The organism is Klebsiella oxytoca NBRC 105695, assembly GCF_001598695.1.
Taxonomy (GTDB): domain Bacteria; phylum Pseudomonadota; class Gammaproteobacteria; order Enterobacterales; family Enterobacteriaceae; genus Klebsiella; species Klebsiella oxytoca.
This window is the reverse complement of the sequence record NZ_BCZK01000003.1, coordinates 170,185-226,964: the sequence shown is the minus strand read 5'-3', so window position 1 is coordinate 226,964 and position 56,780 is coordinate 170,185. Positions and strand designations below refer to the sequence as shown.

General features: G+C 56.4%; 57 protein-coding genes (2 of these 57 only partly in view). 36 read left to right on the top strand and 21 right to left on the bottom strand.

What is annotated here, in order from left to right; translation table 11 throughout:
- Positions 1 to 867, bottom strand: partial view of an HlyD family secretion protein gene (locus KO1_RS06945; RefSeq protein ID WP_004106821.1) — the 5' portion only. 270 nt of this gene lie to the left of the window's left edge; 867 of the gene's 1,137 nt are visible here — the first part of the coding sequence; the start codon lies at positions 865 to 867; its stop codon lies beyond the left edge, outside the window.
- A 3-nt stretch (positions 868 to 870) separates the two neighbouring features.
- Positions 871 to 1,242, bottom strand: coding sequence for a DUF3302 domain-containing protein (locus tag KO1_RS06940; protein WP_047720526.1), 372 nt, complete (start codon positions 1,240 to 1,242; stop codon positions 871 to 873).
- Between the two features lie 536 nt (positions 1,243 to 1,778).
- On the opposite strand from KO1_RS06940, the gene mtlA reads away from it, so the two are divergent.
- The 3 genes from mtlA (at position 1,779) to mtlR (ending at position 5,554) form a co-directional block, all read left to right on the top strand.
- Positions 1,779 to 3,689, top strand: a complete 1,911-nt coding sequence (gene mtlA, locus KO1_RS06935; protein WP_004106823.1) for a PTS mannitol transporter subunit IICBA — start codon at positions 1,779 to 1,781, stop codon at positions 3,687 to 3,689.
- Positions 3,690 to 3,812: 123 nt separating this feature from the next.
- Positions 3,813 to 4,961, top strand: coding sequence for a mannitol-1-phosphate 5-dehydrogenase (gene mtlD, locus KO1_RS06930; RefSeq protein WP_004106824.1), 1,149 nt, complete (start codon positions 3,813 to 3,815; stop codon positions 4,959 to 4,961).
- The gene (gene mtlR / locus KO1_RS06925) at positions 4,958 to 5,554 is read left to right on the top strand and encodes a mannitol operon repressor MtlR (protein ID WP_024274809.1); all 597 of its coding nucleotides are present in this window, start codon (positions 4,958 to 4,960) and stop codon (positions 5,552 to 5,554) included. Before mtlD ends, mtlR begins: the two co-directional genes overlap by 4 nt.
- Here mtlR and KO1_RS06920 read toward each other — a convergent pair.
- A complete protein-coding gene (locus KO1_RS06920; RefSeq protein ID WP_004106828.1) occupies positions 5,543 to 5,767 on the bottom strand; it encodes a hypothetical protein in 225 nt (74 codons plus the stop codon). The two genes, mtlR and KO1_RS06920, sit on opposite strands and share 12 nt — an antisense overlap.
- Positions 5,768 to 6,042: 275 nt before the next feature.
- Between KO1_RS06920 and KO1_RS06915 the strand changes: the two genes are divergently transcribed.
- The 5 genes from KO1_RS06915 (at position 6,043) to trmL (ending at position 11,130) form a co-directional block, all read left to right on the top strand.
- Positions 6,043 to 6,405, top strand: a complete 363-nt coding sequence (locus KO1_RS06915; RefSeq protein WP_004106830.1) for a YibL family ribosome-associated protein — start codon at positions 6,043 to 6,045, stop codon at positions 6,403 to 6,405.
- Positions 6,406 to 6,881: 476 nt separating this feature from the next.
- A complete protein-coding gene (lldP, locus tag KO1_RS06910; RefSeq protein WP_004106831.1) occupies positions 6,882 to 8,537 on the top strand; it encodes an L-lactate permease in 1,656 nt (551 codons plus the stop codon).
- Entirely contained in the window at positions 8,534 to 9,307 is a 774-nt protein-coding gene (lldR, locus tag KO1_RS06905) for a transcriptional regulator LldR (protein WP_004106838.1), read from the top strand. Before lldP ends, lldR begins: the two co-directional genes overlap by 4 nt.
- A complete protein-coding gene (gene lldD / locus KO1_RS06900) occupies positions 9,307 to 10,530 on the top strand; it encodes an FMN-dependent L-lactate dehydrogenase LldD (protein ID WP_004116380.1) in 1,224 nt (407 codons plus the stop codon). Before lldR ends, lldD begins: the two co-directional genes overlap by 1 nt.
- A 126-nt stretch (positions 10,531 to 10,656) precedes the next feature.
- Positions 10,657 to 11,130, top strand: a complete 474-nt coding sequence (gene trmL / locus KO1_RS06895; RefSeq protein ID WP_004106843.1) for a tRNA (uridine(34)/cytosine(34)/5-carboxymethylaminomethyluridine(34)-2'-O)-methyltransferase TrmL — start codon at positions 10,657 to 10,659, stop codon at positions 11,128 to 11,130.
- 104 nt (positions 11,131 to 11,234) lie between these two features.
- Here trmL and cysE read toward each other — a convergent pair whose 3' ends face one another.
- The 5 genes from cysE to KO1_RS06870 form a co-directional block, all read right to left on the bottom strand.
- Positions 11,235 to 12,056 (bottom strand): serine O-acetyltransferase, encoded by an 822-nt coding sequence (gene cysE / locus KO1_RS06890; RefSeq protein WP_004106845.1) that lies wholly within the window; start codon positions 12,054 to 12,056, stop codon positions 11,235 to 11,237.
- Between the two features lie 80 nt (positions 12,057 to 12,136).
- Positions 12,137 to 13,153, bottom strand: a complete 1,017-nt coding sequence (gpsA, locus tag KO1_RS06885) for an NAD(P)H-dependent glycerol-3-phosphate dehydrogenase (RefSeq protein ID WP_004106848.1) — start codon at positions 13,151 to 13,153, stop codon at positions 12,137 to 12,139.
- Positions 13,153 to 13,620 carry a protein-export chaperone SecB gene (secB, locus tag KO1_RS06880; RefSeq protein WP_004106849.1) on the bottom strand — a complete coding sequence of 156 codons (468 nt, stop codon included), beginning with the start codon at positions 13,618 to 13,620 and terminating at the stop codon, positions 13,153 to 13,155. The genes gpsA and secB overlap by 1 nt, the downstream gene beginning before the upstream one ends.
- Before the next feature lie 60 nt (positions 13,621 to 13,680).
- On the bottom strand, positions 13,681 to 13,932 hold the full coding sequence (gene grxC / locus KO1_RS06875) for a glutaredoxin 3 (RefSeq protein ID WP_004106850.1): 252 nt from the start codon (positions 13,930 to 13,932) through the stop codon (positions 13,681 to 13,683).
- Positions 13,933 to 14,043: 111 nt separating this feature from the next.
- A complete protein-coding gene (locus KO1_RS06870; RefSeq protein ID WP_004106853.1) occupies positions 14,044 to 14,475 on the bottom strand; it encodes a rhodanese-like domain-containing protein in 432 nt (143 codons plus the stop codon).
- Positions 14,476 to 14,720: 245 nt separating this feature from the next.
- On the opposite strand from KO1_RS06870, the gene gpmM reads away from it, so the two are divergent.
- Genes gpmM through KO1_RS06855 form a run of 3 tightly spaced genes read left to right on the top strand, consistent with a single transcriptional unit; the run spans position 14,721 to position 18,485 of the window.
- A complete protein-coding gene (gene gpmM, locus KO1_RS06865) occupies positions 14,721 to 16,265 on the top strand; it encodes a 2,3-bisphosphoglycerate-independent phosphoglycerate mutase (protein WP_004106855.1) in 1,545 nt (514 codons plus the stop codon).
- A gap of 9 nt (positions 16,266 to 16,274) precedes the next feature.
- A complete protein-coding gene (envC, locus tag KO1_RS06860; RefSeq protein ID WP_004106857.1) occupies positions 16,275 to 17,546 on the top strand; it encodes a murein hydrolase activator EnvC in 1,272 nt (423 codons plus the stop codon).
- Between the two features lie 3 nt (positions 17,547 to 17,549).
- A complete protein-coding gene (locus KO1_RS06855; RefSeq protein WP_024274810.1) occupies positions 17,550 to 18,485 on the top strand; it encodes a divergent polysaccharide deacetylase family protein in 936 nt (311 codons plus the stop codon).
- Here the strand turns inward: KO1_RS06855 and KO1_RS06850 are convergent.
- The 3 genes from KO1_RS06850 to kbl all read right to left on the bottom strand — a co-directional run bounded on the left by KO1_RS06850 (position 18,482) and on the right by kbl (position 21,670).
- Positions 18,482 to 19,279 (bottom strand): glycosyltransferase family 2 protein, encoded by a 798-nt coding sequence (locus tag KO1_RS06850; protein WP_024274811.1) that lies wholly within the window; start codon positions 19,277 to 19,279, stop codon positions 18,482 to 18,484. The genes KO1_RS06855 and KO1_RS06850 overlap by 4 nt on opposite strands.
- Positions 19,280 to 19,441: 162 nt before the next feature.
- Positions 19,442 to 20,467 carry an L-threonine 3-dehydrogenase gene (tdh, locus tag KO1_RS06845; protein WP_004106864.1) on the bottom strand — a complete coding sequence of 342 codons (1,026 nt, stop codon included), beginning with the start codon at positions 20,465 to 20,467 and terminating at the stop codon, positions 19,442 to 19,444.
- Between the two features lie 9 nt (positions 20,468 to 20,476).
- A complete protein-coding gene (gene kbl / locus KO1_RS06840) occupies positions 20,477 to 21,670 on the bottom strand; it encodes a glycine C-acetyltransferase (protein WP_004116405.1) in 1,194 nt (397 codons plus the stop codon).
- Between the two features lie 214 nt (positions 21,671 to 21,884).
- Between kbl and rfaD the strand changes: the two genes are divergently transcribed.
- From rfaD to KO1_RS06815, 5 genes are all read left to right on the top strand, one after another.
- Positions 21,885 to 22,829: an ADP-glyceromanno-heptose 6-epimerase gene (rfaD, locus tag KO1_RS06835; RefSeq protein ID WP_004106868.1), complete on the top strand. Its 945-nt coding sequence runs from the start codon at positions 21,885 to 21,887 to the stop codon at positions 22,827 to 22,829.
- Between the two features lie 116 nt (positions 22,830 to 22,945).
- Complete coding sequence (gene rfaF / locus KO1_RS06830) at positions 22,946 to 24,004, top strand: ADP-heptose--LPS heptosyltransferase RfaF (protein ID WP_024274812.1); 1,059 nt, start codon at positions 22,946 to 22,948, stop codon at positions 24,002 to 24,004.
- A gap of 3 nt (positions 24,005 to 24,007) precedes the next feature.
- On the top strand, positions 24,008 to 24,979 hold the full coding sequence (gene rfaC / locus KO1_RS06825) for a lipopolysaccharide heptosyltransferase RfaC (RefSeq protein WP_004106870.1): 972 nt from the start codon (positions 24,008 to 24,010) through the stop codon (positions 24,977 to 24,979).
- Entirely contained in the window at positions 24,979 to 25,887 is a 909-nt protein-coding gene (locus tag KO1_RS06820; RefSeq protein WP_004106872.1) for a WaaZ-like lipopolysaccharide core biosynthesis protein, read from the top strand. The genes rfaC and KO1_RS06820 overlap by 1 nt, the downstream gene beginning before the upstream one ends.
- Positions 25,865 to 27,031 (top strand): O-antigen ligase family protein, encoded by a 1,167-nt coding sequence (locus KO1_RS06815; RefSeq protein ID WP_004106875.1) that lies wholly within the window; start codon positions 25,865 to 25,867, stop codon positions 27,029 to 27,031. The genes KO1_RS06820 and KO1_RS06815 overlap by 23 nt, the downstream gene beginning before the upstream one ends.
- A 25-nt stretch (positions 27,032 to 27,056) precedes the next feature.
- Here KO1_RS06815 and KO1_RS06810 read toward each other — a convergent pair whose 3' ends face one another.
- Complete coding sequence (locus KO1_RS06810; protein ID WP_024274813.1) at positions 27,057 to 28,139, bottom strand: glycosyltransferase family 9 protein; 1,083 nt, start codon at positions 28,137 to 28,139, stop codon at positions 27,057 to 27,059.
- A gap of 21 nt (positions 28,140 to 28,160) precedes the next feature.
- A complete protein-coding gene (locus tag KO1_RS06805) occupies positions 28,161 to 29,123 on the bottom strand; it encodes a polysaccharide deacetylase family protein (protein ID WP_024274814.1) in 963 nt (320 codons plus the stop codon).
- A 111-nt stretch (positions 29,124 to 29,234) separates the two neighbouring features.
- Here KO1_RS06805 and rfaQ point away from each other — a divergent pair, with 111 nt between their 5' ends.
- The 7 genes from rfaQ (at position 29,235) to coaD (ending at position 36,168) form a co-directional block, all read left to right on the top strand.
- Positions 29,235 to 30,311 (top strand): putative lipopolysaccharide heptosyltransferase III, encoded by a 1,077-nt coding sequence (rfaQ, locus tag KO1_RS06800; protein ID WP_024274815.1) that lies wholly within the window; start codon positions 29,235 to 29,237, stop codon positions 30,309 to 30,311.
- Positions 30,308 to 31,435 (top strand): glycosyltransferase family 4 protein, encoded by a 1,128-nt coding sequence (locus KO1_RS06795; RefSeq protein ID WP_024274816.1) that lies wholly within the window; start codon positions 30,308 to 30,310, stop codon positions 31,433 to 31,435. The genes rfaQ and KO1_RS06795 overlap by 4 nt, the downstream gene beginning before the upstream one ends.
- A gap of 2 nt (positions 31,436 to 31,437) precedes the next feature.
- A complete protein-coding gene (locus KO1_RS06790) occupies positions 31,438 to 32,532 on the top strand; it encodes a glycosyltransferase (protein ID WP_004116437.1) in 1,095 nt (364 codons plus the stop codon).
- Positions 32,533 to 32,562: 30 nt separating this feature from the next.
- Positions 32,563 to 33,552, top strand: a complete 990-nt coding sequence (locus KO1_RS06785) for a glycosyltransferase (RefSeq protein ID WP_004106893.1) — start codon at positions 32,563 to 32,565, stop codon at positions 33,550 to 33,552.
- A gap of 92 nt (positions 33,553 to 33,644) precedes the next feature.
- Entirely contained in the window at positions 33,645 to 34,919 is a 1,275-nt protein-coding gene (waaA, locus tag KO1_RS06780; protein ID WP_004106896.1) for a lipid IV(A) 3-deoxy-D-manno-octulosonic acid transferase, read from the top strand.
- On the top strand, positions 34,919 to 35,695 hold the full coding sequence (locus KO1_RS06775) for a glycosyltransferase family 2 protein (protein ID WP_004106899.1): 777 nt from the start codon (positions 34,919 to 34,921) through the stop codon (positions 35,693 to 35,695). The genes waaA and KO1_RS06775 overlap by 1 nt, the downstream gene beginning before the upstream one ends.
- Positions 35,692 to 36,168: a pantetheine-phosphate adenylyltransferase gene (gene coaD, locus KO1_RS06770; protein WP_004106901.1), complete on the top strand. Its 477-nt coding sequence runs from the start codon at positions 35,692 to 35,694 to the stop codon at positions 36,166 to 36,168. Before KO1_RS06775 ends, coaD begins: the two co-directional genes overlap by 4 nt.
- A 126-nt stretch (positions 36,169 to 36,294) precedes the next feature.
- Here coaD and mutM read toward each other — a convergent pair whose 3' ends face one another.
- The 4 genes from mutM to radC all read right to left on the bottom strand — a co-directional run bounded on the left by mutM (position 36,295) and on the right by radC (position 38,604).
- Positions 36,295 to 37,104 carry a bifunctional DNA-formamidopyrimidine glycosylase/DNA-(apurinic or apyrimidinic site) lyase gene (mutM, locus tag KO1_RS06765; RefSeq protein ID WP_016809752.1) on the bottom strand — a complete coding sequence of 270 codons (810 nt, stop codon included), beginning with the start codon at positions 37,102 to 37,104 and terminating at the stop codon, positions 36,295 to 36,297.
- A 192-nt stretch (positions 37,105 to 37,296) separates the two neighbouring features.
- Positions 37,297 to 37,464, bottom strand: a complete 168-nt coding sequence (rpmG, locus tag KO1_RS06760; RefSeq protein ID WP_003024094.1) for a 50S ribosomal protein L33 — start codon at positions 37,462 to 37,464, stop codon at positions 37,297 to 37,299.
- Positions 37,465 to 37,484: 20 nt separating this feature from the next.
- Complete coding sequence (gene rpmB, locus KO1_RS06755; RefSeq protein WP_002436699.1) at positions 37,485 to 37,721, bottom strand: 50S ribosomal protein L28; 237 nt, start codon at positions 37,719 to 37,721, stop codon at positions 37,485 to 37,487.
- Between the two features lie 217 nt (positions 37,722 to 37,938).
- A complete protein-coding gene (gene radC / locus KO1_RS06750; RefSeq protein WP_004106905.1) occupies positions 37,939 to 38,604 on the bottom strand; it encodes a RadC family protein in 666 nt (221 codons plus the stop codon).
- A 175-nt stretch (positions 38,605 to 38,779) separates the two neighbouring features.
- Between radC and coaBC the strand changes: the two genes are divergently transcribed.
- From coaBC to KO1_RS06730, 4 genes are all read left to right on the top strand, one after another.
- A complete protein-coding gene (gene coaBC, locus KO1_RS06745; protein WP_032727074.1) occupies positions 38,780 to 39,991 on the top strand; it encodes a bifunctional phosphopantothenoylcysteine decarboxylase/phosphopantothenate--cysteine ligase CoaBC in 1,212 nt (403 codons plus the stop codon).
- Positions 39,969 to 40,427, top strand: a complete 459-nt coding sequence (gene dut, locus KO1_RS06740; protein ID WP_004106909.1) for a dUTP diphosphatase — start codon at positions 39,969 to 39,971, stop codon at positions 40,425 to 40,427. Before coaBC ends, dut begins: the two co-directional genes overlap by 23 nt.
- 176 nt (positions 40,428 to 40,603) lie before the next feature.
- On the top strand, positions 40,604 to 41,200 hold the full coding sequence (gene slmA / locus KO1_RS06735; protein WP_004106912.1) for a nucleoid occlusion factor SlmA: 597 nt from the start codon (positions 40,604 to 40,606) through the stop codon (positions 41,198 to 41,200).
- A 160-nt stretch (positions 41,201 to 41,360) separates the two neighbouring features.
- Positions 41,361 to 42,377, top strand: a complete 1,017-nt coding sequence (locus tag KO1_RS06730) for an SMP-30/gluconolactonase/LRE family protein (RefSeq protein ID WP_004106915.1) — start codon at positions 41,361 to 41,363, stop codon at positions 42,375 to 42,377.
- Positions 42,378 to 42,414: 37 nt separating this feature from the next.
- Here the strand turns inward: KO1_RS06730 and pyrE are convergent, their stop codons facing one another.
- Together pyrE and rph are read right to left on the bottom strand one after the other, a co-directional pair.
- Positions 42,415 to 43,056 carry an orotate phosphoribosyltransferase gene (gene pyrE / locus KO1_RS06725; protein WP_004106918.1) on the bottom strand — a complete coding sequence of 214 codons (642 nt, stop codon included), beginning with the start codon at positions 43,054 to 43,056 and terminating at the stop codon, positions 42,415 to 42,417.
- A gap of 65 nt (positions 43,057 to 43,121) precedes the next feature.
- Entirely contained in the window at positions 43,122 to 43,838 is a 717-nt protein-coding gene (rph, locus tag KO1_RS06720) for a ribonuclease PH (protein ID WP_004106921.1), read from the bottom strand.
- Between the two features lie 123 nt (positions 43,839 to 43,961).
- Between rph and KO1_RS06715 the strand changes: the two genes are divergently transcribed.
- The gene (locus tag KO1_RS06715; RefSeq protein WP_004106922.1) at positions 43,962 to 44,825 is read left to right on the top strand and encodes a YicC/YloC family endoribonuclease; all 864 of its coding nucleotides are present in this window, start codon (positions 43,962 to 43,964) and stop codon (positions 44,823 to 44,825) included.
- Between the two features lie 73 nt (positions 44,826 to 44,898).
- Here the strand turns inward: KO1_RS06715 and KO1_RS06710 are convergent, their stop codons facing one another.
- Complete coding sequence (locus KO1_RS06710; RefSeq protein WP_004106923.1) at positions 44,899 to 46,158, bottom strand: chloride channel protein; 1,260 nt, start codon at positions 46,156 to 46,158, stop codon at positions 44,899 to 44,901.
- A gap of 275 nt (positions 46,159 to 46,433) precedes the next feature.
- On the opposite strand from KO1_RS06710, the gene KO1_RS06705 reads away from it, so the two are divergent.
- Positions 46,434 to 47,051 carry a trimeric intracellular cation channel family protein gene (locus KO1_RS06705; protein ID WP_004106924.1) on the top strand — a complete coding sequence of 206 codons (618 nt, stop codon included), beginning with the start codon at positions 46,434 to 46,436 and terminating at the stop codon, positions 47,049 to 47,051.
- 5 nt (positions 47,052 to 47,056) lie between these two features.
- Here the strand turns inward: KO1_RS06705 and ligB are convergent, their stop codons facing one another.
- Positions 47,057 to 48,733 carry an NAD-dependent DNA ligase LigB gene (gene ligB / locus KO1_RS06700; protein WP_004106925.1) on the bottom strand — a complete coding sequence of 559 codons (1,677 nt, stop codon included), beginning with the start codon at positions 48,731 to 48,733 and terminating at the stop codon, positions 47,057 to 47,059.
- 257 nt (positions 48,734 to 48,990) lie between these two features.
- Between ligB and gmk the strand changes: the two genes are divergently transcribed.
- The 7 genes from gmk to fpr form a co-directional block, all read left to right on the top strand.
- Complete coding sequence (gene gmk / locus KO1_RS06690; RefSeq protein ID WP_004106926.1) at positions 48,991 to 49,614, top strand: guanylate kinase; 624 nt, start codon at positions 48,991 to 48,993, stop codon at positions 49,612 to 49,614.
- Positions 49,615 to 49,668: 54 nt separating this feature from the next.
- Positions 49,669 to 49,944, top strand: a complete 276-nt coding sequence (gene rpoZ, locus KO1_RS06685; protein WP_004106927.1) for a DNA-directed RNA polymerase subunit omega — start codon at positions 49,669 to 49,671, stop codon at positions 49,942 to 49,944.
- 18 nt (positions 49,945 to 49,962) lie between these two features.
- Positions 49,963 to 52,083, top strand: coding sequence for a bifunctional GTP diphosphokinase/guanosine-3',5'-bis pyrophosphate 3'-pyrophosphohydrolase (gene spoT / locus KO1_RS06680; RefSeq protein ID WP_004106928.1), 2,121 nt, complete (start codon positions 49,963 to 49,965; stop codon positions 52,081 to 52,083).
- 163 nt (positions 52,084 to 52,246) lie between these two features.
- Complete coding sequence (gene trmH, locus KO1_RS06675) at positions 52,247 to 52,936, top strand: tRNA (guanosine(18)-2'-O)-methyltransferase TrmH (protein ID WP_004106929.1); 690 nt, start codon at positions 52,247 to 52,249, stop codon at positions 52,934 to 52,936.
- A 5-nt stretch (positions 52,937 to 52,941) separates the two neighbouring features.
- Positions 52,942 to 55,023, top strand: a complete 2,082-nt coding sequence (gene recG, locus KO1_RS06670; RefSeq protein WP_032729141.1) for an ATP-dependent DNA helicase RecG — start codon at positions 52,942 to 52,944, stop codon at positions 55,021 to 55,023.
- 54 nt (positions 55,024 to 55,077) lie between these two features.
- Positions 55,078 to 56,088, top strand: a complete 1,011-nt coding sequence (gene glpX, locus KO1_RS06665) for a class II fructose-bisphosphatase (RefSeq protein ID WP_016809637.1) — start codon at positions 55,078 to 55,080, stop codon at positions 56,086 to 56,088.
- A gap of 95 nt (positions 56,089 to 56,183) precedes the next feature.
- On the top strand, positions 56,184 to 56,780 hold the 5' portion of the coding sequence (fpr, locus tag KO1_RS06660; RefSeq protein ID WP_004106932.1) for a ferredoxin--NADP(+) reductase. It continues 150 nt past the right edge of the window; 597 of the gene's 747 nt are visible here — the first part of the coding sequence; the start codon lies at positions 56,184 to 56,186; the stop codon falls past the right edge of the window.

Genomic DNA, 56,780 nt, shown 5'->3' with positions numbered 1-56,780 from the left:
GACCTGTCCCGGCAGCGCGTTGAACACCGCTTCGGCATCGTCGCCCTGCTCCAGCCTGAGCAGCGAATTTTGCCGGAACTGCGCCACGATGAGGCGTTTCTGTTGCGGAATAAAGACCATCACCGGCCGCAGAGGCAGCGAGGCGGCATAGGTACCGGGACGAATCAGGACCTGGGTAATATAACCGTCGCTGGGCGCGCGCACGGTGGTCTGGTCAAGATTATATTTCGCCTCCGCCAGCTGCGCGCGGAGGCTCACTATCTGAGACTGCTCGCCGTTAACCATGCTGTCGAGCTGACTCTGAATTTGCGCCTGCTCCGCCACCGATCCTTTCACCATCGCATCCTGGGCGAGGTAGTTTTGCCGGGCATTATCGATATCGCTTTCCGAAAACGGATTAACCCGCGCCTGGCTTCCTTTCAGGTAGCGCTGATAATCCTTATACAGACGGTCGCGCTCCGCCGAAACGCGCGTGGTGTTGGCCTGAGCCTCAGAAAGCTGGGCTTTAAGGGTATTGATACTGTGCAGCGCGGTCACAAGATCGGCCTGGAGTCTGTCGACCCGCGCCTGATAACGTGTCGGGTCGATGGTAAACAGCACCTCTCCCTTTTTAACTCGTTGATTGGCTTTATCCGTAACGCTGCTGACCACTCCGGTAACCTGCGGGGTAATCGGAATAGAAATCACCGCCTTCTGCGCAGTGAAGGTATAAGGATGGTTGTAGTTCATTAATAAAATAAGCGCGCTAACAATTAATACGCCGCCCAGCGCCGCGGTGGGAACCGTCCATTTATTTACCGGGATCTTAAATATTTTAAATATCGACCAGGCTATCGCCACGTAGGTTAAAATAATCAGCAGATCCATGAGTTATTTCTCCACCGTAGGGGATTGGGTAGATGGCTGAATACCCGTTATCTGCTTTTCAAGCGCAATAACCCGTTGCCGCAGTTCGCTAAGTTCATCCTCGCTTTCCGTCGCCTCCGGCGACATCTCATCCCGCGAGTGCTGCATCCCCCAGCCGCGTTCAGGCCGATAAAGCGTGGCCCAGATCCATAAAAACGGCCAGATAACGTGCAGAGTAAAAAGACTCACCCAACCCGCAACGTGAATGGCATCGGCATGCGGGTGGTTACGTTTCTTCGCGATCAGATAAGGAATATCATGGAGAATGATGATTCCATAAAAAATCACCAGAAATACAAAGATCAGAACGCCGAGCGCAAAATAATTGAGAAACATAATTTCCTCGGATTTACGCTAATTATTTCCAGGATGTATGCCGGGCCCGACAAAAAAAAGGGCGGACAAATTGAGCATAATTCACCCGTTTCATTTTCGCCATTGACGACTAAAATGTTCTTTAAGCCCTCACGTTGCTGAATGACGCATCAGCAAGCAGAACGCGGTATAACCTGCGCGAGATCACATCAGGGAAAATCCAGGTGAAAATATTTTGTGATGCACATCACAAATAAATAACAAAAAGTCAAAGTAAATTTGTGATTTTAATCACATAAAAATGCATTATCCCCCCTTAAAACCGGGTCTGTTGTTTTTTTACACACCAATTTTGTGACGAAGATCACTACAAAAGACCCTCGTCGCCCTATATTCATGTGATCCAAGTCACATAAAAATCCATCGACTGGACAGCTTAACGATTCAGTGCCAGATTTCGCACTATCACTCAGGGCCCGGCTACCTCTGCCGCCTTATTAACAACAAGCCTCGGGCTTTCAGCCTGCCGATAGCAAAAACAGAAGAAGGGGTGTTTTATGTCATCCGATATCAAGATCAAAGTGCAAAGCTTTGGTCGTTTCCTCAGCAATATGGTGATGCCAAATATCGGCGCGTTTATCGCGTGGGGTATTATCACCGCACTATTCATTCCGACAGGATGGTTACCGAACGAAACGCTGGCGAAGCTGGTCGGTCCGATGATCACCTATCTGCTGCCGCTGCTGATCGGTTATACCGGCGGTAAGCTGGTTGGCGGCGAGCGCGGCGGCGTAGTCGGCGCGATTACCACCATGGGCGTTATCGTCGGCGCGGATATGCCGATGTTCCTCGGCTCCATGATCGCCGGTCCACTGGGCGGCTGGGCTATTAAAAAATTCGACGTGTGGGTAGACGGTAAGATCAAGTCCGGTTTTGAGATGCTGGTGAATAACTTCTCCGCAGGCATCATCGGTATGATCCTCGCTATCCTGGCGTTCCTCGGCATTGGCCCGGCGGTTGAAGTTCTGTCGAAAATCCTGGCTGCGGGCGTTAACTTCATGGTGGCGCACGACATGCTGCCGCTGGCGTCTATCTTTGTTGAACCGGCAAAAATCCTGTTCCTCAATAACGCCATCAACCACGGTATCTTCTCGCCGCTGGGTATCCAGCAGTCTCACGATCTCGGCAAATCTATTTTCTTCCTGATTGAAGCCAACCCGGGTCCGGGGATGGGCGTCCTGCTGGCGTACATGTTCTTTGGTCGCGGTAGCGCGAAACAGTCTGCGGGCGGTGCGGCAATTATCCACTTCCTCGGCGGTATTCACGAAATTTACTTCCCGTACGTGCTGATGAACCCGCGCCTGATTCTGGCGGTTATCCTCGGCGGTATGACCGGCGTGTTTACCCTGACCCTTCTCAACGGCGGTCTGGTTTCTCCGGCCTCTCCGGGCTCCATCCTCGCCGTGCTGGCAATGACGCCGAAAGGCGCCTACTTCGCTAACATCGCCGCGATTGTTGCCGCCATGGCCGTCTCCTTCGTGGTTTCAGCCGTGCTGCTGAAAACCAGCAAAGTTAAAGAAGAAGATGATATTGAGGCCGCAACCCGCCGTATGCAGGATATGAAAGCGCAGTCCAAAGGCGGCGCCACTCCGCTGGCCGCGGGAGACGTGGCTAACGACCTGAGCCACGTGCGTAAAATCATCGTTGCCTGCGATGCCGGTATGGGCTCCAGCGCAATGGGCGCAGGCGTGCTGCGTAAAAAAGTGCACGATGCCGGACTGAGTAATATCTCCGTCACCAACTGTGCGATCAACAACCTGCCGCCGGATGTTGACCTGGTCATCACCCACCGCGACCTGACCGAGCGTGCGATGCGCCAGGTGCCGCAGGCGCAGCATATTTCGTTGACTAACTTCCTCGACAGCGGCCTGTACACCAGCCTGACCGAACGTCTGGTTGCGGCGCAGCGCCACACGGATAACGAAGAGAAAGTTCGCGATAGCCTGAAAGACAGCTTCGACGCGTCTGACACCAACCTGTTCAAACTCGGCGCGGAGAACATCTTCCTCGGTCGTAAAGCGGCAACGAAAGAAGAAGCGATTCTGTTTGCCGGCGAACAGCTGGTGAAAGGCGGCTACGTTGAACCGGAATACGTCCAGGCGATGCTGGATCGTGAAAAGCTGACCTCCACCTATCTGGGTGAGTCCATTGCGGTACCGCACGGCACCATTGAAGCCAAAGACCGCGTTCTGAAAACCGGCATCGTCTTCTGCCAGTACCCGGAAGGCGTGCGCTTTGGTGAAGAAGAGGATGAGGTGGCTCGCCTGGTTATCGGTATCGCCGCCCGTAATAACGAGCATATCCAGGTGATTACCAGCCTGACCAACGCGCTGGACGATGAGTCGGTGATTGAGCGTCTGGCGAAAACCACCAGCGTTGAAGAAGTTCTGACGCTGCTGAAAGCGTAACCTGTTGCCCGGCAGTGCGCCGGGCAACGCCCGCCTCTCCTCATTCGTGGGGAGAGGGTTCGGGTGAGGGAAAAGCCTCACCCGAACCCTCTCAGGTAAAAACATTAATTGAAGGTTAATACTATGAAAGCATTACATTTTGGCGCAGGTAATATCGGTCGTGGTTTTATCGGCAAACTGCTGGCGGACGCGGGGATACAGCTGACGTTCGCGGATGTAAATCAGGTCGTGCTTGATGCCCTGAATGCCCGTCATAGCTATCAGGTTCACGTGGTCGGCGAGAATGAGCAGGTCGATACCGTTTCCGGCGTTGACGCCGTCAGCAGCATCGGCGACGAAGTTGTCGAGCTGATTGCCAGCGTGGATCTGGTGACCACCGCCGTCGGCCCGGTCGTGCTGGAACGCATCGCCCCGGCGATTGCCAAAGGCCTGGTCAAACGTAAAGCGCAGGGGGTTACTGCCCCGCTCAACATCATCGCCTGCGAGAACATGGTCCGCGGTACCACCCAGCTGAAGGGACATGTCTTTAACGCCCTGGGCGAAGAAGATAAAGCCTGGGTTGAAGCCAACGTCGGCTTCGTTGATTCCGCCGTTGACCGCATCGTTCCGCCATCGGCTTCCGCTACTCACGATCCGCTGGAAGTCACCGTGGAAACCTTCAGCGAGTGGATTGTCGACAAGACCCAGTTCAAAGGCGAACTGCCGAACATCCCCGGTATGGAATTAACCGATAACCTGATGGCATTTGTCGAACGTAAGCTATTCACCTTAAACACCGGACATGCTATAACCGCCTACCTCGGAAAACTGGCGGGTCATCAGACCATCCGTGACGCGATTCTTGATGAGAAGATTCGCGCTGTGGTTAAAGGGGCCATGGAAGAGAGCGGCGCGGTGCTGATTAAACGCTATGCCTTTGACGCGCAGAAGCATGCTGCTTACATCCAGAAAATTCTCGGTCGCTTTGAGAACCCGTATTTGAAAGATGACGTTGAGCGCGTTGGCCGCCAGCCGCTGCGTAAACTGAGCGCTGGCGACCGTTTAATTAAGCCGCTGCTTGGTACGCTGGAATACGGCCTGCCGCACCGGAATCTGCTGAAAGGGATCGCCGCGGCGATGCACTTCCGCAGCGAAGACGATCCGCAGGCGCAGGAACTGGCGGCGCTGATTGCCGAGAAAGGCCCACAGGCCGCGCTGGCGCAGATTTCTGGTCTGGACGCGGCAAGCGAAGTGGTGGCGGAAGCCGTTAACGACTACAACGCGACCAAATGAGGCAAGACCTGGCGCGGTCCGAACCGCGCCCATTACTTATGTCAGATATGCAGGCAATAATGGAAGAAACACAGGCATTTGAAAACCGTGTGCTTGAACGTCTGAATGCTGGCAAAACCGTACGAAGCTTCCTGATCGCCGCCGTTGAACTGCTTACGGAAGCGGTCAATATCCTGGTGCTTCAGGTATTCCGTAAAGACGACTACGCGGTGAAATACGCAGTGGAGCCGTTGCTGGACGGCGACGGGCCGCTGGGCGACCTTTCCGTACGCCTGAAGCTGATCTACGGCCTTGGGGTGATTAGCCGCGCCGAATATGAAGATGCCGAACTGCTGATGGCCATGCGCGAAGAGTTGAATCACGATGGTAATGAGTACAGTTTTACCGACGATGAGATCCTCGGACCGTTTGGCGAGCTGCACTGCGTCGCCGCCCTGCCGCCCACGCCGCAATTCGATGATAGCGATGCGGAGCTGCTGGCAATGCAAAAGCTGCGCTACCAGCAGGTCGTACGTTCAACAATGATGCTTTCTCTGACCGAGCTGATTTCTAAAATCAGCTTAAAAAAAGCCTTTCAAAAATCAACGCTCTGATTCTGACTCTTGCTGGTCGCACGTCGGCCGATAAAGCTGACGATAATACTCAAGACGTCGCAGAAACAGCGCTTCTTTATCAGCCGGAATATCCGGCGGTATATGCTGCAAACGCGGAGATTTTTTTAGATATTCCATAAAAGCCTGACTTGAAGCCATAAAATCTACGGCTTTATCAATAATACGCGGTACGCCGTCGCCTATTTTCGCCATCACGCTCTCCTCTGCTGGGGAATGATCCTATTAAGGATTAGCCAAAAATAGCGTTTCAGATGAGGAAAACGTGCTTAACAGCCGACAGGCTTCACAGAAATGAGTATTCGCCAACTCTGCCTTGAAACAGGAATAATTTTCAATAAGTTATATTGTGCCGTTACGCCTGTTAAGGGTAAAAAAATGGCGTCGTTTTGATAAATAACTACCCACAACCCAAGCGACAGCACATACTATAGTCTGATAATGCCCCTTTCTTAATAGATTAAACCACCATGAAAGAAGTCGAAAAAAACGAAATTAAGCGCCTGAGCGATCGTCTTGATGCTATCCGCCACCAGCAGGCCGAGCTGTCACTGGTCGAAGCTGCTGACAAGTACGCCGAACTGGAAAAAGAGAAAACCACCATTGAGACGGAGCTCGTCCGCCTGCGTGAGGTTCAGGGCCAGAAGCTGAGCAAAGAAGCGCAAAAGCTGATGAGCATGCCGCATCGCCGCGCCATCACCAAAAAAGAGCAGGCCGATATGGGCAAGCTTAAGAAAAGCGTACGCGGTTTAGTCGTTGTCCACCCGATGACCGCGCTGGGACGCGAAATGGGCCTCAAAGAGATGACCGGCTTCTCAAAAACCGAGTTCTGATATTTTCATCCCGTGAATCTCCCGGCTCGCGCTACGCTTAGCCGGGCTACGGGTTCACTGCCCTCTGCGAGAGGGTAGCCCGGGCAGATGCGCAGCATCGCCTCCGGGAAATGTGCCGAACCTGGTGTAACGGCGCCGCTGCCTCCCGGTGGCGTTGTGCTGACCGGGCTACGGGTTCACAGCCCTCTGCGAGACGGTAGCCCGGACAGATGCGCTGCATCGCCTCCGGGATCTATTCTGATTCTAACGCTATTCACCGCCCCAATTGGCCCTACCAATTATTTCTTAAACCCTCTAATGGTTCACATATCCATCATTTTCCGTCACAATCATATTGCCCAGCAATAACATTTGATTAACCATTCCTTGTCGTTAATCCTACAATCGCAATTTGGCTGGGCCAATTTTACAAATGATGTGACCTGCTAAGAGCACAAGACTCAGCACGGCATCATGGCGGCCCGATGGAGACCTGCATGAACCTCTGGCAACAAAATTACGATCCGGCCGGCAACATCTGGCTATCGAGTCTTATCGCATCGCTACCGATTCTGTTTTTCTTTTTTGCCCTGATTAAGCTCAAGCTGAAAGGGTACGTCGCTGCGACCTGGACCGTGGTCATTGCGCTCTCCGTCGCCCTGCTGTTCTACAAGATGCCGGTTGACCACGCGCTGGCCTCCGTCATCTACGGGTTCTTCTACGGCCTGTGGCCAATCGCGTGGATTATTATCGCCGCGGTCTTCGTCTATAAAATTTCGGTGAAAACCGGGCAGTTCGACATTATCCGCTCATCGATCTTATCGATTACTCCGGACCAGCGTCTGCAAATGCTGATCGTCGGTTTCTCCTTCGGCGCCTTCCTTGAAGGGGCCGCCGGTTTTGGCGCGCCGGTCGCCATCACCGCAGCGCTGCTGGTAGGACTCGGCTTTAACCCGCTGTATGCGGCGGGCCTGTGCCTGATCGTTAATACCGCGCCGGTGGCGTTTGGCGCGATGGGCATTCCGATTCTGGTCGCCGGGCAGGTTACGGGACTCGACAGCTTTGAAATTGGCCAGATGGTCGGCCGCCAGCTGCCGTTTCTGACCATCATCGTGCTGTTCTGGATCATGGCGATTATGGACGGCTGGCGCGGCATTAAAGAGACCTGGCCTGCGGTCATGGTTGCCGGCGGCTCCTTTGCTATCGCTCAGTACCTCAGCTCAAACTTCCTCGGCCCGGAGCTGCCGGACATTATCTCTTCGCTGGTATCGCTGGTCTGTCTGACGCTGTTCCTCAAACGCTGGCAGCCGGTACGCATCTTTCGCTTCGGCGATATGGGCGCATCGCAGGTCGATATGAACCTGGCGCGCACGCACTACACGCCGGGACAGGTGATTCGCGCCTGGACACCGTTCCTGTTTCTGACCGCCACCGTGACCCTGTGGAGCGTGCCGCCGTTCAAAGCGCTCTTCGCTCCCGGCGGCGCAATGTACGATTTTGTGATTAATATTTCCGTGCCGTTCCTCGACAAGATGGTAGCGCGCATGCCGCCGGTGGTTAGCGAAGCCACGCCATATGCCGCGGTCTATAAATTTGACTGGCTCTCCGCCACCGGCACCGCGATCCTGTTCGCCGCGCTGCTTTCCATCGTCTGGCTGCGCATGAAGCCAAAAGATGCGATTTCCACCTTTGGCAGCACGCTGAGAGAGCTGGCGTTGCCGATTTACTCCATCGGCATGGTGCTGGCGTTCGCCTTTATTTCCAACTATTCCGGTCTATCCTCAACGCTGGCGCTGGCGCTGGCGCACACCGGCCATGCATTTACCTTCTTCTCGCCGTTCCTCGGTTGGCTGGGGGTATTCCTGACCGGTTCAGATACCTCGTCTAACGCGCTTTTTGCCGCGCTGCAGGCCACTGCGGCCCAGCAGATTGGCGTCTCCGATATCCTGCTGGTCGCAGCAAATACCACCGGCGGCGTGACCGGGAAAATGATCTCCCCGCAGTCGATCGCCATCGCCTGTGCGGCGGTCGGCCTGGTGGGTAAGGAGTCCGATCTGTTCCGCTTTACCGTCAAACACAGCCTGATTTTCACCTGTATGGTCGGCGTCATCACCACGCTGCAGGCGTATGTCTTAACCTGGATGATCCCGTGATAGTGATGCCAAAACGCCTTGCCGACGACGTCGCCCGTCGCGTGCGGGCGCTGATTGAAGAACAAAAGCTGGAGGCGGGCATGCGATTGCCCGCCGAGCGCCAGCTGGCAACGCAGCTCGGCGTATCGCGCAATTCTCTGCGCGAAGCGCTGGCGATGTTAGTCAACGAAGGGGTGCTGCTCAGCCGTCGCGGCGGCGGCACCTTCGTGCGCTGGCAGCACGAAGCGTGGTCGGAGCAAAACATCGTTCAACCGCTGAAGACGCTGCTCTCCGACGACCCCGATTACAGCTTTGATATCCTCGAAGCCCGTCATGCTATTGAAGCCAGCACCGCCTGGCATGCGGCAATGCGGGCAACCGATGCCGAAAAAGAGAAAATCCGCCTCTGCTTTGAAGCCACCCAAAGTGAAGACCCGGACCTGGCCTCGCAGGCCGATGTCCGCTTCCACCTGGCGATCGCCGAAGCCTCGCACAACGTGGTGCTCCTGCAAACCATGCGCGGTTTTTTTGACCTCTTACAATCCTCAGTCAAGGAGAGCCGCCAGCGGATGTATCTCGTCCCGCCGGTATTCGCTCGCCTCACCGAACAGCACCTGGCGGTCATGGAGGCGATTGTCGCCGGTGACCCGGAAGGTGCCAGACAGGCGATGATGGCCCATTTGGGCTTCGTTCACGCCACCATCAAACGTTTTGATGAAGACCAGGCCCGCCAGGCGCGAATTACCCGCCTGCCCGGTGACCATAACGACAATTCCAGGGAGAACTTGTGATGATTATTTCCGCCGCCAGCGACTACCGCGCCGCCGCACAGCGTATCCTGCCACCGTTCCTGTTCCACTACATCGACGGCGGCGCTTACGCCGAGCACACCCTGCGCCGCAACGTTGAGGATCTCTCCGACGTGGCCCTGCGCCAGCGCATTCTGCGCAATATGTCGGATCTGAGCCTGGAAACCACCTTATTCAATGAGAAGCTGGCGATGCCAACGGCGCTGGCGCCGGTTGGGCTGTGCGGGATGTACGCGCGCCGTGGTGAAGTGCAGGCCGCCGGCGCAGCGGATGAGAAAGGCATACCCTTCACCCTCTCTACCGTTTCCGTCTGCCCGATAGAAGAAGTTGCCCCGACCATTAAGCGTCCGATGTGGTTCCAGCTGTACGTTCTGCGCGACCGCGGCTTTATGCGCAACGCGCTGGAGCGCGCGAAGGCGGCGGGTTGTTCAACGCTGGTCTTTACCGTCGATATGCCGACCCCCGGCGCACGCTATCGCGATGCTCACTCCGGGATGAGCGGCCCGAACGCGGCGATGCGCCGCTACTGGCAGGCCGTGACCCATCCGCAGTGGGCATGGGACGTCGGATTAAACGGCCGCCCACATGATTTAGGCAACATCTCCGCCTACCTCGGCAAGCCGACCGGCCTGGAGGATTACATCGGCTGGCTGGCGAATAACTTCGATCCCTCGATTTCCTGGAAAGACCTTGAGTGGATCCGTGAATTTTGGGATGGCCCGATGGTGATCAAGGGGATCCTCGATCCGGAAGATGCCCGCGACGCGGTGCGCTTCGGCGCAGATGGCATCGTGGTGTCTAACCACGGCGGCCGCCAGCTTGATGGGGTGCTCTCTTCCGCCCGCGCCCTGCCCGCGATTGCCGATGCGGTTAAAGGCGACATTACGATTCTCGCCGATAGCGGCATCCGCAACGGCCTCGATGTCGTGCGCATGATTGCCCTCGGCGCCGATAGCGTGCTGCTGGGCCGCGCTTATCTGTATGCGCTGGCCACGCACGGCAAGCAGGGTGTCGCCAATCTGCTGAACCTGATCGAAAAAGAGATGAAGGTGGCGATGACGCTGACCGGGACGAAAACCATCGGCGAAATCAGTCGTGAATCCCTGGTGCAAAACGCCGATGCGCTGCGGACTTTTGATGTTATTAAGGCGGGGAATGCGGCGGTTACCTCTAACCCTGAAGGAACCGTCCGGCAGGCGGGTTAACTTCCTCGTCGGGCCATCCGGCTCACAGGCTGGCGCCGGTTTGCTCCCGCTCCCTTTCCGCGAGAGGGTCGGGGTGAGGGTTAGCCAAATATCTGCTATTCTGCCCCCCGCAATTAAGGGGGCAGCATGCTTAACATCGTCTTATTTGAACCAGAAATCCCGCCAAATACCGGGAATATCATCCGCCTGTGCGCTAACACCGGCTTCAATCTGCATATTATCGAGCCTATGGGGTTTGCCTGGGATGATAAGCGCCTGCGCCGCGCCGGTCTGGATTACCACGAGTTCGCCGCCGTCCAGCGCCATCGCGATTACGCCGCGTTTGTTGAAAGCGCAAAGCCGCAGCGCCTGTTCGCCCTGACCACCAAAGGCACGCCGGCGCACAGCGCGGTGAGCTATCAGGACGGCGATTATCTGATGTTTGGCCCGGAAACTCGCGGACTGCCGGGCAGTATTCTTGATGCTCTGCCGCCAGAACAAAAAATCCGTATTCCGATGATGCCGGACAGCCGCAGCATGAACCTGTCAAATGCGGTGTCGGTGGTGGTCTATGAAGCCTGGCGCCAGCTGGGATATCCCGGCGCGGTACTGCGCAGCTGAGCTGGCTTTCTCCCGGAGGCGGCGCGTAGCGCCTGTCCGGGCTACCAGACTGCGCTCGGCTTTGTAGCCCGGATAGATGCGCAGCATCGCCTCCGGGAAATCAATCAAATACCGTCACCGTACTCGAAGGTATGGTGTATGCCATTAAAGTGCTGATCCATATCCATTGCGGGCTTATCGCTCTCTGGCTTGCCCACAATACGGGCCGGTACGCCTGCGGCGGTGGTATGCGGCGGCACCGGCTGCAGCACCACCGAACCCGCGCCGATTTTTGCTCCGCGCCCGACTTCGATGTTGCCAAGGATCTTCGCCCCGGCGCCAATCATCACCCCTTCACGAATTTTCGGATGACGATCGCCGCTAGTTTTACCGGTACCGCCGAGGGTCACGGATTGCAGAATCGACACATCGTCTTCAATCACCGCCGTTTCGCCGACAACAATACCGGTGGCGTGGTCAAGCATGATCCCGCGGCCAATCTTCGCCGCCGGGTGGATATCCACCTGGAACGATACGGAAACCTGATTTTGCAGGAAGATCGCCAGCGCCCGACGCCCCTGATTCCATAGCCAGTGGCCGATACGATAGGCCTGCAGCGCGTGGAACCCTTTCAGGTAAAGCAGGGGGGTCGAGTATTTATCCACCGCCGGGTCGCGCGTTCGCACCGCCTGAATATCGCAGGCAGCGGAAGCGATCATTTCCGGGTCAGCGGCGTAGGCCTCTTCCACCACTTCTCGGATTGCGATGGCGGGCATAATCGGAGAAGCCAGCTTGTTCGCCAGCATATAGCTCAGGGCGCTGCCGAGATTTTCGTGCTTGAGTAGCGTGGCGTGGTAAAAACTGGCGAGCATCGGCTCACAGTCAGCTAAAGCCCGGGCTTCGGCTTTAATGTTATTCCAGACGATATCCAGTTCTTCACACGGCATTGCTGACTCCAGACGATATAATCATGACCGGCCAGTTCTTCGCTGGCCGGGTCATTCAGGTGATCCAGGTTCCATTACGGTTAATTGCTGCGCTCGTCCTTGCGTGCACGGCCTAATAAGGTCAATGCTGCCTCGCGCGCAATTTTTCCGCAATACAATACCTGATAAATTTCCTCGGTTATTGGCATTTCGACGCCTAAACGCTGCGCCAGAACGCGAACCTCTTTGGTATTGCGATAGCCTTCAACCACCTGGCCAATCTTCTCCTGAGCGCTTTGCACATCCATACCCTGGCCGAGCATCATGCCGAAGCGGCGGTTACGCGACTGGTTATCGGTGCAGGTGAGCACCAGATCGCCTAAGCCCGCCATACCCATAAAGGTTTCCGGATCGGCGCCAAGGGCCTCCCCGAGGCGAGACATTTCGACCAGCCCGCGGGTAATCAGCGCGGTACGCGCATTGGCGCCAAAGCCGATACCGTCAGACATGCCGGCGCCGATAGCGATAACGTTTTTCACCGCTCCGCCGAGCTGCACGCCGATAAAATCCGGGTTGATATAGACGCGGAAGCTCTTGCCGCAGTGCAGCAAGCGTTGCAAATCATCAGCAAACTGCGGATCCGTCGACGCCAGCGATATCGCCGTCGGCAGGCCTGCCGCCAGCTCTTTCGCAAAGGTCGGACCGGAAATTACCGCCAGCGGAATATCGTCGCCCAGGGCTTCACGGGCCACGTCCTGCAGCAGGCGTCCGGTTTCCGCTTCCAGACCTTTTGTCGCCCAGACCAGACGAGCGTCAGAGCGCATCAGCGGTTTAATCTGCCGCAGCACTTCGCCGAAAACGTGGCTCGGCACGACTACCAGAATATCGCGGCTGGCAGCCAGCGCGGTCGCCAGATCGCTTTCCAGATGCAGCGTGTCGGGGAAAGGAACGTCAGGAAGAAATGCGGCGTTGCAGCGATCGTGCTGCAGCGTCGCAATATGTTTCGGGTCATGGCCCCACAGCACAACGTGGTGGCCATTTCTTGCCAGGGTGATGGCAAGAGCGGTGCCGTAAGAGCCGGCACCGATTACAGTCATTGCAGCGTTAAGCGCGTTCATCAGGCATCCTGATGTTGTTCAGCACCTTCGCCAGCCTGCTGCTGCAGATAGTTCATAAACAGCGCATCGAAGTTCACTGGCGCAAGGTTCAGTTGCGGGAAGGTACCGCGAGAAACCAGGCTGGTGATGCACTCACGCGCGTACGGGAACAGAATGTTCGGGCAGTATGCGCCGAGGCAGTGCGCCATCTGGGTACCGTCGATGCCTTCGATGGAGAAAATACCGCCCTGCTGAACTTCACACAGGAATGCAGTTTCTTCGCCCAGCGAGGCGGTTACGGTGACACGCAGCACCACTTCATACACGCCTTCAGCCAGCTGGCTGGAAGCTGTATCCAGATCAAGTTTAACTTCCGGCTGCCAATCTTTCTGGAAAACTTGCGGCGCGTTCGGCGCTTCAAAAGAAATATCTTTGGTATAGATGCGCTGAATCTGGAAAGTCATTTCGGTGCTGTTTTGTTCTGACATAGTAAAACCCTTTCGTGTTGTCCTTAAGTACGCCCGTCCAATGGAGATGAGCGCAAAAAATTAGCGCAAGAGGGGATCGAGTCCACCACGTGAATCAAGCGCATACAAGTCGTCACAGCCGCCAATGTGCTGCGCATCAATAAAAATCTGCGGAACCGTCGTCCTACCGCTGCGCTGAATCATCTCTTCACGCTTTGCAGCATCGCCATCGATAGGCAACTCGTTGAACGTGACGCCCTTGCTGTTCAGCAAGGCTTTCGCACGCACGCAAAACGGACATGTCGCTTTGGTATAGATATCAATATTGGCCATGACTTCACTCCTGTTTTTACCCCCGAGGGTTTTACACCGCAGGCAATGTTCCCCCGCTGGCGAATCGCCGGCACAGGGGAAACCGCACTACGCCATAAAGACGCGGGTAAATTATTTACCGCGTACCAGCGGAAGGTTCTCGCCGCTCCAGCCTGCGATGCCTTCCTTCAGTACGAAGACCTTTTCAAAACCGGCTTTGTTCAGCGCGCTGGCGGGTTCTTGCGCCTGCATACCTGAGCCGTCTACTACTATAATGGGTTGTGCTTTGTGCTTTTCCAACTCGCCGACGTTATTTGCTTTGATATCGCTCGGCAGCAGGTTAATAGAACCCGCAATATGACCTTTGCGGAAATCGTCACGCTGACGCAGGTCGACAACCACGGCATCTTCTTTGTTGATCAGGCGCGTCGCTTCACCGCGGGTGATGACTTTAACTTTCGACATCAGCCCTTTAAAGGTGGTGAACAGCACCGCCGCCAGCAGCGCGACCCACGCGATGCTCAGGACGGGGTGACGGCTGATGAATTGCATAATTTCTTGCATGGGGGGTTACAACTCCCGACTAAGTGAGAAAAAAACCAGGGAAGGAGTATACCTGTGCATTGCGGCAAATACAGCCAGTGAGCGCGATGTAATGTATTTTCTGCGGCCCGTCACGAAAAAAAACCGCTCTCGCCGCGGCGATGCGCTCTGGCCGCCCTCTTTCTTTGATCTTTTACGGTGATTTGATCGATTCAGCTGTAGTAAAATTACGCAAATTTTCTGTCTTTGAGCATGAGGTTGTCGCAATGTCGGTTTCTAAAAAACCTATGGTACTGGTGATTCTGGATGGCTATGGCTACCGTGAAGACCAGCAGGATAACGCTATTTACAGCGCCAAAACCCCTGTTATGGACGCACTGTGGGCAAAACGTCCGCATACTCTGATTGATGCGTCAGGCCTGGAAGTCGGTCTGCCGGATCGTCAAATGGGTAACTCCGAAGTGGGCCACGTCAACCTCGGCGCGGGCCGCATCGTGTATCAGGACCTGACCCGCCTGGACGTTGAAATCAAAGAACGCACCTTCTTCGCCAACCCGGTACTGACCGGCGCGGTGGATAAAGCCGTTGCCGCTGGCAAAGCCGTGCATATCATGGGCCTGATGTCTCCGGGCGGCGTCCACAGCCACGAAGACCACATCATGGCGATGGTGGAGCTGGCAGCCGAACGCGGCGCGGATAAAATCTATTTGCACGCTTTCCTCGACGGCCGCGATACCCCGCCGCGCAGCGCTGAAAAGACGCTGGCGAAATTCGAAGATAAATTTGCCGCACTCGGCAAGGGCCGCGTCGCCTCAATCATTGGCCGCTACTACGCCATGGATCGCGACAACCGTTGGGATCGCGTTGAGCAGGCTTACGATCTGATGACTCTGGCGAAAGGCGAGTTCCAGGCCGATACCGCCGTTGCGGGCCTCCAGGCCGCTTATGCACGCGATGAAAACGATGAATTCGTGAAAGCAACCGTTATTCGCGCTGAAGGCCAGGCCGATGCGGCCATGGAAGACGGCGATGCGCTGATTTTCATGAACTTCCGTGCCGACCGCGCTCGCGAAATCACCCGCGCCTTCGTTAACGCCGATTTCGACGGATTTGCCCGTAAGAAAGTGGTTAACCTCGATTTCGTCATGCTGACCGAGTACGCCGCAGACATTAAAGTCGCCTGTGCTTATCCGCCGGCATCTCTGGTGAACACCTTCGGCGAATGGATGGCGAAAAATGACAAAACCCAGCTGCGCATCTCCGAAACTGAAAAATACGCTCACGTCACCTTCTTCTTCAACGGCGGCGTTGAAGAGCCGTTCAAAGGCGAAGAGCGCATTCTGATCAATTCACCGAAGGTCGCAACCTACGATCTGCAGCCGGAAATGAGCTCCGCTGAGCTGACCGAAAAACTGGTTGCCGCCATCAAGGGCGGTCAGTTCGACACCATCATCTGCAACTACCCGAACGGCGATATGGTTGGCCACACCGGGGTGATGGAAGCCGCCGTTAAAGCGGTCGAAGCGCTGGATGACTGCATCGACCAGGTGAGCAAAGCCGTTGAATCCGTAGGCGGACAGCTGCTGATCACCGCAGACCACGGCAACGCCGAGCAGATGCGCGATCCGGCCACTGGCCAGGCGCACACCGCGCACACCAACCTGCCGGTTCCGCTGATTTACGTTGGCGATAAAAACGTCAAAGCGGTCAACGGCGGCAAACTTTCCGACATCGCGCCGACCATGTTGACGCTGATGGGAATGGAAATCCCGCAAGAGATGACTGGCAAGCCGCTGTTCATCGTGGAATAATCCTTCCCCATGAGGGGAAAGGCGACTTATTCAACTACATGGATCGCAACGGCAGTTCGATCCGTCCTTTACGCCAGCGCGCTTAGCGCTGGCGTATTGCTGTGCGCCGCATCTGCTCACGCCGACGATCGCGACCAGCTTAAATCCATTCAGGCCGACATCGCCGCTAAACAGCGGGCGATTAAACAGCAGCAGCAGCAGCGTGCTTCCCTGGTTGCCCAGCTTAAAGCGCAGGAGGAGGCCATCTCCGCCGCCGCGCGCAAGCTGCGCGAAACCCAGGAAACGCTGAACCAGCTAAATAAGCAGATCGACGAAATGAACGCCGCGCTCGCGAAGCTGGAGCGTCAGCGCGCCTCGCAGGAGCGCAACCTTTCCGCCCAGCTCGATGCCGCGTTTCGTCAGGGGCCGCACACCGGCATCCAGATGATCCTCAGCGGCGAAGAGGGGCAGCGTAATCAGCGTCTGCAGGCCTACTTTGGCTATCTGAACCAGGCGCGTCAGGAAACCATCGCCCAGCTCAAGCAAACTCGCGAAGACGTGGCGGTGCAAAAATCCATGCTGGAAGAGAAACAGAGCCAGCAGCAAACCCTGGTGTACGAGCAGCGCGCCCAGCAGAGTAAGCTGGAGCAGGCGCGCAACGAGCGTAAAAAAACCCTCGCCAGCCTTGAATCCTCTATTCAGCAAGGCCAGCAGCAGCTCAGCGAAATGCGGGCTAACGAATCACGCCTGCGCGGTCGTATCGCCCAGGCGGCGGCGGCGGCCAAAGCGCGAGCGGATCGCGAAGCCCGCGAAGCGCAGGACGTACGCAATCGCCAGCAGGAAGCCTCACGTAAAGGCACCACCTACAAACCTACCGAAAGCGAACGCTCGCTGATGTCCCGCACCGGCGGGCTTGGTTCACCGCGAGGCCAGGCATTCTGGCCGGTTCGCGGCTCAATTCTCCATCGCTATGGCGAACAGCTGCAAGGTGAACTACGTTGGAAGGGGATGGTTATCGCTGCGTCTGAAGGCACCGAGGTCAAAGCCGTTGCCGATGGTCGGGTTATTCTTGCCGACTGGCTGCAGGGCTATGGCCTGGTGGTGGTCGTTGAACACGGCAAAGGCGACATGAGTCTTTACGGCTATAACCAAAGCGCGCTGGTCAGCGTCGGCACTCAGGTCCGGGCGGGCCAGCCGATCGCTCTCGTAGGCAGCAGCGGCGGTCAGGGCCGCCCGTCGCTCTATTTCGAAATTCGCCGCCAGGGTCAGGCGGTCAATCCACAGCCGTGGTTGGGAAGATAAGTTTTGCTTCAATTTCGCAGAATTGCACTCGCGGTAACCAGTACGCTGGTTATGGCGTCGCCGGTTTTTGCCGGCAAACTCTCTATTGTTATCGACGACTTTGGCTATCGTCCACAAACGGAAAATCAGGTGCTGGCGCTGCCAGCGACGATCTCCGTTGCCGTACTTCCTAATGCGCCCCACGCCCGCGAAATGGCGACGAAAGCGCATAATCTCGGCCACGAGGTGCTAATTCACCTGCCGATGGCGCCGATCAGTAAACAGCCGCTGGAAAAAGATACCCTCCGCCCGGAGATGAACAGCAGCGAGATAGAACGCATTATCCGCGAAGCCTACGGTAAGGTTCCGTACGCCGTGGGGCTGAATAACCATATGGGCAGCGCCATGACGTCGAATCTCTTCGGTATGCAGAAAGTGATGCAGGCGCTTGAGCGCTACAATCTCTACTTTCTGGATAGCGTCACCATCGGCAATACCCAGGCCATGCGGGCGGCGCAGGGCACCGGCGTTAAGGTGATTAAGCGTAAGGTTTTCCTCGACGATACCCAAAACGAAGCGGATATTCGCTATCAGTTCAACCGCGCCATCGCTTTGGCGCGACGCAACGGTTCCGCAATTGCTATCGGCCACCCGCACCCGACGACGGTGCGCGTGCTGCAGCAGATGGTGTATAACCTGCCGCCGGATATCACCCTGGTTCGCCCGAGCAGCCTGCTCAACGAGCCGCAGGTGGACACCTCAACGCCGAACGCTGCCCCGCCGCCGAAACAGCCGCCGCGCAACCCGTTCCGTGGCGTGAAGCAGTGCAAATCTAAGCGCCCTCCGGAGCCGATCAACGCCAGCCGCTTCTTTACCATTCTGAGCGAAAGCATCAGCAAGAGTACGCTGGTGCAGTATTACCAGCTGAAGTGGCAGGGCTGGGATACCCCCACCAACTAAACCGTCCTGGAGTCCCGGCGTTTATCCGCCGCGGATTCCGGCTTATCCTGATGGGCATACCAGGCTTTAAAGTATTTCAGAAAGCTATAAAAGGTCGCATAGAGCCCGGTGACCACGCCCACCTTACCCTTTCGCCAGGCCCCGCTGAACAGATACCATTTAAAGAAAGCGCCAATCGCGCTGATCGCTCCGCGTGCGAGAGATGGCCTGATCTTCTGGTATTTAACCAGCCGCGTAGTGTAGCTATTGAGCTTATTAAACACCTCATGCAGGGAGTAAAAGGTGTCATGTCGCACGAAGCCCGGTAGCTTGCTGGAGTGCTGAAAGCCCACGACCTGATCGTCTACCGGCCGATCGTTGAACCTGGCGACGGAGCGATTAAACAAGCGAACCGGGAAATCCGGCGATGATACCGGATAAATGGTGCGAACCTCCTCGCCCAGTACGAACCAGTAACGCGGCAGTCGCCAGGCGCGGGCCGGGTCAGGATCGTCCCCCGCCTTCAGCGCCAGAATAGCCGCCACCACTTCGTCGTCAAGAATCTCATCGCTATCCATACACAGCACCCAATCGTGGCAGGCCAGAGAGGTCGCGTAGTTCATCTGCGCGCCGTGAGAAGTATAGAGATGATGGTGAACGGTGAGCCCGAACTGTTGGCAAATCTGCAGCGTGGCATCCGTGCTGCCTGAGTCGATGACGATAAATTCATCGGCCACCTTAAGCAAAGGTGGTAAAACCTCCCGTAATAAGCGGGATGAATTACAGGTCAATAAGCATACAGAGAGTTTAAGCATAGTATTTGTGTGGTTAAACTGCGATTAAACTGACTGTATAAACGAATAGGTGAGAAAGCGATTTAGAAAAAGTGCGGAGTGGATTAAAAATCAGAAAAGTGGAAGTCAGCTCTCTAAATAAAGCGCCCGCAGACGCTTTTTTAAGCTCAAATTCGGAGCAGGTTAATCCCAGCTGAGAATAACTTTGCCAGACTGGCCGGAGCGCATCGCGTCAAAGCCCTGCTGGAAATCATCAATGCCAAAGCGGTGGGTGATGATCGGCGACAGATCGAGGCCGGACTGGATGAGCGCGGCCATCTTGTACCAGGTTTCGAACATTTCGCGACCATAAATCCCTTTGATAAACAGCCCCTTGAAGATCACCTTGGTCCAATCGATGGACATATCCGACGGCGGAATACCCAGCATGGCGATGCGCCCGCCATGGTTCATGGTATCGAGCATGGTGCGGAACGCCGGCGGCGCACCGGACATCTCGAGGCCCACATCGAAGCCTTCCGTCATGCCCAGCTCGGCCATCACATCGCTAAGGTTCTCTTTCGCCACATTCACCGCCCGGGTGACGCCCATTTTGCGCGCCAGTTCCAGGCGATATTCGTTAACGTCGGTAATCACGACGTTGCGCGCACCAACGTGTTTCGCCACCGCGGCCGCCATCACGCCGATGGGGCCTGCGCCGGAAACCAGTACGTCTTCACCCACGAGGTCGAATGAAAGCGCGGTATGTACAGCGTTGCCAAACGGGTCAAAAATCGATGCCAGATCGTCGGAGATATTGTCCGGAATTTTAAAAGCGTTAAACGCCGGGATCACCAGATATTCGGCAAAACAGCCCGGACGGTTCACGCCGACGCCCGTCGTATTGCGGCACAGATGCGTACGGCCGGCGCGGCAGTTACGGCAGTGGCCGCAGGTGATATGCCCCTCGCCGGAAACGCGGTCGCCCAGCTTAAAGCCGCGAACTTCCTGACCGATACCCACCACTTCGCCAACGTATTCATGGCCCACAACCATCGGTACCGGAATGGTCTTTTGCGACCATTCGTCCCAGTTATAGATATGTACGTCGGTACCGCAAATCGCGGTCTTGCGAATTTTAATCAGCAGATCGTTGTGGCCGACTTCCGGTTCCGGTACGTCGGTCATCCAGATGCCTTCTTCCGCCTTCAGTTTGGATAACGCTTTCATCTCACACCCTCAGGCAATGACGCCCAGTTGTTTACCGATGCGGGTAAAGGCTTCCACCGCACGTTCAATTTGTTCAGGGGTATGCGCCGCAGACATCTGGGTACGTATACGCGCCTGGCCTTTTGGAACCACCGGATAGAAGAATCCGGTGACGTAGATACCTTCTTTTTGCAGCTCGCGCGCGAACTGCTGCGCCACGGTGGCTTCACCGAGCATTACCGGGATAATGGCGTGGTCGGCGCCCGCGAGGGTAAACCCTGCCGCAGTCATTTTTTCGCGGAACAGGCGCGCGTTCGACCACAGGCGGTCGCGCAGTTCGCTGCCGGCTTCCACCATCTCCAGCACTTTGATCGAAGCGGCGACAATCGCCGGAGCCAGCGAGTTGGAGAACAAATACGGACGCGAGCGCTGGCGCAGCCACTCGACGACTTCTTTGCGCGCGGCAGTATAGCCGCCGGACGCGCCGCCCAGCGCTTTACCCAGCGTACCGGTGATAATGTCAACGCGGCCCATCACGTCGCAGTACTCATGGGAACCGCGGCCGTTTTCCCCTACGAAACCCACAGCATGAGAATCATCGACCATCACCAGCGCATCGTATTTATCCGCGAGGTCGCAAACGCCTTTCAGGTTGGCTATCACGCCGTCCATCGAAAACACGCCGTCGGTGGCGATCAGCACATGACGCGCGCCGGCTTCACGCGCCTCTTTCAGACGGGCTTCCAGCTCCTGCATGTCGTTGTTGGCATAGCGGAAGCGCTTCGCTTTACACAGGCGCACGCCGTCGATGATCGACGCGTGGTTCAGGGCATCGGAGATAATCGCATCCTCTGCGCCGAGCAGAGTTTCAAACAGTCCGCCGTTGGCGTCGAAGCAGGAGGAGTACAGAATCGCATCTTCCATGCCTAAAAAATCCGCCAGCTTCTTCTCAAGCGCTTTGTGGCTATCCTGAGTGCCGCAGATAAAGCGCACGGAGGCCATGCCAAAACCGTGGCTATCCATACCGCTTTTCGCGGCGGCAATGAGATCCGGGTGGTTCGCGAGACCCAGATAGTTATTGGCGCAGAAGTTAATGACCTGGCTACCGCCGACGGTGATATCCGCCTGCTGCGCCGAAGTAATAATACGCTCTTCTTTAAACAACCCTTCCGCGCGCGCGGTATCGAGGTCATTGGTTAACTGTTTGTAGAAATCACCACGCATTGCAACTCTCCAGATTCGGCAAAATTTGGCACATATTACCTAAAGCTATACGCTGATACGAGATGATGCATTACTGCATGAATTATTTGCAGCATAAATCACGAGACCCTCTTCACCTTATCGGCGAATGGCTGAAGCCTTTCCGATGTGGTGATATGATAGGAGTATTCATGTCCGGATTGTCTCTGGACTACCCACTTCAAAGGTTACAGTTATGATCATCGTTACCGGCGGCGCAGGCTTTATCGGCAGCAATATCGTTAAGGCGCTGAATGACAAAGGCATTACCGACATTCTGGTCGTAGATAATCTGAAAGACGGCACTAAATTCATCAACCTGGTGGATTTGAACATTGCCGATTACATGGATAAAGAAGACTTCCTGATCCAAATTATGGCGGGCGAGGAGTTCGGCGATATCGACGCCATTTTCCATGAAGGCGCCTGCTCGTCCACTACAGAGTGGGACGGCAAGTACATGATGGATAACAACTATCAGTATTCCAAAGAGGTACTGCACTACTGCCTGGAGCGTGAAATCCCGTTCCTGTACGCCTCTTCCGCCGCGACCTACGGCGGCCGCACCAGCGACTTTATTGAATCCCGCGAATACGAACAGCCGCTCAACGTTTACGGCTACTCCAAGTTTCTGTTTGATGAATACGTCCGTCAGATCCTGCCGGAAGCAAATTCGCAGATCGTCGGCTTCCGCTATTTCAACGTCTACGGGCCGCGCGAAGGTCATAAAGGCAGCATGGCCAGCGTCGCGTTCCACCTGAACACTCAGCTGAATAATGGCGAAAGTCCGAAACTGTTCGAAGGCAGCGATGGCTTCAAGCGCGACTTCGTCTACGTCGGCGACGTCGCGGCGGTAAACCTGTGGTTCTGGGAAAATGGCGTTTCCGGCATCTTTAACCTTGGCACCGGCCGCGCGGAGTCTTTCCAGGCCGTTGCAGACGCAACGCTGGCTTATCATAAGAAAGGCAGCATCGAATACATTCCGTTCCCGGATAAGCTGAAAGGCCGCTATCAGGCGTTTACCCAGGCGGATCTCACTAACCTGCGCGCAGCGGGCTATGATAAACCGTTCAAGACCGTCGCCGAAGGCGTAACGGAATATATGGCCTGGCTCAATCGCGACAATCATGCAAATTCATAAAATCATTCGGGCGGTATTAAGGCAGCAACTGAGCGAATCTTCAGGAACATAGGATAACGATGTGACTGAAGTGAACGAAGGCAGCCAACGCAGAGACAGCTTGAAGGATGAAATGAATGAAGATACTGGTGGTGGGCCCGTCATGGGTGGGCGACATGATGATGTCGCAAAGTCTCTATCGTACGCTCAGGGCGCGCTATCCCCAGGCGATAATCGACGTGATGGCGCCCGCATGGTGCCGTCCGCTGCTATCGCGCATGCCGGAAGTCAACGAAGCGATCCCGATGCCGCTCGGCCACGGCGCGCTGGAAATCGGCGAACGGCGCAAGCTTGGGCACAGCCTGCGCGAGCGTCGCTACGATCGCGCTTACGTGCTGCCGAACTCGTTTAAATCGGCGCTGGTGCCGTTTTTCGCCGGTATCCCGCATCGCACCGGCTGGCTCGGCGAGATGCGCTACGGCCTGCTGAACGATGCCCGTAAGCTGGATAAAGCGGCCTGGCCGCTGATGGTCGAACGCTACGTCGGTCTCGCATACGATAAAGGCGTGATGCGCTGCGCGAAAGATCTGCCGCAGCCGCTGCTCTGGCCGCAGCTGCAGGTGCATGAAGGCGAAAAATCGCAGGCCTGTAGCGCATTTAATATTTCAGCCGAGCGCCCGATAATCGGCTTCTGCCCAGGCGCAGAGTTCGGCCCGGCAAAACGCTGGCCACACTATCACTACGCCGAGCTGGCGAAACAGCTGATCGATGAAGGCTTTCAAATCGTGCTGTTTGGTTCCGCAAAAGATCATGAAGCGGGTAATGAAATCCTTGCCGCGCTCACGACCGAGCAGCAGGCATGGTGCCGCAACCTGGCCGGGGAAACTCAGCTTGAGCAGGCCGTCGTTCTGATCGCCGCCTGTAAAGCGGTGGTTAGCAACGATTCCGGCCTGATGCACGTTGCCGCGGCGCTGGATCGTCCGCTGGTGGCGCTCTATGGGCCAAGTAGCCCGGACTTCACCCCTCCGCTGTCGCACAAAGCGCGCGTTATCCGCCTGATCAGCGGCTACCACAAAGTGCGTAAAGGCGACGCCGCCGAAGGCTATCATCAGAGTTTGATCGACATTACGCCGCAGCGCGTACTGGAAGAATTAAACGACCTGCTGCTGGAAAAAACGGAACAAGAGGAAGCCTGACGGATGCGGGTATTGATCGTAAAAACCTCGTCCATGGGCGACGTGCTGCATACGCTGCCCGCGCTGAGCGACGCCGCGCTGGCCTTTCCCGGCATTCGTTTCGATTGGGTGGTTGAAGAGGGCTTCGCACAGATCCCCTCCTGGCATGAGACCGTCGACAGGGTCATTCCGGTGGCGATTCGTCGCTGGCGCAAGGCGTGGTTTTCCGCGCCCGTTAAAGCCGAGCGCAAGGCATTTCGCGACGCCGTACAGGCGGAAAAGTACCACGCCATCATTGATGCCCAGGGGCTGGTGAAGAGCGCCGCGCTGGTCACCCGACTGGCCCGCGGCGTTAAGCACGGTATGGACTGGCAGACCGCTCGCGAACCGCTGGCGAGCCTGTTCTATAACCGTCGCCACCATATCGCCAAACAGCAGCACGCCGTTGAGCGCACCCGCGAGCTGTTCGCTAAAAGCCTTGGCTACGCGAAGCCGGAAACCCAGGGCGACTACGCTATCGCTCGCCATTTTTTGCGCCAGGCCGACGCCTCCGCTGTGCCCTATCTGGTATTTCTCCACGCCACAACGCGGGATGATAAACACTGGCCGGAAGAGAACTGGCGAGCGCTGATCGCTCTGCTTGCCGACAGCGGCGTGCGTATCAAACTGCCGTGGGGCGCCCCCCATGAAGAAGCGCGGGCCAGACGCCTGGCGGATGGGCACGATTTTGTCGACGTCCTGCCGCGTATGAGCCTGGAGCAGGTGGCCCAGGTGCTGGCAGGCGCGCGCGGAGTGGTTTCCGTCGATACCGGACTGAGCCATCTCACCGCCGCGCTCGATAAACCGAACTTCACGCTGTACGGCCCGACCGATCCGGGGCTGATTGGCGGTTACGGTAAAAACCAGTATGTCGTGCGCCCGGAAAGCGGCAACAGCACGGGGGATATTGCCGCCTCCCGGATTCTGCAACTGTTGAAATCTCAGGAACTGGCTTAATGGGTTCATTATTTAAGCAGATCTATCGCTACACGCATCGACGAGCCTTTCGCCATAACGAAAATCTTTGGCCGTTTACCCATATCACCCGCGCGGCAAGCGGTGAAATCCGCACCCTGAAATACAAAGGGAAAGCGGTCCCGTTGGTCAACCTCAGCGAACTAAAAGATAGCGCTCAGGGCGAAGTGCTGCTGACGGCAACCGGTCCCTCTACGCGCAGTATCGATTTTACGCGGCTGCCGAAAAGCATCCCGGTGATGGGGGTGAATGGCGCGTGGCATCTCTCTGATAAAATTAAATTTTCGCTCTATACTATTGTGGACATGGAGTTTTACGATAAAAAACCGGACATTATTCGTGCGGTGATTAGCCAACCGGATATCGTACTCTTCACCACCATGCATGGCATTGCCAAAATCCTCGACCGCCACGGCTCAGCGCTTCGCTGTCGTTTGGCATTAATTGAAGACGCCTGTTATAAAATTTACCAGCCTAAAGTCCCGAGAAGCGCGATACAGCAGGTCTGGCGCGGCGTCACCGCGCTACGCTTTCATCCGCAAAGGCAGGATATTTGCTTTAGCACCGACATCCGCCATGGCATTTTTGATGCCGGTACCGTGGTCTACTGGGCTCTGCAAATTCTGATGTGGCTGGGATTTAAAACCATTCTGATAAGCGGGCTGGATATGAGCAATTTCAACCAGCCGCGATTCTACGAAACGGAACAGGATAAACTCCCCTCCTGGCTGGCAAATAAGGTGGATGACCTGGTCATGCCGTCCTTTTCGCACGCTGCCAACGTGCTGCAACAAAACCATATTCGGGTCGTTAACTTCTCCTTAGAAAGCGCGGTTCCGGAAACGATTTTCGAAAAGGTTTCATTTGATGAGTACTTTAAAAATCAGTAGTTACGCCAGACAGGGTTACACCATTTTCTTTCCTTTGTTTCTGTTTTTTAGCGCTATTTTTTGCGTATCAACTCGCGCAAATAACCTTCTTCATTTATCCATTTTGCTGTTTTTGCTTTCACAGCTGAACACAGACAACCGCCGGGCATTAGCGGAGAGCCTGCGCCAGCAGTGGCCGGTCTATGGTCTGCTGGTCGTATTCTGCGTGTACTATGCGCTGAGCAATATTTGGGGCCAGACGCCGCAGCATATCGATTCCCCTCTGACCCACGGCACCTATACCATTTTCTATCTTCTGCTGCTGACAACGCTACTTGGCCATCCTCGCACCCGGCATCTGACGCTGCTGAGCATCGTGGCCGGGATCGCGGTGCTGTCTATCTGGACGATGGTTATCGACTTCACCCTGGTCCTCAAGGAGCGCCTGGTGTCGCCGGATAATCCCGGCCCGACCAACGTTATCGACCTGGCGGGTTATTGCGGTATTGGGGTTCTTATTTGCGCCATGCTGCTGAAAGAAAAAGGCAGCCACCTTCTGTATGTGCCGATGGCTATCATGCTGGTGATGCTATTTCTGACCCAAAGCCGCGGCCCGATTATCGCCCTACTGGTGGCGTTTGTTTGCACCCTGCATCTGCACGTCTTTACCCGCCGTAATATCTTGATTGTCGCCGCGTTAGCGATGATTCTGGGACTGCTTTTCTTCTTCACCCCCACTGGAGACCTGCTGCTGGCGCGCTTTGAGGAGCTGGGGACGCAAAGCGGTTTGCGCATCAGCATCTGGCATCATACGATCGAGGAAGTGGCCAGCCAGCCGTGGCTGGGGCGAGGTTTTGACTACGAGCTGAACTTTACCAACTACAGCGGCGAACATATCACCACCACCCACAGCGTCTATCTTGGCGCCCTGCTGAAAGGCGGCATCATTGGTCTGGCGCTGCTGTTGGCGGTGATTGCCGGAGGGCTATGGCAGGCATGGCGCAAACAGCAGGATGGCCGCTACGGACTGGCGATTTTTATCTATGCGCTGATTTTTATGGCTTCGCAGGGCATGTTTATCATCAGCAATCCTCGCGAAACCTGGCCGCTGTTTTGGTTACCGCTGGGTATTGCGCTGAGCGGCAGCCTGAAGGCGAAACGCTAAGCAAAGGGCCCGTTACGGGCCTTTTTTATGCCTGCTCGCGAGAGGCAACCAGGTCGTCCGCCTGCGCTTTAATCACCGGCCAGACGGCGTCAATCGTCATGTCGGCGACGTGGGTCTCTTCACAGACAATCTGTCTGGCCTTGTCATAACCCGGCGCCCAAATAGTATAGCCCGGCAAACCGGTATCTTTGAGCTTACGTTTGTTGTAAACCGCCACCATGGGCTTGTCGAATGCGCGGGCAATATGCACGATGGCGGTATCCGCCGTAATCACCAGATCGCACTGGCGAACGATCTCTACCGCTGAATTAATATTGCTATCAGGCAGATATAGCGCTTTATCCAGATTTAGCTGGCGAATTTTTTCGCTATGCCCAACCATGACGACGCTCACGGCATACGGAAGCGTATGCAGGCGGTCAATCAGAGTCGCCACCTGGTGATGACAAAAGTCTTTATCCGTTGAAGCGGTAAACGGGTTGATCGCAATACAGAGCGCGCGCGCTTTTTCCTGATTAAGTAAAAGCTTAACCCTTTCCCGTTCGTGAAGATCGCCGGGCAGATGATAGTGGTAACGATCGTGTTCTATGCCAAATAGCCTGGCCACTTCTTTGTAGCGGGCGGAAATATGCCTGGCGCTGTCAAAAAAAGGAATGGAGTGATCGTAAAGCTTATATTCTTGTTTATTAAAACCAATAACGCAGCCAGGCCGCAGATCAGAGAGCAGTTTAAAACGCTCGTAGGTTTTAACATCATCAAAATCAACGACCGCGTCAAATCCCACCGCACGCAGCGCATCTAAGGGCATCCGCGGTTGATATAAATAGACCTGCTCAAGAAAATCCGCACCGGCAAGCATCTGTTTACAGACAGGCCCGGTAAGAACAGATACCTTATAGCCCCGGTCGGCCAAAAGCTTTGCGCAGCCGGTCGTCACGACCATATCCCCGACTTTGTCATCCAGGCGCAATAATAAAACATGCTGAATCTTCGCGGGATTAAAAGGCTGGCGTGCGCTTTTATTTCTGTAACGATAGTTAATTAAATTAAATTTAATTTCGCGGAAGAAGGCATTTTTCTTCCGCGTGAACTGCTTCACGATACGCATACGGTACCTGGTTGTGATCTTTTATCGCTGTGCGCGTTTCTGTTGGTAATATTCCGCCAACGTCATTCCCTTCACCTGCGGTGCCAGCCAGCTGAAAAAAGCGTCCAGATCGGCATATAAGCGCTCAATATCCTGCTCGTTTTTAAACGTCGGGCTGCCGCCAGGCATATACTCAGAAGAGTGGAGCATATATTCGACGTAGTCATTACCCTGAGTCAACGTTTGTTCAACCACTTTTTTCATCGTCTCCACGTTGCCGCCCATCGGACGCAGCCAGTGTACCGACGGCGAGCGGACTTTGCCGCGCAGGCGATCGTAACCCTGCTTCAGGCTATTCATCCACGCAGAATGCTTGTACTGAATGCTCATTGGCACTTCCAGCAGCGGCGACTGGCCTTCACGACGAATATCGTTCTCGTCGAGAAAGTAGGCGTGCTGCGGGAAGTGACGATAATCGGTACCGCCGTCGCCCTGCGGCGCGCCTTTCGCCGTTTTCCAGTTCACCCTGGGAGTAACCGAGCAATCGACCAGATAGCCATACTCCACCAGCAGACGCGCGTAGCGCTCGTCAAACGCCCAGCGTCCGGCGCGATGGCTGACCATTTTAGTCTGGAAGGTATCCTCCAGCAGACGGGTCATATAGTCGACTTTGGCACGCATCGCCGTATCGCTGTACTCGATCAGATACGGTTTATGCCGCCAGTCGTCATCGGTAAGCGGGTCGGTCGGTGGGCTGTTCCAGGCATGCAGATGCATGCCGATTTCCGCCGTCCCCCGGGCAATCACATCTTTGGCGAATTCGATATAAACCGGGTCGATGGCCATTTCATAGTTGGTCAAATAAACCGGTTTGAAGCCATACTTTTCGCAAAGCTGCTGAAAACGCGGTAAATAGCGCGCATTCTCGGTGGTGATGCTGTCATGTTTTTGCCAGAGGTTATCGCCCTCTGTATCAATCGTGATGAGAAATGCGGGTTTGTGCACGAAAACGTCCTCAGGCCATACGTATCGGGTCATGGTAGAGCAAGACAAGGCTTCTCTCAATCTATCTGATCCCCTAGAATCGGAGCCCTGACCCTGAATGAAGAACAGAGAATGACGCCTGAAACCCGCACTTCCGGCCGCGTGAACCCGGCGCGAATCCTGGTTATTAAGCTTCGCCATCATGGCGATATGTTATTGATAACGCCGCTTATTCACTCGCTAAAACAGCAATACCCCGCCGCCTGCGTGGATGTGCTGCTTTATGAAGAAACCCGGGATATGCTCGCAGCGAATACTGAGATCCGCCATATTTATGGTATCGATCGGCGCTGGAAAAAACAGGGCACCGGCCATCAGCTCAAGATGGAATGGCAGCTGATCCATACGCTCCGCCAGCAGCGCTACGATATGGTGCTCAATCTTGCCGATCAGTGGCCCAGCGCGATTATCACTAAACTGACCGGGGCGACCACCCGCATCGGCTTTGACTTTCCGAAGCGTCGTCATCCGGCCTGGCGTTTTTGCCATACCGCCCTCGCCTCAACCGAGCTGCACAACCAGCTGCATACCGTACAGCAGAATCTGTCGATTCTGGCGCCGCTTGGGCTGGATATTGATGATGCGCCGGCAACGATGGGCTACAGCGAACAGGACTGGCTCGCCAGCCGCGCGCTGCTGCCGGAAGGATTTCGGGACAACTATATCGTCATTCAGCCGACCTCCCGCTGGTTCTTTAAATGCTGGCGCGAAGCGCGGATGAGCGCCCTGATAAACGCGCTTTCTGAGGCAGGCTATCCGGTCGTGCTGACCTCCGGCCCCGACGCCAAAGAGAAGCAGATGATCGACACGATTATGACGGGCTGTCCCAATGCTCGCCTGTACTCCCTCGCCGGGCAGCTCACCCTGCGCCAGCTGGCGTCTCTCATCGACCATGCCCGCCTGTTTATCGGCGTCGACTCCGTGCCGATGCATATGGCCGCCGCGCTGGGCACACCGCTGGTGGCGCTATTCGGCCCCTCCAAGCTCACTTTCTGGCGTCCATGGCAGGCGCAGGGGGAGGTAATTTGGGCGGGTGATTTCGGCTCGATTCCCGACCCTGACGACATAGATACCAACACCGAGGAACGCTATCTCGATTTAATCCCCACCGACGCGGTTATCGCGGCGGCGAAAAAGGTACTGGCATGAGTAAATTCAGGCTGGCTCTGGTACGCCAGAAGTATCGCCCGGACGGCGGCGCGGAACGATTTGTCTCCCGCGCGCTGGAGGCCCTCGACGACAGCGACCTTGAGCTGAACGTCATCACCCGCGAGTGGCAGGGGCCGGTGAAGCCCGAGTGGAACATCCACATCTGCAATCCGCGTAAATGGGGGCGGATCAGCCGCGAGCGTGGGTTTGCCGACGCCGCCCGCCAGCTGTGGCAGCGCGAAGCCTTCGATCTGGTGCAAAGCCATGAGCGTATCCCCGGCTGCGACCTGTACCGCGCCGGAGACGGCGTACACCGCCGCTGGCTGCAGCAGCGCTCGCGCATTTTGCCCGGCTGGAAAAGCCGCCTGCTGTTTGCCGACCGCTACCATCGCTATGTGATGCAGGCCGAACGCGAAATGTACCAGGACTCGCACCTGCGCGGCGTTATCTGCAACGCGGAGATGATTAAACGCGAGATTATTGCAGACTTCGGCCTGCCGGCGGAAAAAATCCACGTTATCTATAACGCCATCGATAACCAGCGTTTTCTGCCGCCGACGGAAGCGGCCTTTGTCGCGCTGCGTACCAAATGGAATCTGCCGCTCCAGGCGACCTGCCTGATTTACGTCGGCTCCGGCTTTGAGCGCAAGGGGCTGGATGCGGCGATCCGCGCCATCGCGCCGACCAACCGCTACCTGCTGGTAGTAGGCAAAGATAAAGAGCAAAGTCGTTATCAGCAGCTGGCGAAAACGCTGAACTGCGATGAGCGGGTGCGCTTTTTCGGCATGCAGTCGGAAACCCTGCCGTTTTATCAGATGGCCGACGGCCTGCTGCTGCCGACGCTGTACGACCCGTTCCCCAACGTTATTCTCGAAGCGATGGCCTGCGGCCTGCCGGTCATTACCACTACCGGCTGCGGCGGCGCGGAGTTTATTGTTCAGGGCAGCAATGGCTACGTTTGCGATGCGCTGGATATCCCGGCCCTGCAGGAGTCGGTTAGCGCCCTTCCCGCCCGGGCGTTAGGCTCCGCGGAAGGCGAACGCGCCCGCGAGCGCATCATGGCCTGCACCAGCGAACGCCTCTCGGCGCAGCTGCTCTCCCTTTATCAGGATTTGGTGAAATAACGATGCGCATATTGTTTGTTATCGACGGTCTGCCCGGCGGCGGCGCGGAAAAAGTCGTGCTGACGCTGGCGGCGCACTTTCTCAGCCAGGGGGAAAAGGTATCGCTTTTTTCCCTGCGCGACGTCTGCGATTATCCGCTGCCGGAAGGACTGGATTATCAGGTCATCGCCGACCGCTGCCGCAAACCGTGGCGCAAACTGACGGAACTCTCCCGGCGCGCGCGCCAGCTTGATGCGGCCATCGATAGCGCAGAACGGCAGGGCCGCTTCGATCTGGTGCTCTCGAATCTGCATAAAACTGACCGCATTGTCTCCCGCAGCCGCCTGCTGAACGGGCGAAACGTCTGGTATTGCCTGCACGGCGTATTCTCTACTTCCTATCTCGGCCATCGCACCGGTTTTGACCGCTGGCTGAAGCAGCAGAAGATCGGACGCGTTTACCAGGGACGCAACGTCGTCACCGTCTCCGATGCGGTAGGTCAAGATCTGGTCGAGCAGTTCGCCATTCGCCCGGCCCAGCTGAAAACCATCTATAACCCGTTTGATATCGCCGCGCTGCGCGCAGCGGCTGAAGAGCCCAGCCAGCGACCCGACGGCGACTATATTATTCACGTGGGCCGCTTTCATCCCGGTAAACGCCACGACCGCCTGATTGAGGCGTATGCGCAAAGCGGTATTGATGCGCCGCTGGTACTGCTGGGACAGGGAAAACCGGAACAAGAGCAGCGCCTGCGCCAGCTGGCGCAGCAGCTACAGGTTGCCGATCGCGTCCTGTTTAAAGGCTTCCAGAAAAATCCGCTGCCGTGGATCAAAGGCGCGCGGATGCTGGTCCTGAGCTCCGATAGCGAAGGTTTTGGCAACGTGGTGGTTGAAGCGCTGCTGCTGGATACACCGGTCGCCAGCACCCGCTGCCCGGGCGGCGTGACCGAGATCCTCACCGGCGAGCTGTCGCGCGGCCTGGCGGATCTCAACAGCCCGGCGCTGGCTCAGACGATGCAAAGCATTTACCATAGCCCCCCTGCCATCGACGCCTCGGCGCTGGAGAAATTCAGCGTGGCATCGATTTGTCAGCAGTATCGTCAGCTGCGCAGCGCCTGACGCCGTTATTCAACCAGGATCGAATGATTTATGAGTCAAACGCCTTTACTAAGCATCGTAGCCGCCGTCTATAACGGCGAAAAATTCCTTGCGCAATTCTTTGAGTGCCTTGAGCAACAGCAGCTGGAAAGCTATGAACTGATCCTGGTGAACGACGGGTCGACGGACGGTAGCCTTGCGGTTATCGACCAGTGGAAAGAGCGCCTGCAAAACGTGCTCGTACTGGAACAGGAAAACCAGGGCGTGTCGGTGGCGCGCAATACCGGGCTCGCCGCGGCGACCGGTAAATACCTGACCTTTCCGGATATCGACGATAAGCTTTACCCGGGCATGTACCGTACGCTTCTGGAAATGGCGGAAAAGGGCAATCTTGACGTCGCCACCTGCAACGGCCGCTACGTCTACGAGACAAAAAAAGATATCCATCCTATTTTCCCGCTGGACCGGCTACAGTCGACCGGCGTTTTGCCCGGCCACGTCTGGTTAAAACAGGCGCTGGATTCTCGTAAGTTCCTGCATGTCACCTGGCTCAATATTTACCGCCGCGAGTTTATCGCGGATCACCGCTTCCATTTTGAGCCGGGCCTGCGTCATCAGGATATTCCCTGGACCACGGAAGTGCTGCTGGCGGCAGAACGCGTGCAGTACACCAGCGAGCAGTTCTACGATTACTACATCCATTCGGAATCGGTGTCGCATAAGCCGGACAATGACGATACGCTGATGCGTTCAGCGCGCCACTATATGAAGATTCTTGAGATGCTGGACGCCATCAACCAGCGCTATCCGGACAAGGTTCGCAATATTTCCGCCTGCCGCTGGCAGATCGCTAAAGAGGGGCTGGGAATTATTCATACCTTCGATAGCATGAAAGATGAGTCAAAAAAGCATATTATCATTAAAGAGTTCTTTGACCGCGGTATCTGGAGCCTGATCTGGAAAAATGCCCATACGTTCCGTCTACGCTGGCGTCTTGGACGCCGCTATCTGCGCATCAAGCGCTATCGCGACGCGGCTTAATACTGAATCCCTTAGTTTCCGCCAAAGAGATAGCTTTACGCGGGTTAAATGCTTAGAATTTGCCCGCAAAAACATAAATACGGATAAATCGCTTGGAATTGCTTTATACCGCCCTACTTTACCTCATTCAGCCGCTGGTGTGGCTGCGACTGCTGTTACGCAGCCGTAAGGCCCCTGCCTATCGTAAACGCTGGAAAGAACGTTATGGCTTCTGCCAGAACAAGGTAGAACCGGGTGGCATCCTGCTGCATTCCGTTTCCGTGGGTGAAACGCTGGCGGCTATCCCGCTGGTGCGCGCGCTACGCCACCGCTACCCCTATCTGCCGATCACCGTCACGACCATGACGCCAACCGGCTCCGAACGCGCGATGTCCGCTTTCGGTAAAGACGTCCATCACGTCTATCTGCCTTACGATCTTCCCGGCGCAATGAACCGCTTCTTCAATACCGTTCAGCCAAAGCTGGTTATCGTCATGGAAACCGAACTGTGGCCGAACATGGTCGCCACGCTGCATAAACGCAAAATTCCGCTGGTTATCGCCAACGCCCGGCTGTCCGAACGCTCGGCGAAAGGCTATGCCAAACTGGGCAAATTTATGCGTCGGCTGCTGAGCCGCATTACCCTTATCGCCGCACAGAATGAAGAAGACGCCAGCCGCTTTATCGCCCTTGGCCTGAAACGCAATCAACTGGCGGTCACCGGCAGCCTGAAGTTTGATATTTCAGTCACGCCGGAGCTGGCCGCTCGCGCTATCACCCTGCGTCGCCAGTGGGCGCCGCACCGCCAGGTATGGATTGCCACCAGCACCCACGACGGCGAAGAGCAAATCATTCTTCAGGCGCATAAAAAGCTGCTGGAGCGCTTCCCCAACCTGCTGCTGATCCTTGTCCCGCGCCACCCGGAGCGCTTCGGCGACGCCCGCGAGATGGTGCAGAAAGCGGGAATGAGCTACACCCTGCGCAGTACCGGCGAAATCCCGTCGAACAGTACCCAGGTGGTGATTGGCGATACCATGGGTGAGCTGATGCTGCTGTACGGCATTGCCGACCTCGCGTTTGTCGGCGGTAGCCTGGTGGAGCGCGGCGGTCATAACCCGCTGGAGCCCGCTGCTCATGCGATACCGGTACTGATGGGCCCGCACACCTTTAACTTCAAAGATATCTGCGCCAAGCTGCAGCAGGACGATGGACTGATTACCGTCACCGACGCCGACTCGCTGGTGACGGAGGTGTCAAACCTGCTGACCGATGAAGATTACCGTCTGTGGTATGGTCGTCACGCGGTGGAAGTCCTGCACCAAAACCAGGGCGCCCTCTCCCGTCTGCTACAGTTATTGCAACCCTATCTGCCGCAGCGGAGCCACTAATGTCGCCTCGACTCTCGGTCGTGATGATCGCCAAAAACGCGGCGGATCTGCTGCCTGATTGTCTGGCGTCGGTAAGCTGGGCCGATGAGATAGTGCTGCTGGATTCCGGCAGCAGCGACAACACCGTCGAATTAGCCCGCAGCATGGGCGTTCAGGTGCATGTCAATCGCGACTGGCAGGGCTACGGTATTCAACGCCAGCGCGCCCAGGACTACGCCACCGGCGATTACGTGCTGATGATCGATACCGACGAGCGCGTCACTCCGGAGCTTGCGCAGTCTATCCGCAGCGTGCTGGCCGCGCCGCAAACCGGCGCAATATACAGCATTGCCCGGCGCAACTATTTTCTTGGCCGCTTTATGCGCCACAGCGGCTGGTATCCCGATCGCGTGATGCGCTTGTACGAACGCGGCCGTTACCGCTATAACGATAATCTGGTCCACGAATCTCTCGATGCCCGAGGCGCGCCGGTTATCGAACTCGCGGGCGATCTGCTGCATCTGACCTGCCGTGATTTCTCCGGCTTTCAGCAAAAGCAGCTGGCCTACGCCGCCGCCTGGGCGCAGGAGCGCCATCAGAGAGGCAAAAAGACCTCGCTGGCCGCTATCTTCGGCCATACGCTGGGCGCCTTTGTGAAAACGCTGCTGCTGCGCGGCGGCATTCTGGATGGGAAACAAGGCTGGCTACTGGCGGTGGTCAACGCGCAATACACGTTTAATAAATACACCGAGCTGTGGGCCCTGAGCCGCGGCTACTCGGAGAAAGTGTCATTATGAGCACAAAAGCGATCTATCCGGGAACCTTCGACCCTATCACCAACGGCCATATCGATATCGTCACTCGCGCGGCCAGCATGTTCGATAAGGTGCTGTTGGCTATCGCCGCCAGCCCGAGCAAAAAGCCGATGTTCACTCTCGACGAGCGCATCGCGCTGGCCACCCAGGCAACGGCGCATCTGGTCAACGTTGAGGTTATTGGCTTCAGCGATTTAATGGCCAATTTTGCCCGCGCGCAGCAGGCGAACATTTTAATTCGCGGCCTGCGGGCGGTGGCGGATTTTGAATATGAGATGCAGCTGGCCCATATGAACCGTCATTTAATGCCGACGCTGGAGAGCGTGTTTCTGATGCCGTGCAAAGAGTGGTCGTTTATCTCCTCTTCGCTGGTAAAAGAAGTGGCGCGCCACCAGGGCGACGTCTCCCACTTTCTGCCGGCAAACGTTCACCAGGCGCTGCTGAAGAAGCTGTAATCCTGCGCCATCGGGTCTCTTCCCGCAGGCGATGCTGCGCATCTGTCCGGGCTACCCAATCAAATCGCACGGACGCGTAGCCCGGCTAAGCGCAGCGCGAGCCGGGTTCACCGCAACCACCGCATATTATTTCTGGCACTGGCGACAATAAAACGTCGCCCGCTGGGCGTGTTTACTGCCGATAACCGGCGTCCCGCAAATGCGGCACGGCTCGCCCTTGCGGCCATACACCTGCAGCTCCTGGGCAAAATAACCCGGTTTACCGTCGCTTTGCAGGAAATCTTTCAGCGTCGTCCCACCCTGTTCGATGGAGCGCAGCAGGACCAGCTTAATCACTTTCACCAGCTGTTCGCACTCCTCGCGCGACAGCGAAGAGGCCAGCCTGTCGGGGTGAATACCCGCCGAAAATAGCGATTCGCTGGCGTAGATATTACCCACGCCGACCACCAGCTTGTTATCCATTAGCCAGGGCTTGATCGCAGTTTTCTTCTTCGCGCATTTCTGCTGGAGATAATCGGCGTTGAACTCATCGCTCAGCGGCTCCGGCCCCAGATGCGCCAGCACCGGATGCCCTTCCAGCTCTTTAGTCCACAGCCAGGCGCCAAAGCGTCGCGGATCGGTATAGCGCAGGACCTTGCCGTTACTCATCACCAGGTCCACATGGTCGTGTTTTTCCGCCGGCAGATCTCCGCTGAGGATACGCAGGCTTCCCGACATGCCGAGATGGACGATAATCCAGCCGTCGGGCAGTTCGAGCAGCAGATATTTAGCGCGGCGGCGCACGCTGAGCACAGGAACGTCGCTCAGGCGATAGATCTCTTCGGAAACCGGCCAGCGCAGGCGCCCGTTGCGCACAATGGCGTGCAGGATGGTCGCACCAACCAGGTGAGGCTCAATGCCGCGGCGGCTGGTTTCTACTTCAGGTAATTCAGGCATTCTTTTCTCGAACAAAAACGGCTGGATGCTCTATCTTACCGCGTTCAACGACGAGGTTCAGGGCAATTATTGTTCAGCTTGCTCTTCCGCCTGCCACAGGAGGGCTAAACTCCCGCCAGCGCCGACGGTGGCGTCGTTTTAATAACAAAAAACCCCGCCGAGGCGGGGTTTTTCTTTACAAGGAACCTAAAATTATTTGATTTTAGCTTCTTTGTATAAAACGTGCTGACGGACAACTGGATCGAACTTTTTCAGTTCCAGTTTTTCCGGCTTAGTACGCTTGTTCTTCGTGGTGGTATAGAAGTGACCAGTACCAGCAGAAGAAACCAGCTTGATTTTCTCACGAATACCTTTAGCCATGATTTATTTCCTCTAAGTACTTAGTACTTTTCGCCACGGGCACGCAGTTCGGACAGAACTGTATCAATGCCTTTCTTATCAATAACACGCATACCTTTAGCAGATACGCGCAGGGTGACAAAACGCTTCTCGCTCTCAACCCAGAAACGGTGAGAGTGCAGGTTCGGCAGGAAACGGCGTTTAGTCGCGTTCAGTGCGTGGGAACGGTTGTTACCGGTCACCGGACGCTTGCCAGTAACTTGGCAGACTCGGGACATGTCTATTCTCCAAAAATCAAATTAGCTCGAGCTTCGTATGGGGTATTGGCGCCTCGTCAGGCTTTACAGCCCGGTCATCGCATAGTTCTATTGAACTCTCGATTGCCAGGCCCAAATGCCAAACCCGAGATTCTCAAAGGTGGCGTAGTATACGCTGACTCTGCGATGTGCTCAAGTCCCGAACAGACAAAGATCCCGATGGATCGCATGATCGGGGCTAAATCCAGCCGCGTTCAGCAAAAGATACGTACGCTCCGCGGCCGATAACAAGGTGATCGAGCACACGTATATCCATGAATCGACAACATTTTATCACTCTTTCGGTAATCAATCTGTCGGCCTTACTCGGCTCAGGACTTCCGGATGGATGATTATGTGCCAGGATCACCGCGGCGGCGTTCACTTTGATGGCTTCGCGTACGATTTCTCGCGGATGCACCTCAACGTGGCTAAGAGTACCAGAAAAAAGTCGGCTATGTTTCAATACCCGGTTCTGATTGTCTAAAAAGATCACCATGAAGATCTCGCGCTCTTCGTCGGCCAGCTGGCTTTGCAGAAACTCCCGCGTCATCGACGGGGTGACCAATGAGGGCTCTTCCGTCATCCGCAGGCTGAAATAGCGTCGCGCCAGTTCAGCAATCCCTTTTAGCTGCGCATATTTCGCCAGACCAATGCCTTCAATCTCAGCGAACTGTGACTCTTCCGCCGAAAGCAGGCCGTACAGCGAGCCAAATCGCTGCAGCAGCTCTCGCGAAAATGTCATCACGTCCTGCGTGCGCGTACCGGTACGTAAAAACAGCGCTAACAGCTCGATATCCGATAAAACTTCGATACCGTAACGCTGCATCTTTTCCCTCGGCATGAGGGTTTCCTGTATCTCCATCGCGGCCTCTCCTTCCCACTCCCCGCTATCCTGACACAGCCTTTTTGCGCCGCCGACAGGCAAGTTTTATCCCTGCGTAGCGCCTCGCAAAGTGGATCGCCACCAGGCACACGATGCCGTGAGGATTGTGATAAGATGCGCGAATTCTGGTGTACCGCAACAGGAAAAAATCATGATGAGTCTGGCTGGTAAAAAGATCGTTCTCGGCGTGAGCGGCGGCATTGCTGCCTATAAAACGCCGGAACTGGTGCGCCGCCTGCGCGACCGCGGCGCGGATGTCCGCGTCGCCATGACGGAAGCCGCTAAAGCCTTCATTACGCCATTAAGTTTACAGGCGGTATCGGGTTATCCGGTTTCCGACAGCCTGCTCGACCCGGCCGCCGAAGCCGCAATGGGCCACATTGAGCTGGGGAAATGGGCCGATCTGGTTATTCTCGCTCCGGCGACCGCCGATTTAATCGCCCGAGTCGCGGCAGGCATGGCTAACGATCTCGTCTCGACGATTTGCCTGGCGACGCCGTCGCCCGTCGCGGTCGTGCCCGCCATGAATCAGCAAATGTATCGCGCCGCCGCCACCCAGCATAATCTTGAGGTGATTGCCTCGCGCGGTTTGCTGGTCTGGGGCCCGGACAGCGGCAGCCAGGCCTGCGGCGATGTTGGGCCGGGGCGGATGCTGGACCCGCTGACCATTGTGGATATGGCCGCGCAGCACTTCTCTCCTGTCAAAGATTTGCAACATCTCAGCATCATGATTACCGCGGGCCCAACCCGCGAGCCGCTGGATCCGGTGCGTTATATCACTAACCACAGTTCTGGTAAGATGGGCTTCGCGATTGCCGCCGCCGCCGCGCGTCGCGGGGCAAACGTCACGCTGGTAAGCGGCCCGGTTTCTCTACCTACGCCGCCGTTTGTACAAAGAATTGATGTCACCACGGCGCTGGAAATGGAAGCCGCGGTGCAAAACGGCGCCTCACGGCAGCATATTTTTATTGGCTGCGCAGCGGTCGCCGACTACCGTGCGGTCACCATTGCCGAAGAAAAAATCAAAAAACAAGGTGATGAACTCACCCTGAAAATGGTTAAAAATCCGGATATCGTCGCAGGGGTCGCCGCGCTTAAGGCCAACCGCCCTTACGTCGTTGGGTTTGCCGCCGAAACGAATAATGTGGAAGAATACGCACGGCAAAAGCGAGCCCGCAAAAATCTTGATCTGATCTGCGCTAATGATGTTTCACAGCCAAATCAGGGATTTAACAGCGACAGCAATGCATTACACCTTTTCTGGCAGGAGGGAGATAAGCGCTTACCACTTGAGCGCAAGGAACTCCTGGGCCAATTATTACTCGACGAGATCGTGACCCGTTATGATGAAAAAAATCGACGTTAAGATTCTGGACCCGCGCGTTGGTCAGCAATTTCCGCTGCCGACCTATGCCACCTCCGGTTCCGCCGGACTTGACCTGCGAGCCTGTCTCGATGACGCCGTAGAGCTGGCGCCTGGCGCTACGCTCCTCGTGCCAACTGGCCTGGCGATTCATATTGCCGATCCGTCTCTGGCAGCAGTGATTCTCCCGCGCTCCGGGCTGGGTCATAAACACGGCGTCGTCCTGGGTAACCTGGTCGGCCTGATTGATTCCGACTATCAGGGTCAGCTGATGGTTTCCGTCTGGAACCGCGGTCAGCAGAGCTTCACCATCGAACCCGGCGAGCGTCTCGCGCAAATGGTGTTCGTGCCCGTTGTACAGGCGGAATTTAACCTGGTGGAAGAGTTTGACGCCACCGATCGCGGCGAAGGCGGCTTCGGTCACTCAGGGCGTAAATAAGCCCGGCAATAGACAAAAATCTTCGGGGCGTCGCCGATTAACGGGCAGTCCCAAAGATGAAGTGGAACCTGCATCGCAAAGCGCACTAATGCAATAACATCACCGCAGGCAACAGCTTGCGGTCGCTTTGTGGATGCCTGCCTGACAAGTGCTTTTTTTCAGGGGTATTTTAAAACATGGCAGAAAAACAAACTGCGAAAAGGAATCGTCGCGAAGAAATACTTCAATCTCTGGCGCTAATGCTCGAATCCAGCGACGGGAGTCAGCGTATCACCACGGCGAAGCTGGCGGCCTCCGTTGGCGTATCCGAAGCGGCTCTGTATCGGCATTTCCCGAGCAAGACCCGCATGTTTGATAGCCTGATTGAGTTTATCGAAGACAGCCTGATTACGCGCATCAATTTGATTTTAAAAGATGAAAAAGACACCACCGCGCGCCTGCGTCTGATTGTGTTGTTGATTCTGGGGTTTGGCGAGCGTAATCCTGGGCTGACAAGAATTCTGACCGGCCACGCGCTGATGTTTGAACAGGACCGGCTTCAGGATCGCATAAACCAGCTTTTTGAGCGTATTGAAGTCCAGCTGCGTCAGGTGATGCGTGAAAAGAAAATGCGTGAAGGTGAAGGCTACTCCGTCGATGAAGCCCTGCTGGCCAGCCAGCTGTTGGCATTCTGCGAAGGGATGCTGTCGCGCTTTGTGCGCAGCGAGTTTAAATATCGCCCGACGGACGATTTTGACGCCCGCTGGCCGCTGGTCGCCGCCCAGCTGAAGTAACCCTCTCCTGTCTCTATGCAGCCCGAAAGGCTGCATCTCTCTTTTTTGATTATTCTGGCATAACGCCCAGAACAATTCGTAGAACTGCCAGATGTTTTCGGCTCTCGCTCTCTCATACCATCCTTTGATTGTATCTTTGCAATGGATAAGGAGAGGGCTGATGGCGACATCACGACGGGAATTGCTCAAACTGGGCGGTCTGGCAACCGCATCACTCGTGCTTAGTCAAAAAAGCTTCGCGGCCTGGGCGCCATCTGCACGTTATCCCGATCCGCGTATTATGGCGGTGGATGATAGCTTTCGCCGCTATATGCTTGCCAGCGCAAAAGTGGAGCAGATCGCCACCGGCTTTCGTTGGGCGGAAGGGCCGGTATGGTTTGGCGATACGCGCATGCTGCTCTGGAGCGATATTCCTGACAACGTCATTATGCGCTGGGATGAGGCCACCGGCGCTACCAGCGTATTTCGCCAACCGGCAAACTACGCGAACGGCCACGCCCGCGATCGGCAGGGACGGCTCATCAGCTGCGAACACGATACCCGACGAATTACCCGCACTGAATATGACGGTAGCATCACCGTACTGGCGGATAACTTCGAAGGCAAACCGCTGAACTCGCCAAACGACATCGTCGTGAGGTCAGACGGCAGCATCTGGTTCACCGATCCGCCTTTCGGTATCAGCGGATTCTATGAAGGTCATAAGGCCACGCCGCAGCTGCCGCAAAACGTTTATCGACTGGACCCGGAGAGCCGTAAACTGAGCGTCGTGCTGGGCGACGTCAAGGGGCCAAACGGCCTCTGTTTTTCCGCCGATGAAAAAACGCTCTACGTGGTGGAAAGCCGCGCTACCCCAAACCGGCTTATCCTGGCGTGGGATGTTGTCGATAACACATTGAAAAACAAAAGAGTGCATATTGACTGCGGTAACGGAACCGCTGACGGCATCGCCTGCGACATGGACGGGAACCTGTGGTGCGGGTGGGGTACGGGCAGCGAAGAGCTGGACGGCGTCCGCGTCTTCAATCCGCAGGGGAAAAACATCGGTATTATTCAGTTACCGGAACGCTGCGCCAACCTGTGCTTCGGCGGTGAACAGCGCAACCGCCTGTTTATGGCATCCAGCACGTCCATCTATTCGCTCTACGTCAATGCGCAAGGCGCAAAGCTGGTCTGAAAATATGCCCGGCGGACGTTGCCGGCCGGGCTGATATTTACACCCCGTACGCTTCGCGATAGGCGCGAACGGCTGCCAGATGTTCAGCCATTTCCGGCTTCTCTTCCAGATAGCTGATCAGGTCTTTCAGCGTCACGATGGAAATCACTTTACAGCTGTAGTCGCGCTCAACTTCCTGAATCGCTGAGATTTCGCCGCGTCCGCGTTCCTGACGATCCAGAGAGATCAGTACGCCGGCTAACTCGGCGCCGTTGGCCTGAATAATTTCCATCGATTCCCGAATCGCGGTGCCTGCGGTGATAACATCATCTACCAGCATCACGCGGCCCTGCAGCGCGCTCCCCACCAGATTTCCACCTTCGCCGTGGGTCTTTGCCTCTTTGCGGTTAAAGCAGTAAGGCAGATCGCGGTCATGATGTTCCGCCAGCGCGACCGCCGTGGTAGTGGCGATAGGGATGCCTTTGTAGGCCGGGCCAAACAGCAGGTCAAAATCAATCCCGGAATCCACCAGCGCTTCGGCATAAAAACGGCCTAACAGTGCCAGATCGCGCCCGGTATTAAACAGGCCGGCGTTGAAGAAATAGGGACTCTTGCGCCCGGATTTCAGCGTAAACTCGCCAAACTTAAGTACCTGCTTGTTAAGCGCAAACTCAATAAACTGGCGCTGATACGGTTTCATGGATTCGCTCCTCATCTTACTTTTCTACGGACAAAAAAAAGGCGACTTCTCAGTCGCCTTAAAAACTAGTTTTGCAACGCCGCCTTCTGCGTCGTGACAATGGATTCGATGCCCCCTCGGGCCAATGCCAGCAGGGTAAGGAGCTCTTCATGGGTGAACGGTTCGCCTTCTGCCGTACCCTGCACCTCAATGATGCGACCATCTTCGGTCATCACCACATTCATATCGGTTTCCGCCGCGGAATCCTCAACGTATTCCAGATCGCAAATCGCTTCGCCATTCACGATCCCTACGGAGACTGCCGCCACCATTCCTTTCATCGGGTTAGTTTTCAGCTTACCGGCCGCAACCAGCTTATTCAGCGCATCCGCCAGCGCCACGCAGGCTCCGGTAATCGATGCGGTACGGGTGCCGCCGTCGGCCTGCAGCACGTCGCAGTCCAGAGTAATGGTGAATTCGCCCAGCGCTTTCAGGTCAACTGCCGCGCGCAGCGCACGCGCGATCAGGCGCTGGATTTCCATGGTGCGGCCGCCCTGTTTACCTTTGGCGGCTTCACGCGCGTTACGCGTGTGGGTAGAACGCGGCAGCATGCCGTATTCGGCAGTGATCCATCCCTGCCCCTGGCCTTTCAGAAAGCGCGGCACGCCTTCATCAATAGAAGCGGTGCACAATACTTTCGTGTCACCAAATTCGACCAGCACGGAGCCTTCTGCGTGTTTTGTGTAGTTACGGGTCAGGGTTACTGGACGCACTTGATTAGCGCTACGGCCTGCTGGACGCATGATGTTCTCCGGCTTGAAACGAATGTGGCTGCGCATTATACGGATAATGCGCGCTTATTCCTATCCTGATAAGGTCGCGAAAGCTATAATCCACCCCACTCTCCTTTAAAAACAGGAACGTCTATGATCCGCAGTATGACCGCCTACGCCCGGCGTGAAATCAAGGGTGAATGGGGTAGCGCCGCGTGGGAACTGCGCTCGGTAAACCAACGATATCTGGAAACTTACTTCCGCCTGCCGGAGCAGTTCCGTAGCCTGGAGCCCGTGGTGCGTGAACGTATTCGCTCCCGTCTGACCCGCGGTAAAGTCGAATGCACCCTGCGTTTTGAGCAGGACCCGAGCGCACAGGGCGAGCTGATTCTCAACGAAAAGCTGGCAAAGCAGCTGGTTAATGCCGCCAACTGGGTAAAAATGCAGAGCGACGAGGGCGAAATTAATCCGGTGGATATTCTGCGCTGGCCCGGCGTAATGTCGGCTCATGAGCAGGATCTGGACGCCATTGCCGCCGAAATCCTGGGCGCGTTGAACGGCGCGCTGGACGACTTTATCGTCGCCCGTGAAACCGAAGGCCAGGCGTTGAAAGCGCTTATTGAGCAGCGCCTGGACGGGGTCACCGCCGAAGTGGCTAAAGTACGCGCCCACATGCCGGAAATTCTACAGTGGCAGCGCGAGCGTCTGGTTTCCAAACTGGAAGACGCCGAAGTGCAGCTGGAAAATAACCGCCTTGAGCAGGAGCTGGTGCTGATGGCGCAGCGTATTGACGTTGCCGAGGAGCTGGATCGCCTGGAAGCGCATGTGAAAGAGACGTGGAATATCCTGAAGAAGAAAGAAGCGGTCGGTCGCCGCCTCGACTTTATGATGCAGGAGTTCAACCGCGAGTCGAACACGCTGGCGTCTAAATCGATTAATGCCGAAGTGACGAACTCCGCCATTGAACTGAAAGTGCTAATCGAACAAATGCGCGAGCAGATCCAAAACATCGAGTAACGATGACTCGCCCCGCAAATCGTTTTTGAACAAAAGGTCATGGTAAATCATGGCCTTTTATTTTCGCTGCGTTTCAGAAGGAATCGTTCTTATCCAATATCCGGCAGGTTAAAAATGCCCCTGCCGCGCACAGCAGCGTGGGGGCCAGATAGCTGTGATCCATATGGGTGAATTCCATCACCAGCGCCACCGCCGTTATCGGCATCTGCATGGATGCGGCGAGAAACGCCGCCGCGCCAACCAGCGCAAAACTGCCGTAATCGCCGCCGGGAAGCAGCTGTTGCCAGAGCATACACAGCAGCAGGCTGGCCAAGCCGCCTACCGCCAGCCCCGGCGTCAGCAGGCCGCCTTCCGCACCGCCGCGCAGCACCGCCAGAATCACCACCATCTTCAGCACCAGCAGCATCGCCGCCCCGGGGAAACCCAGTGCATCGCTGAGAGCCAGCTGCATAGGTCCTTTACCGTTTCCCGGAAGCTGGGGGAAATAGAGGCTGAGGGCGGCAAGCAGAGAAAATGCCAGCAGACAGAAAACCGGCATCTGCCAGTTGCTTTGGACGTGCGAACGAGCGGTACTGGTCGCTTTGCGAAAGAGCCAGGCCCCGGCGCCGAGAATGGGGCCAGAGATAATCGCCCACCAGAGAAATGAATGCGGCAGGATGTCGGAAGTAAAATGGTATTGCGACTCATCGCCTAATCCGAGGGTGGCCGTCCACGCGGCAATCGCCGATGTGATGATAGCCGCCAGCGTTTTTTCCCAGCTAAACGACAGCAGCATCACCTCAAGGCTGAATAACGCGCCGGCCAGCGGGACGTTATACACCGCCGCCAGACCCGCACCTGCGCCGCAGGCAATCAGCGTTCGGCTTTCATCTTCCAGCAGACCCAGCTTACGCGCCACCATCCCTGCCCCCAGCGCGCCCATTTCCCGCGGCGCGACTTCGCGACCAAGGGGTGAGCCCAGCGCCACGGTGACGATCTGCAACAGGGCATGAATCGTGGTGGTACCCGCAGGCATTGGCACGGAAGGATTGGCCACCGCTGACGCAATTGAAACCCGCTTCTGCCCATATCGCCCAAGCAGCCACCAGCCGAACCCGGCGACTGCACCGCCGGCGACGATTGCCATGATCCGACGCGGCCAGGACGAATCCGTGACGCCCTGTAAAAATGACTCTGAGCCAACGAGCTGGCCGTGGCTGTAGCCAAAAGCCTGGTGCTGAATCGCGTGTAAAATCAGCGCCAGAACCATGCCTGACAGGCCGGCCAGTATCCCCGTCAGCACAACGGCAAGCAGGCGGATGAGATAGTTTTTATTGTCAGCGGCGGCAGTCATTTTCTCAGACCTTGAAGGAGGAAACTAAAAGGATAAAGGTCCAGAGTTAAACATTAAGTATTCATACTGCTTTCAATATAGATGCGCATAAAAGGTTTAGTCATTATTTTTTCTAATCAATGGATGAAGAAACAGCAATTAAATAACCATTAAATAAAGCCAATATAAGCACATCTCGCATTAGTTTAATCTGGTTAAATGCGAATGCTTTAGAAAATCTCAGTCGTGATCCTGAGCACAAATCGTTAACCTTCCGCCATCATCGTGGGGGATTTATGCTGCTTCATATTCTTTATCTGATTGGGATCACGGCGGAAGCCATGACCGGCGCACTGGCTGCCGGGCGCCGCCGTATGGATACGTTTGGCGTGATTATCATTGCGACAGCGACCGCCCTCGGAGGCGGTTCGGTGCGCGATATTCTGCTTGGTCACTATCCGCTTGGCTGGGTACAACACCCCGAGTACGTCATTATTGTTGCCGTTGCTGCGGTCCTCACCACGATTGCCGCGCCGGTCATGCCGCACCTGCGCCGTCTGTTTCTGGTACTTGATGCGCTCGGCCTGGTGGTGTTCTCAATTATTGGCGCCCAGATCGCGCTGGATATGGGCCAGGGCCCGGTAATCGCCTCCATTGCCGCGGTCATCACCGGCGTCTTTGGCGGCGTGCTGCGTGATATGTTCTGCAAGCGTATCCCGCTGGTGTTCCAGAAAGAGCTGTACGCCGGAGTATCGTTCGCTGCCGCGATTTTATATATCGCGCTTCAGCATTACGTCAGCAGTCACGATGTAGTCGTCATTTCCACCCTGCTGTTCGGCTTTACTGCTCGTATGCTGGCGCTGCGCTGGAAGCTGGGCCTGCCGGTATTTAACTACAACCACAGCGCGCATTAATACTTTCAGAACCCCGGAATGCGTTGCCCGCTCAGCCACTTCGCCAGCGCGGCAACATCCGGGTGATGTAAGAACGTCACCAGCTGCCGCGCCCTTTCAGCCCCGACGCCCGGCAGCCGTTGCCACTGCTCTTCGTTTCGATCCTGCATCTGCCGCCAGCTGTCCTCCTCCAGTCTGACAAAAGCCGTCTTCGGTATGGGCACTCCCATCGCCTGGATCCAGCGTAGAAAAGGCCGTTCGCGCGCAAGATTGAACTGATGCCACAGCCGCTGCCCGCGCTGCGCGGAGATACCTGGTATGGCTTGCAGCTGTTCCGGCGTAAAAGCCAGCCATGAAAAGAGATGCTCCATGCCGCGGGCATCGTGCAGTGTCCGCCACAGCGTCTCTCCCGCCCCGTCAATGTTGAGAATCGATCGGGATGAGAGCCAGACCAGCCGCGAGAGAAACTGCTCCGCGCACTCTGGCGTGGCGAAATAGCAGGTTAAGGCATTGTACCGTGCCGCCGGCGGCTGGGGTTTATTACGCTGCGCCGTGCGCCAGACGACCGAATCGATGCGCGGAATTCCCTGCCCGGCAAGGCTGATTTGCAGCTGATCGCCAATACCGATATCCAGAGTGGACCAGCGGGATACCGAGCCGACGTTCACCCGCTGCACGCGCTTATCGTCCAGCAGCTGCGGCTCCAGATGCGCCACTACCGCTATTTTACCGCTACGCCCGATGCTGAAGCTGATACCGCGAACCTCCATAACCCGTGAGGCAGGAGGATATTTCCAGGCGATAACCCAATCACCCTGTCCCGGTACCCAGAAGCGCCCGGCTGACTCTTTTCCCCGCCGCACCACTACGCCATCGCTGGCAAAAGGCAGCGGCGAAGTAAACCAACGCTGGCGCCACTGTTCCACCTGCTGCGCATTCGCGACAGGATGCGAAAAGCGCGCGCTGTAAACAAAGCCGCCCTGCCGCAGCAGCGCCAGCCGCTGTTGCATCTCCTGCGGACCATCGGGCCATGCCCAGATAAAGATGCCCAGTTGATTAAGTTCCGCCGCAGCCTGCTGGCGCATCATCATGCCGGCCACCTTTGCGCGCGCGTTCATGCCCCCCATCTGCTTTTGCACATGCCCCGCGCGAAGCAGGAACAGTTCTCCCTGCAGAACGCTATTGGCCAGTGCACCGTCAGAGACTTTAGGCACTGAGGGGATCTGTAAAACCCTGGCCGTCCAGTCTTCTCCGGCCAGACCATTCCCCCGGCTTATTGCCTGCACCAGGCGCCCCTGTCGATAGACCAGAGTCACTGCGACGCCATCGACTTTAGGCTGTACCCACAGGCCGGATTGACCGCGCATCCAGCGCGCCACCGCAGCGCGGTCCGGCAGTTTACGCACGCCGGTGTGCGCCACCGGATGCCTGACATCCCCCCTCAGCGGCGGAAGAGCATCGTGAGCGGGAGCCTCGCCGGTGAAGCAGCGCCGCCAGAACGCCAGCCGCTCCGCCAGCTGGTCATAGACTTCATCGCTTACCGCACTGTTCCCCTGCTGCCAGTAGGCGTTTTTCCATTCCGTTATCTGCTGGCTGAGGCGTTCCATTTCCTGTTCGGCCCTCGCCTGCGGCCACGCGGGGCAGGCTGCCTGCGCGTATCCCACCAGCATCCACAACACCAGCGCCTGGATTCCCTTTTGCATCGCGATGCCCTCCTGTTTATTCGCCGGGAATTGTGCCGCAGGCGTATTTTCATCGGCGATAGGGGATTTTTAAGGCTGCGAGCAGACGTCCAGGTTTTCTATGTTGTTTCTGCAATGCCCGGAGAAATCAGGGAAACGGCAAGCAAAATGAAAGAAAAAATGCAAAAAGTGTGACAGGGACTGCGTCACGCAGCGGCGGCGTGTATAATAGGCTCGTATGTAAGCTCTATTTCGACCATCACATACAAAAGACACTCATGGCTCAAGGCACGCTTTATATTGTTTCCGCCCCTAGCGGCGCGGGTAAATCCAGCCTGATTCAGGCTTTATTAAAAACCCAACCGTTGTACGACTCTCAGGTTTCTGTTTCGCATACCACACGCGCTCCGCGCCCGGGTGAAGTGCACGGTGAACACTATTTCTTTGTCAATCACGACGAATTCAGGACGATGATTGGCGAAGACGCTTTTCTTGAACATGCAGAAGTCTTTGGCAACTATTACGGCACCTCGCGCGAAGCTATCGAGCAGGTACTGGCGACCGGCGTCGACGTCTTCCTTGATATCGACTGGCAGGGCGCACAGCAAATCCGCAACAGAATGCCCGGCGCACGCAGCATTTTTATTCTGCCGCCGTCAAAAGATGAGCTTGATCGTCGCCTGCGCGGCCGCGGTCAGGATAGCGAAGAGGTTATCGCGAAACGTATGGCGCAGGCAGTTGCAGAAATGAGCCATTACGCGGAATATGATTACCTGATTGTGAATGATGATTTTGATACCGCGCTGAGCGATCTGAAAATTATTATTCGCGCCGAACGTCTGCGCATGAGCCGCCAAAAGCAGCGACATGGCGCTTTAATCACCAAACTATTGGCAGACTGAACCCACATTCAGTATCATGCCCAGTCATTTCTTCACCTGTGGAGCATTTTAAGTATGGCACGCGTAACTGTTCAGGACGCTGTAGAGAAAATTGGTAACCGTTTTGACCTGGTACTGGTCGCCGCGCGTCGCGCTCGTCAGATGCAGGTAGGCGGAAAGGATCCGCTGGTACCGGAAGAAAACGATAAAACTACCGTTATCGCACTGCGCGAAATCGAAGAAGGTCTGATCAACAACAAGATCCTCGACGTTCGCGAGCGCCAGGAACAGCAAGAGCAGGAAGCCGCTGAATTACAAGCCGTTACCGCTATTGCTGAAGGTCGTCGTTAATCACACAGCGGGTCGCCCTTGTATCTGTTTGAAAGCCTGAATCAGCTGATTCAAAACTACCTGCCCGAAGAGCAAATCAAACGCCTTCGGCAGGCTTATCTCGTTGCACGTGACGCTCACGAGGGCCAGACACGTTCAAGCGGTGAACCCTATATCACGCACCCGGTAGCGGTGGCCTGTATCCTGGCCGAGATGAAGCTCGACCATGAAACGCTGATGGCTGCCCTGCTGCACGACGTGATAGAAGATACCCCCGCCACCTATCAGGATATGGAGCAGCTTTTTGGCAAAAGCGTTGCAGAACTGGTAGAGGGGGTGTCAAAACTTGATAAGCTAAAGTTTCGCGACAAGAAAGAGGCTCAGGCCGAAAACTTTCGCAAAATGATTATGGCGATGGTGCAGGATATTCGCGTCATCCTTATCAAGCTTGCTGACCGCACCCACAACATGCGCACGCTGGGCTCATTGCGCCCGGATAAGCGCCGCCGCATCGCCCGCGAAACGCTGGAAATCTACAGCCCTCTGGCGCACCGTTTAGGTATTCACCACATCAAAACCGAGCTCGAAGAGCTGGGCTTTGAGGCGCTGTATCCTAACCGCTACCGCGTTATTAAAGAGGTAGTTAAAGCAGCGCGCGGCAACCGTAAAGAGATGATTCAAAAAATCCTCTCCGAAATCGAAGGGCGTTTGCAGGAAGCGGGAATACCCTGTCGCGTTAGCGGTCGCGAAAAGCATTTGTACTCCATCTACTGCAAGATGGTGCTCAAAGAGCAGCGTTTTCACTCGATTATGGATATCTACGCCTTCCGCGTGATTGTCCATGATTCTGACACCTGCTATCGCGTGCTAGGCCAGATGCACAGCCTTTACAAGCCGCGTCCAGGCCGCGTCAAAGACTACATTGCCATTCCAAAGGCGAACGGCTATCAATCTTTGCACACCTCGATGATCGGCCCGCACGGCGTCCCGGTTGAGGTACAAATTCGTACCGAAGACATGGACCAGATGGCGGAAATGGGGGTTGCGGCGCACTGGGCTTATAAAGAGCACGGCGGCGAAAGCAGTACCACGGCGCAAATCCGCGCTCAGCGCTGGATGCAGAGCCTGCTGGAGCTCCAGCAGAGCGCCGGTAGCTCATTTGAATTTATTGAGAGCGTGAAATCCGATCTGTTCCCGGATGAGATTTACGTTTTCACCCCGGAAGGGCGCATCGTCGAACTGCCCGCTGGCGCGACGCCGGTGGACTTCGCCTACGCGGTGCATACCGATATCGGCCATGCCTGCGTCGGCGCGCGCGTCGACCGCCAGCCATATCCCCTGTCGCAGTCGCTCTCCAGCGGCCAGACGGTGGAGATCATCACCGCGCCGGGCGCTCGTCCGAACGCCGCGTGGCTGAACTTTGTCGTCAGCTCTAAAGCGCGCGCCAAAATTCGCCAACTGCTGAAAAACCTCAAGCGCGACGATTCCGTTAGCCTCGGGCGACGCCTGCTTAATCACGCGCTCGGTGGCAGCCGCAAGCTGGCCGAAATTCCGCCAGAGAACATTCAGCGCGAACTTGACCGTATGAAGCTGGCAACGCTTGACGATCTGCTGGCCGAAATTGGCCTCGGTAACGCCATGAGCGTCGTCGTAGCAAAAAACCTGCAGCAGGGTGAAACCACCGCCGTGCCTGTACAGCCGGCGCCTGTCGGCCATAACCATCTGCCGATTAAAGGCGCGGATGGCGTGCTGATCACCTTTGCCAAGTGCTGCCGTCCGATTCCCGGCGACCCGATTATTGCGCACGTCAGCCCGGGCAAAGGCCTGGTTATTCACCACGAGTCCTGTCGTAACATTCGCGGCTACCAGAAAGAGCCGGAGAAATTTATGGCGGTTGAGTGGGACAAAGAGACGGCGCAGGAATTTATCACCGAAATTAAGGTGGATATGTTCAACCATCAGGGTGCCCTGGCGAATCTTACCGCCGCAATCAACACCGCCTCTTCCAATATTCAAAGCCTGAATACGGAAGAGAAAGATGGCCGCGTTTACAGCGCCTTTATTCGCCTCACCGCGCGCGACCGTGTGCATCTGGCGAATATTATGCGCAAAATTCGCGTCATGCCGGATGTGATAAAAGTCACCCGTAACCGAAATTAGCTCTGACACAAAATCATTCGAATTGCATCAAGGCGGCAAGCGAATGACAAATCTGCCAGGAGCAGATTTGAACGCTGCTTACAGCGGCTCCGTAAGGGGCGAGGCCCAGGGATGGGCCGAGTAATCCGCAGCGATTAAAGAGTCATTCGAAGGATGAAGTGTAATGAATTTACAGCGTTATGCGCGTATCTGCGAGATGCTCGCCAGGCGTCAGCCTGACCTGACGGTCTGCATGGAGCAGGTCCATAAGCCTCATAACGTCTCTGCGATTATTCGTACCGCAGACGCCGTTGGCGTGCATGAAGTGCACGCCATCTGGCCCGGTAGCCGTATGCGTACCATGGCCTCCGCAGCCGCGGGCAGCAATAGCTGGGTGCAGGTGAAAACCCATCGTACTATTGGCGATGCCGTCACGCATTTAAAAGGCCAGGGCATGCAGATTCTGGCAACCCATCTCTCTGATAACGCCGTTGATTTTCGTGAAATCGACTATACCCGCCCCACCTGTATCCTGATGGGCCAGGAGAAAACCGGCATTACTCAGGAAGCGCTGGACCTGGCGGATCAGGACATCATTATTCCGATGATTGGCATGGTGCAGTCGCTGAACGTTTCCGTCGCCTCGGCGCTTATTCTGTATGAAGCCCAGCGCCAACGGCAGAACGCCGGCATGTATCTGCGCGACAACAGCATGCTGCCGAAAGAAGACCAGCAGCGTCTGCTGTTTGAAGGCGGCTATCCGGTGCTGGCGAAGGTCGCAAAACGTAAAGGTCTACCCTACCCCCACGTCAACGAGCTGGGCGAAGTCGAAGCCGATGCCACGTGGTGGGCCACTATGCAGGCTGCAGGATAAAAACGATGCAAGGTCGCCTGTTAGATGCCGTCCCCCTTAATACCCTAACCGGCGTTGGCGCGGCACAGAGCAGCCGACTGGCGAAAATCGGCCTGCACACGGTGCAGGATCTGCTTCTGCACCTGCCGCTACGCTACGAAGACCGCACCCATCTGTATCAAATCGGTGAACTGCTGCCCGGCGTTTACGCCACCGTTGAAGGCGAAGTTCTTAACTGCAATATCACTTTCGGCGGCCGCCGGATGATGACCTGCCAGATAAGCGACGGCTCCGGCATCCTCACCATGCGCTTTTTTAACTTCAGCGCAGCGATGAAAAATAGCCTGGCAACCGGGCGTCGCGTGCTGGCCTACGGAGAGGCGAAGCGCGGTAAGCACGGGGCGGAGATGATCCACCCGGAATATCGGGTTCAGGGTGATATGAGTACCCCTGATTTACAGGAAACGCTGACCCCGGTTTATCCCACCACCGAAGGCATCAAGCAGGCTACGCTGCGTAAGCTCACCGACCAGGCGCTGGAGCTGCTTGAAACCTGCGCTATCGCCGAGCTGCTGCCGCCGGAGCTGGCGCAGGGGATGATGAGCCTGCCTGACGCCTTGCGCACGCTGCATCGCCCGCCGCCCTCTTTACAGCTTAGCGAGCTGGAAAGCGGCAAACATCCGGCTCAGCGACGCTTAATCCTGGAAGAGCTGCTGGCGCATAACCTCAGCATGCTGGCGCTGCGGGCAGGCGCTCAGCGCTACCACGCTCTCTCGCTCAGCGCTAACGACACGCTAAAAGACAAGCTGCTGGCCTCTCTCCCCTTTACGCCGACCGGCGCGCAGGCGCGCGTCACGGCTGAAATTGAGCGCGATATGGCGCTGGACGTGCCAATGATGCGTCTGGTGCAGGGGGATGTTGGCTCCGGTAAAACCCTGGTTGCCGCGCTGGCCGCCCTGCGCGCCATCGCGCACGGCAAGCAGGTGGCGCTGATGGCGCCGACAGAACTGCTGGCTGAGCAGCATGCCAATAACTTCCGCAGCTGGTTTGAACCGCTGGGCGTTGAAGTAGGCTGGCTGGCGGGCAAACAAAAAGGCAAAGCGCGCCTGGCGCAGCAGGAGGCTATCGCCAGCGGACAGGTGCAGATGGTGGTCGGTACCCACGCCATCTTTCAGGAACAGGTCCAGTTTAACGGCCTCGCGTTGGTGATTATCGACGAACAGCATCGTTTCGGCGTCCATCAGCGGCTGGCGCTATGGGAGAAAGGCCAACAGCAGGGCTTTCACCCGCACCAGCTGATTATGACCGCGACGCCGATTCCGCGGACCCTGGCGATGACCGCTTATGCCGATCTCGACACCTCGGTCATCGATGAACTGCCGCCGGGCCGTACGCCGGTTACGACGGTAGCCATCCCGGATACCCGCCGCAGCGATATTATCGACCGGGTACGGAACGCCTGTACTCACGAGGGTCGCCAGGCCTACTGGGTTTGTACGCTGATTGAAGAGTCGGATCTGCTGGAGGCCCAGGCGGCGGAAGCCACCTGGGAAGAGCTGAAGCTGGCGCTGCCGGAGCTGAATATCGGCCTGGTGCACGGGCGCATGAAATCTGCCGAGAAACAGGCGGTCATGAGCGCGTTCAAGCAGGGCGAGCTGCATCTACTGGTCGCCACCACGGTAATTGAGGTCGGCGTGGACGTGCCTAATTCCAGCCTGATGATCATCGAAAACCCTGAGCGTCTGGGGCTGGCTCAGCTGCACCAGCTCAGAGGGCGCGTCGGGCGCGGTGCGGTGGCCTCACACTGCGTGCTACTCTATAAATCGCCGCTTTCTAAAACCACGCAGAAGCGCCTGCAGGTTCTGCGCGATAGCAACGACGGCTTCGTCATTGCCCAGAAAGACCTGGAAATTCGCGGTCCCGGCGAGCTCCTCGGCACACGCCAGACCGGCAACGCTGAATTCAAAGTCGCAGATTTAATGCGCGATCAGGCCATGATCCCCGAAGTTCAGCGCATCGCCCGTCATATACACGAAAGATATCCTCAGCAGGCCCAGGCGCTTATCGAGCGCTGGATGCCGGAAACCGAACGCTATTCCAACGCGTAGCGCGCACGTTATCCCGCCACGCTGCGCATAATTTTTTATTCAGATGAGTGGATTATGAAACGAGAACTGGCCATCGAATTTTCGCGCGTCACCGAAGCCGCCGCGCTGGCAGGCTATAAATGGTTAGGCCGTGGTGATAAAAACACCGCCGACGGCGCCGCCGTCAACGCCATGCGCATTATGCTCAACCTGATCAACATCGACGGTACTATCGTGATTGGCGAAGGCGAAATCGACGAAGCGCCGATGCTGTATATAGGCGAACGCGTCGGTACCGGCAACGGTGATGCGGTAGACATCGCCGTCGATCCCATTGAAGGCACCCGCATGACGGCGATGGGCCAGGCCAACGCGCTGGCGGTGATGGCGGTAGGCGATAAAGGCTGTTTCCTGAACGCGCCGGATATGTACATGGAAAAGCTGATTGTCGGTCCGGGCGCGAAAGGCACCATCGATCTGAACCTGCCGCTGGCGGAAAACTTGCAAAACATCGCCCGCGCGCTGAATAAGCCGCTAAGTGAATTAACCGTTACCATCTTAGCCAAGCCGCGCCATGACGAGGTCATCGTTGAGCTGCAAAAACTGGGCGTGCGCGTATTCGCTATTCCCGACGGCGACGTTGCCGCCTCTATTCTGACCTGCATGCCGGATAGCGAAGTTGACGTTATGTACGGTATCGGCGGTGCCCCGGAAGGGGTCGTTTCAGCGGCGGTGATCCGCGCGCTGGACGGCGATATGCACGGTCGTCTGCTGGCGCGCCACCACGTTAAGGGCGACAGTGAAGAGAACCGCCGCATCGGCGAGAACGAGCTGGCACGCTGTCAGGCCATGGGCATCGAAGCAGGCAAAGTGCTGCGTCTGGACGATATGGCGCGCAGCGACAACGTCGTTTTCTCGGCGACGGGCATCACCAAAGGCGATCTGCTGGACGGTATTACCCGTAAAGGTAATATGGCCACCACCGAAACCCTACTGATCCGCGGTAAATCCCGCACTATCCGCCGAATTCAGTCGATTCATTATCTCGATCGCAAAGACCCGGATATCCAGCTACACATCCTGTAAAACATTTGATCAATAGAGCTTTCCAGCCTTTTCGGGCTGGAATTCTGCTCTCGTCGCGGTGAAGATACGCTAACAGGATTGAGAGGAGAGACGCTATGGCAAACTGGGTTACAGGCAAAGTCGTAAAAGTTCAAAACTGGACGGATGCACTGTTTAGCCTCATCGTTCACGCACCGGTTGAACCGTTTACCGCAGGGCAGTTTGCCAAACTGGGGCTGGATGTCGACGGTGAACGCGTGCAGCGCGCCTATTCCTACGTCAATGCCCCCAGTAATCCCGATCTTGAGTTCTACCTGGTAACGGTTCCGGAAGGCAAACTTAGCCCACGGCTGGCGGCGCTGAAGCCGGGCGATGAAGTGCAGGTGGTCAGCGAAGCGGCCGGCTTCTTCGTGCTCGAAGAGGTGCCGGATTGCGACACCCTGTGGATGCTCGCCACCGGCACGGCGATTGGCCCGTATCTGTCAATTCTCGAAGAAGGGAAGGACCTGGATCGTTTTAAAAATCTCGTACTGGTGCACGCCGCGCGCTATGCCGCGGATCTCAGCTATCTGCCGCAGATGCAGGCGCTGGAAGCTCGCTATGCGGGCAAGCTGCGCATCCAGTCGGTCGTCAGTCGGGAAACCGCGCCGGGCATGCTCACGGGACGTATCCCGTTCCTGATTGAAACCGGCGCGCTGGAAGAGGCCGTTGGC

Coding starts and splice junctions, on each gene's coding strand:
- KO1_RS06940 (WP_047720526.1), bottom strand. CDS start 1,242: ATGTTTCTCAATTATTTTGCGCTCGGCGTTCTGATCTTTGTATTTCTG.
- mtlA (WP_004106823.1), top strand. CDS start 1,779: ATGTCATCCGATATCAAGATCAAAGTGCAAAGCTTTGGTCGTTTCCTC.
- mtlD (WP_004106824.1), top strand. CDS start 3,813: ATGAAAGCATTACATTTTGGCGCAGGTAATATCGGTCGTGGTTTTATC.
- mtlR (WP_024274809.1), top strand. CDS start 4,958: ATGAGGCAAGACCTGGCGCGGTCCGAACCGCGCCCATTACTTATGTCA.
- KO1_RS06920 (WP_004106828.1), bottom strand. CDS start 5,767: ATGGCGAAAATAGGCGACGGCGTACCGCGTATTATTGATAAAGCCGTA.
- KO1_RS06915 (WP_004106830.1), top strand. CDS start 6,043: ATGAAAGAAGTCGAAAAAAACGAAATTAAGCGCCTGAGCGATCGTCTT.
- lldP (WP_004106831.1), top strand. CDS start 6,882: ATGAACCTCTGGCAACAAAATTACGATCCGGCCGGCAACATCTGGCTA.
- lldD (WP_004116380.1), top strand. CDS start 9,307: ATGATTATTTCCGCCGCCAGCGACTACCGCGCCGCCGCACAGCGTATC.
- trmL (WP_004106843.1), top strand. CDS start 10,657: ATGCTTAACATCGTCTTATTTGAACCAGAAATCCCGCCAAATACCGGG.
- cysE (WP_004106845.1), bottom strand. CDS start 12,056: ATGCCGTGTGAAGAACTGGATATCGTCTGGAATAACATTAAAGCCGAA.
- gpsA (WP_004106848.1), bottom strand. CDS start 13,153: ATGAACGCGCTTAACGCTGCAATGACTGTAATCGGTGCCGGCTCTTAC.
- secB (WP_004106849.1), bottom strand. CDS start 13,620: ATGTCAGAACAAAACAGCACCGAAATGACTTTCCAGATTCAGCGCATC.
- grxC (WP_004106850.1), bottom strand. CDS start 13,932: ATGGCCAATATTGATATCTATACCAAAGCGACATGTCCGTTTTGCGTG.
- KO1_RS06870 (WP_004106853.1), bottom strand. CDS start 14,475: ATGCAAGAAATTATGCAATTCATCAGCCGTCACCCCGTCCTGAGCATC.
- gpmM (WP_004106855.1), top strand. CDS start 14,721: ATGTCGGTTTCTAAAAAACCTATGGTACTGGTGATTCTGGATGGCTAT.
- envC (WP_004106857.1), top strand. CDS start 16,275: ATGAGGGGAAAGGCGACTTATTCAACTACATGGATCGCAACGGCAGTT.
- KO1_RS06850 (WP_024274811.1), bottom strand. CDS start 19,279: ATGCTTAAACTCTCTGTATGCTTATTGACCTGTAATTCATCCCGCTTA.
- tdh (WP_004106864.1), bottom strand. CDS start 20,467: ATGAAAGCGTTATCCAAACTGAAGGCGGAAGAAGGCATCTGGATGACC.
- kbl (WP_004116405.1), bottom strand. CDS start 21,670: ATGCGTGGTGATTTCTACAAACAGTTAACCAATGACCTCGATACCGCG.
- rfaD (WP_004106868.1), top strand. CDS start 21,885: ATGATCATCGTTACCGGCGGCGCAGGCTTTATCGGCAGCAATATCGTT.
- rfaF (WP_024274812.1), top strand. CDS start 22,946: ATGAAGATACTGGTGGTGGGCCCGTCATGGGTGGGCGACATGATGATG.
- rfaC (WP_004106870.1), top strand. CDS start 24,008: ATGCGGGTATTGATCGTAAAAACCTCGTCCATGGGCGACGTGCTGCAT.
- KO1_RS06820 (WP_004106872.1), top strand. CDS start 24,979: ATGGGTTCATTATTTAAGCAGATCTATCGCTACACGCATCGACGAGCC.
- KO1_RS06815 (WP_004106875.1), top strand. CDS start 25,865: ATGAGTACTTTAAAAATCAGTAGTTACGCCAGACAGGGTTACACCATT.
- KO1_RS06810 (WP_024274813.1), bottom strand. CDS start 28,139: ATGCGTATCGTGAAGCAGTTCACGCGGAAGAAAAATGCCTTCTTCCGC.
- rfaQ (WP_024274815.1), top strand. CDS start 29,235: ATGACGCCTGAAACCCGCACTTCCGGCCGCGTGAACCCGGCGCGAATC.
- KO1_RS06795 (WP_024274816.1), top strand. CDS start 30,308: ATGAGTAAATTCAGGCTGGCTCTGGTACGCCAGAAGTATCGCCCGGAC.
- KO1_RS06790 (WP_004116437.1), top strand. CDS start 31,438: ATGCGCATATTGTTTGTTATCGACGGTCTGCCCGGCGGCGGCGCGGAA.
- KO1_RS06785 (WP_004106893.1), top strand. CDS start 32,563: ATGAGTCAAACGCCTTTACTAAGCATCGTAGCCGCCGTCTATAACGGC.
- KO1_RS06775 (WP_004106899.1), top strand. CDS start 34,919: ATGTCGCCTCGACTCTCGGTCGTGATGATCGCCAAAAACGCGGCGGAT.
- coaD (WP_004106901.1), top strand. CDS start 35,692: ATGAGCACAAAAGCGATCTATCCGGGAACCTTCGACCCTATCACCAAC.
- mutM (WP_016809752.1), bottom strand. CDS start 37,104: ATGCCTGAATTACCTGAAGTAGAAACCAGCCGCCGCGGCATTGAGCCT.
- rpmG (WP_003024094.1), bottom strand. CDS start 37,464: ATGGCTAAAGGTATTCGTGAGAAAATCAAGCTGGTTTCTTCTGCTGGT.
- rpmB (WP_002436699.1), bottom strand. CDS start 37,721: ATGTCCCGAGTCTGCCAAGTTACTGGCAAGCGTCCGGTGACCGGTAAC.
- radC (WP_004106905.1), bottom strand. CDS start 38,604: ATGGAGATACAGGAAACCCTCATGCCGAGGGAAAAGATGCAGCGTTAC.
- coaBC (WP_032727074.1), top strand. CDS start 38,780: ATGAGTCTGGCTGGTAAAAAGATCGTTCTCGGCGTGAGCGGCGGCATT.
- dut (WP_004106909.1), top strand. CDS start 39,969: ATGATGAAAAAAATCGACGTTAAGATTCTGGACCCGCGCGTTGGTCAG.
- slmA (WP_004106912.1), top strand. CDS start 40,604: ATGGCAGAAAAACAAACTGCGAAAAGGAATCGTCGCGAAGAAATACTT.
- KO1_RS06730 (WP_004106915.1), top strand. CDS start 41,361: ATGGCGACATCACGACGGGAATTGCTCAAACTGGGCGGTCTGGCAACC.
- pyrE (WP_004106918.1), bottom strand. CDS start 43,056: ATGAAACCGTATCAGCGCCAGTTTATTGAGTTTGCGCTTAACAAGCAG.
- rph (WP_004106921.1), bottom strand. CDS start 43,838: ATGCGTCCAGCAGGCCGTAGCGCTAATCAAGTGCGTCCAGTAACCCTG.
- KO1_RS06715 (WP_004106922.1), top strand. CDS start 43,962: ATGATCCGCAGTATGACCGCCTACGCCCGGCGTGAAATCAAGGGTGAA.
- KO1_RS06710 (WP_004106923.1), bottom strand. CDS start 46,158: ATGACTGCCGCCGCTGACAATAAAAACTATCTCATCCGCCTGCTTGCC.
- KO1_RS06705 (WP_004106924.1), top strand. CDS start 46,434: ATGCTGCTTCATATTCTTTATCTGATTGGGATCACGGCGGAAGCCATG.
- ligB (WP_004106925.1), bottom strand. CDS start 48,733: ATGCAAAAGGGAATCCAGGCGCTGGTGTTGTGGATGCTGGTGGGATAC.
- gmk (WP_004106926.1), top strand. CDS start 48,991: ATGGCTCAAGGCACGCTTTATATTGTTTCCGCCCCTAGCGGCGCGGGT.
- rpoZ (WP_004106927.1), top strand. CDS start 49,669: ATGGCACGCGTAACTGTTCAGGACGCTGTAGAGAAAATTGGTAACCGT.
- trmH (WP_004106929.1), top strand. CDS start 52,247: ATGAATTTACAGCGTTATGCGCGTATCTGCGAGATGCTCGCCAGGCGT.
- recG (WP_032729141.1), top strand. CDS start 52,942: ATGCAAGGTCGCCTGTTAGATGCCGTCCCCCTTAATACCCTAACCGGC.
- glpX (WP_016809637.1), top strand. CDS start 55,078: ATGAAACGAGAACTGGCCATCGAATTTTCGCGCGTCACCGAAGCCGCC.